We start from the raw sequence: 57,671 nt of genomic DNA, 5'->3' as shown, positions 1-57,671 counted from the left end.
ACCGGCTTACCTAACAGATAACCCTGGAGCGTGTGACAGCCCAGCTCTGTCAAAAACGTTTGCTGTGCTTCGGTTTCCACACCCTCCGCCACCACTTTTAGATTGAGCGTTTTTGCCAGCGCCACGATGGCTGAGACAATGGTGGCATCTTCACTTTCCCCACTCAATTCCTGCACAAAAGCACGATCAATTTTCAGTTCACTGGCGGGTAGGCGCTTAAGGTATAGCAGACTTGAATACCCGGTTCCGAAGTCATCAATGGAGGCTTTCACACCGGCATTGGTCAGTTCTGTCAGTACCCGCACACTTTCGTCAGGGTTGCTCATCGCTGTGGTTTCGGTCACTTCGAGGATCAGCATTTCCGGAGGGACGTCGTGACGGGTCAGGCAGTCGAGCACCGTTTTTACCAGTGAAGGTTGTTCAAACTGCAGCGTCGACAGGTTCACCGCCATCGACCAGTTACGGTGCCCCTGTAGGTGCCACTCACGCAACTGGCGACAGGCTTCATTGATAACCCAGTTACCGATGGGAATAATCAGACCTGTTTTTTCTGCCAGCGGCAGGAAGAGTTCGGGCGTCAATAATCCCTGCTTCGGATGCTGCCAGCGTAGTAGTGCTTCAAAACCGAGGAGGGGGCCTGCAGGTGCATGGAATTTAGGCTGATAGAGCAAACGAAGTTCATCGCGATCGATGGCCAGCCACAGATCGTTCATCAGCTGCAGATGGGTCTGCGCCAGCGTATTCATGGAGGGCTGGAAAAAATGATACCCGTTCCGGCCCATATGTTTTGTGTGGTACATCGCCGCATCGGCATTGAACATCAGCTCGCGATCGGTTTTGCCGTCATGCGGGTAAAGCGCGATCCCAATGCTGAGGGTCACCACCAGTTCATAAGGTTCCAGGTTGAACGGGTTATCTATAGCGCGAACCAGCGAATTGGCCAGCGAGGCCGCATCATCCGGGCCTTCACTCTCCGCCAGCAGAACAAATTCATCGCCACCGATACGGGCGAGAGTGAACTGGCCCTTCAGTGGCAGCAATAAACGCTCCGTCACGGCGACCAGGAGTTTATCGCCGACATCATGCCCGTAGGCGTCATTGATGGTTTTAAACCCGTCGAGATCCATGAACATCAGCGCAAAGTGCGTACCCTCGCGGTCTGCTTTACTGATAGCCTGATCGAGTCTGTCTTCCAGCAGGATGCGGTTAGGCAAACGCGTCAGGGTATCGTGCAGCGCCAGTTGCGCGAGTTCCCGGTTCGCTTCTGCAAGCGACGAGGCCAGAAGGGCAGTACGTGCCTGAAGGCGGGCATCCAGCATCGACACCAGCAGGGTGATTCCAAGAATAGAGAGTGCGACGACGCTGACCAGCACCGCCAGCCAGCTCCCGTTGATACCTTCATGGTGAACCATTGTGGACATCGGAAACTGCGCCGCTTTCATGCCTGCATAGTGCATCCCGGCAATTGCAATTCCCATCGTGATGGCGGCCCCCATGCGCATCAGCACGACCTGCGCGGCTTCGTGACGCAGGCGGAAGGTCAGCCATAATGCCGCGAGTGAAGCGGCAAGCGCAATCGCGACCGAAATGGCCACCCAGATCTTGTCCCAGATAATCCCGGGCATCACTTCCAGCGCCGCCATGCCGGTGTAATGCATGGCAACAATACCGCTTCCCATCACCAGTGCGCCGGGCAACAGTCGGCGCAAGCGTAATTGCTCGCAGCTCACGAGCCATAGCGCAAAAAGCGACGAACCCACGGCGATAAGCATGGATAACACCGTCAGGGTGGCGTTGTAGCTCATGCTCATGGAGAGGTCCATCGCCAGCATGCCGATAAAATGCATGGCCCACACGCCAATACCCATTGCAATACCGCCACCAGACAGCCAGACGCGGGCAGCGACGCCCTGGCTCCCGGCAACGCGTGCAGCCATGTTCAGCGCGGTATACGCAGCAAGGATGGCAACAACAAAGGAGAGGACTACCAGGATATGATTGTATTGGCTGACCAGCATGGACGGTTCTACTCGAGTGTGAGGTTACGCAAGAGCGGTTGGGAAGGGCGAGACATTATCACCGTAAGGTAATGACTCAAAGGGATTTAAATCCCCGTTTTTACTGTGTGATTATCGTGTTTTTGGCGATGTTTGCAGGCTAGTCGAGCTCAGAGCAATTGACCAGTTTTAGAGGATTCACGGAATTCATATTGCGGCACTTATCGGTTTCGGTGCTCATCAGTTCAATCCACTGCATCAGCAGCGCATCGAAAATGAAAACAGAGACAGCAAAAACAACCAGCCACCAGTATTTACGAATCATTGTGCCATTCCGCAGGAAAGAACCAGTAAGGTGCTGGAAATATACACGAAAAGTCGCGCTTTAAAAGCGGGAGAGGTGAAGGTTTACAAAGCGTTGACGGTTGCCATTATGGGCAATAAAAAAGGCGCTTCCCCATGCCGAAGAGCGCCTTTTTAAACAAGCATTTAACTGATTAGTATCAGTTCATGCCGTATTTTTTCAATTTCTTACGCAGAGTACCACGGTTGATACCCATCATCAGCGCAGCGCGGGTCTGGTTACCGCGGGTGTATTGCATCACCATGTCCAACAGTGGCTGTTCAACTTCAGCCAGTACCAGCTCATACAGGTCATTAACATCCTGACCGTTCAGTTGAGCAAAATAGTTCTTCAGTGCCTGTTTAACCGAGTCACGCAGGGGCTTTTGAGTTACCTGGTCCTGGGAGTTAACGGTAGATACGGTCAGTACGTCAGAATTTACGCGTTGTTCGAACATAGTTCTGTCAGCTCTTTATTTCATTACGCAAGATTTTCGAAGTATGCCTCCAACGCCTCCAGCTGTACGCTGGCATCCTCTATGGCGTTGAATGTGCGCCGAAACTGGTCATTTGGAGCGTGCTCCTGGAGATACCAGGAGACGTGTTTACGCGCAATTCGGTACCCTTTTGCCTGACCGTAGTGGTCATGCAATTCCCGAACATGCGAACAAAGCAAGCGCTTGACCTCTGCCAGTGGCAGCGGAGCAAGCAGCTCCCCAGTGTCCAGATAATGCTGGATTTCCCGAAAGATCCAGGGTCTTCCCTGAGCGGCACGTCCTATCATCAGAGCATCAGCTCCCGTATAGTCGAGCACAGCTCTGGCTTTAAGCGGGTCAGTAATGTCACCATTCGCGATAATCGGAATGGAAACTTTCTGCTTAACTGCCCGAATGCTGTCGTATTCAGCTTCACCGTTGAACAAACAGGCGCGAGTGCGTCCATGAATGGTCAGGGCCTGAATGCCACAGTCTTCGGCCAGTTGGGCAATCTCTACACAGTTACGGTGTTCCGGCGACCAACCCGTGCGAATCTTTAACGTAACAGGAACGTCCACTGCGCTGACAACCGCCGTCAGGATTGACTTCACCTGGTCGGGGTATTGCAGAAGGGCTGAACCTGCAAGCTTGCGATTCACTTTCTTGGCCGGGCAACCCATATTGATATCAATAATTTGGGCACCACTTTCCACGTTGATACGCGCGGCGTCTGCCATCTCTTCAGGCACGCTTCCGGCAATTTGCACGGTGCGAATACCTGGCTCATCCACATGTACCATCCGCAAACGGGACTTATCGCTTTCCCACACTTGTGGGTTAGACGACATCATCTCGGAAACGGTTAATCCTGCTCCCATCTCGTAGCACAACGTCCTGAACGGCCGGTCGGTAATACCTGCCATTGGCGCTGCGATCAGGCGATTTCTGAGCTGGTGGTGTCCGATGCGCATGAGTTAAGAAATGACCATACTGTGACTGCAAGGCGGCGTATATTACGCATTTTTTGCACGAGATGAAAGGCCAAACTTTGAACAATCCACTGCTGTAGATCAAGGAATCGCCGCTAAGACTATTCGGTGAAAATTATTCACCATTTAAATCATTATGTTATGCATTAATGGTTATTTTATGGGCGCTTACAATTTCCCGTAACTTCTCATCATTTCTGAATAAATGAATCACATCAGCGGGATAATCTGCTGTTTTTAACAGCAGATTATCCCGCTTCTTTGCGATCTGCGTCGCATTTTAGAACATCATCTCAGCGCGAAAAATGCACATTATTCAACGACGACGCGGCCATGAAGTGACTGTACCGGACGGTTATTATCGTGATGCATCGTGTGGGTGAATTTACCCAACTGTTCTGCTGAGACGGTCAGCGGATGTTTGAGCACAATCCAGGTGACGCCCTCGGAGCACGGTGGGGTGGTGAGTGACCCGCTAAAGCGCCAGTACGTCTTATCTTTTGGCAGCAGCTGATTCATGTCGAGGTTTGGCTTGATGCTGACGTTCTGGTCAACCTGGCCCGGCATCACGCCCCAGAGTTTATCCAGCTCAGCGTTAGCGGCACCTTGATTAAACATCACGGCAACCACCACCAGCTCACCCTTCTCGTTCTTATGCACCAGATGCATTTCCATTGCGAACGCCTTACCGTGCACCGTGTTTTCACTCGGCGCGTGGAAGTGGAACTGCTGTAAGGTCCAGGTTTGGTTATCGAGGGTGATGCTGTCGCGGGTGTCCGCCTTTTCAACGGCCTGAATAGTATGTCCGTTGTTTGTCAGCGTAACGGGGCCGTCAATATAGTGTGTTTCCAGTGGGGATAGGTGTGCTTTCGCGGTGGAATCGATGTTAATGGGAGACTGGTTCAACCCGCTTTTACAAGTCTTGTACGCCTCGTCCAGCTCGCCCCAGTGCTCCGGTGCGCCTTCACCTTGATAACTCCAGTGTGATGCAATAGCGGAAGCCGAGACCATGCTCAGCGCCAGCAGTGCTGCCTTGCCATAAACGTGTTTCATTACATTCTTCCTGTGAATTTTATTATTCAAATCAAAATTAAACCGCATGATTTGTGCGGTTATTTTAGCGGAGACAGGTGAAAGGCGGGAGAAATATCAGAGGGAAAAAGGCGTGGTCAGAGGACCACGCCAAAGGCTTATTTTTTACGACCGGTAATGCGGCACCACTCTTCTTTCTCAACCACCGGGTCGAGCGCGAAGAGATCGGCATAGGCTTCACAGACGCTGTCAGCCTGGCTTGCCAGAATACCAGAAAGCCCCAGCAGACCGCCCTCAACGGGCAGCACGCTGATTAACGGTGCCAGTTCACGTAATGGGCCAGCCAGGATGTTTGCCACTACCACGTCGGCTTTCATGGCCTCAGGTTGAGCATCAGGCAGATACAGCTCCAGACGGTCGGAAACGCCGTTACGCTCGGCATTATCGCAGCTGGCCTGAATCGCCTGCGGATCGATATCGATCCCGATGGCTTTTGCCGCACCCAGTTTCAGGGCAGCAATCGCAAGGATCCCTGAACCGCAGCCGAAGTCGATCACCGTCTTGCCTTCCAGATCCAGTCCGTCCAGCCACTGCAAACAGAGTGAGGTTGTTGGATGGGTGCCAGTTCCAAACGCCAGACCCGGATCGAGCATCACGTTGACCGCATTCGCGTCCGGTACGTCGCGCCAGCTTGGGCAAATCCATAGACGCTTGCCGAACTGCATCGGGTGGAAGTTATCCATCCACTCGCGTTCCCAGTCTTTGTCTTCCAGCTGTTCGATTTTATGCACAAAGCCTGCGCCCAGCAGCGGATGGTTTTCCAGAAGGGCAACCACCTCTTTCATATCGGTTTCCGCATCGAACAGGCCGATAACGTCGGTATCACCCCACAGGCGGGTTTCGCCCGGCAGCGGCTCAAAGACCGGCGTGTCATGCGTGTCCTGGAAGGTGATTGAGACCGAACCGGCCTCCATCAGCGCATCGCTCAGTTCCTCGGCGTTAGCGCCGGTTGTGTTCAGTTTTAGTTGGATCCACGGCATGGCAAAACTCTTTATTTATCAGTAGAAATCATAGCGGGTTGTGGAACGGGCTGACCGAAACGGTTTCCCACCACAAACGCCAGTAAACTTAGCAGTAACGAAGGCACAATCGGATGGAAGCCCAGATACTGAATTTTAAATGTTGCGAGCACGGCGTAAAGCACGCCGCCGACAATCATGGCGCTCAGCGCGCCTGAAGCATTCGCGCGCTCCCAGTAGAGTCCCAATACCAACGGCCACAGGAAGACGGCTTCAAGGCCGCCAAACGCGAGCAGGTTCAGCCAGATGATCATCTCCGGTGGGCGCCATGCGGCTAACAGCAGCAATGCGCCTAACACCAGGGTAATAGCGGCCGACATGCGCTTCAGGCGTCGCTCATTTTTGACCTGCTCCGGGCGCAGGTTCAGATAAAGATCTTTAATGATCGTAGCGGAACTTTGCAGCAGCTGAGCGTTGATTGTCGACATGATGGCGGCCATCGGTGCGGCAAGGAAAATTCCGGCAGCGAACGGCGGAAGCACTTTGACCATCAGCGTTGGGATCACGAGATCCGGCACGGTGAGATCGGGGATCACCGCGCGCCCTAATGCGCCCGCCAGGTGCATACCAAACATCAGGATCGCGACAACAATAGTGCCGATAATGATACCTCGGTGCACGGCTTTGCTGTCTTTATAAGAGATACAGCGCACAGCCGTATGCGGCAGACCGATAACCCCAAAGCACACTAATACCCAGAACGAGGTCATAAATGTTGGAGAAAGGATGTCATCGGCGCCCTGCGGCGAAACCAGTTTTGGATCGATCGCCTCGAGCGTTTCAACCGCATGGCTCAGGCCGCCCGCGGCGTGGACGATGCCGACCAGCAGGACGATAGTGCCGATAAGCATAACCATGCCCTGCATCGTGTCGTTCAGCACGCTGGCGCGGAATCCACCAAACGCGGTATACAGCGCAATGCTGACCCCGAAGATGATCAGACCTGTCTCGTAGGGGATCCCGGCAGCCGTTTCCAGCAGGCGTGCCCCACCGATAAATTGTACCGTCATCGCGCCAATAAAGGCCACCAGCAGGCTTAAGCTGGCCAGCCACACCAGTAAACGGCTCTGGTAACGTGCAAACAGCATATCGTTGAGCGTCACGGCATTATAACGGCGCGCCAGAATGGCAAATTTTTTGCCCAGTATGCCGAGCGAGAGCCAGACGGCAGGAAGCTGGATCATTGCCAGCAGTACCCAGCCTAACCCGTATTTATAGGCGGCACCGGGTCCACCGATAAATGAACTGGCGCTGATGTAGGTCGCGGTCAGCGTCATGGCCAGCACGACGCCGCCCATCGAGCGGCTACCGAGGAAATACTCGTTCAGGAAGCTACCTGTCGTACGTTTCCGCATGGCGTAAACGGACAAACCAAACACCACTAACAAGTACGCGATAAGCGGCAGAATGACTTCAAGCTGCATCATCGTCCTCCAGCGGAATATCACGATAAATGAATTTCACCATTGCCCAGCACAGCAGGATAAAGACCAGCGGTACCAGCAGGCAGGCCATTTCAAACCAGTGTGGCAGGCCGGTGATGCCAATAGCGGAGTCAGGTAAGTAAGCGGTTACTAACCAGGCGGCAAGATAGAGAAGGGTCAGCCACAGCGCCCAGCGCGCTTCTTTATGGGCCTGAACAAAACGCTTGTCCATTTTATGTCCCTTGTGGATGAAGAAAGCGGGGATTGTACATGATGGGGCCTGGCGATCCCCAGAAATAAAAAAGGCCGGATAATCCGGCCTTTTCGCGTTGCTGCAGTCTTACTTCTCGTGCAGACCGAGTTTCTTCTCAAGATAGTGGATGTTAGTCCCACCATTCTGGAAGTGCTCGTCGCTCATGATGCGCATCTGCAGATCGACGTTGGTTTTGATACCGTCGATGATCAGCTCCTGCAGGGCGTTCTTCATGCGGGCAATCGCCACGTCACGGTTTTCGCCGTAGCAGATAAGCTTACCGATCATTGAGTCATAGTACGGCGGTACGGTGTAACCGGCGTAGATATGAGACTCCCAACGCACACCAAAGCCACCCGGCGCGTGGAAACGCGTGATTTTACCCGGGCTTGGCAGGAAGGTATTCGGGTCTTCGGCGTTGATACGGCATTCCACCGCATGGCCTTTCACCACAACTTCTTCCTGTTTGATGGACAGAGGCTGACCGGCTGCGATACGCAGCTGTTCTTTGATCAGGTCAACGCCGGTGATCATTTCTGTCACAGGGTGTTCAACCTGAATACGGGTGTTCATTTCGATGAAATAGAACTCGCCGTTTTCGAACAGGAACTCAAAGGTACCTGCACCGCGATAGCCGATATCGACACACGCTTTAGAGCAACGCTCGCCGATGTAGCGACGCAGTTCCGGGGTAATGCCCGGTGCTGGCGCTTCTTCGACCACTTTCTGGTGACGACGCTGCATGGAGCAGTCACGTTCTGCCAGATAGATGGCGTTACCCTGACCGTCAGCCAGCACCTGAATTTCGATGTGGCGTGGGTTTTCCAGGTATTTTTCCATGTACACCATGTCATTGCTGAAAGCGGCTTTCGCTTCTGCTTTGGTCATGGAGATGGACTGAGCCAGTTCAGCATCGCTGCGCACAACGCGCATACCGCGACCGCCGCCGCCGCCGGACGCCTTGATGATAACCGGGTAGCCAATGCGTTTAGCATGAGCACGGTTAGCATCCATGTCGTCGGTCAGAGGGCCGTCAGAACCGGGTACGGTTGGAACCCCGGCTTTTTTCATGGCGGTGATTGCAGACACTTTGTCGCCCATCAGGCGAATGGTGTCGGCTTTCGGGCCGATGAAGATAAAGCCAGAGCGTTCAACCTGCTCAGCAAAGTTGGCGTTCTCAGAGAGGAAGCCGTAACCCGGATGAATTGCCACCGCGCCGGTGATTTCAGCGGCGCTGATGATAGCCGGGATGTTCAGATAGCTTTTTACGGACGGAGCCGGGCCAATACAGACCGTCTCATCCGCCAGCAATACGTGTTTTAAATCGCGATCCGCGCTTGAGTGCACGGCCACGGTCTTGATGCCCAGTTCTTTACAGGCACGAAGAATACGCAGTGCAATCTCGCCACGGTTGGCGATAACAATTTTATCCAGCATGTTCGCCTCGTTACTCGATGACGACCAGCGGCTCGTCAAATTCTACCGGCTGACCACTTTCGACCAGAATCGCTTTCACAGTACCTGACTTGTCAGCTTCGATCTGGTTCATCATTTTCATCGCTTCAACGATGCACAGGGTATCGCCTACGTTGACTTTCTGACCCACTTCGATGAACGCCTTCGCGTCCGGGCTCGGGGTGCGGTAGAAAGTACCAACCATTGGGGAACGTACGATGTGACCACTGATTTCTGCAGCTGCTGCAGGTGCGGCTTCTGCGGCTGGCGCAACGGCTGCGGAAAGCGCAGGCTGCTGCACTGGCGCAGCATAAGCTTGCTGCATTACCGGGAAGCTAGCGGCTGGGGCTGCACGGCTGATGCGTACAGACTCTTCGCCTTCAGAAATTTCCAGTTCGGAGATGCCTGATTCTTCAACCAGCTCGATCAGTTTTTTAATCTTACGAATATCCATGAGTGGGTTCCGTACTCTTGTTTAGTTTGATTGTGACAAGCGTTTTACCGCTGTCTGTAAAGCGTATGAATAACCGTCTGCACCCAGACCACAGATCACGCCAGCAGCGATATCTGACAGATAGGAATGGTGGCGGAACGGCTCTCGGGCGTGCACGTTACTCAGGTGGATCTCGATAAACGGGATACTCACCGCGAGCAGTGCGTCGCGAATAGCTACACTGGTGTGCGTAAACGCGGCCGGATTGATCAGGATATAGTCCACATTGTCTTTAGCCTGATGAATACGGGCGATGATTGCGTACTCCGCATTTGACTGAAAATGGTCCAAATCGACATTCAGCGAAGCTGCTTCCGTCATCAGACGGTTAACAATTTCACTCAATGTTAGCGTGCCGTACTTCGCTGGCTCACGGGTGCCGAGCATGTTCAGGTTCGGTCCGTTCAAAACTAAGATCTGGAATTTATCCGCCATTGTGCCGCTATCTCCTGCGAATTTCCGGTAAAAAACAAAATATACCTTCGATGCGCGATTGTCACCTAATCAGAGTCTGAAAACTCCATCAGGAAAACCAAAGTCGCACATTATAACGATTTCGTAGCATTTGGCAGCTAAATACTGGTCTTATCAGGGAAGATTATCAACCGCTATCGGAAAAAGATTCACGGTCGATAAGTAATCTGCGGGAAAACGCACAGTTTCGCGAACTATCGCAACCACTGGCGGAACTTCTTGTAACGCCACGCTAAAAGCGCCAGTGCCAGCAGGGCATAGATGACCGGCTGGGGTGATAAAATCTTCACTGACCACAGGTAGTGGATGGGCGCGAGGATCGCGACAAGATAGACGAAGTTATGCAAGCGTTGCCAGCGCCTGCCCAGTTTTCGCTGGGCATATTGCGTGGAGGTCAGCGCTAATGCCAGCAACACCAGCCAGCTGACGATACCCAGCGTCAAATACGGGCGCGTCACCAGTTCGCGGCCTAACAGTGCCAGATTATTAATGCCCAACTCCAGAAGCGCGTAGCTGGTGAGGTGCAGCGTCGCCCAGGCAAAACACCATAACCCCAGCAGCCGACGGGTGCGTATCAAAAGTGGCTGTTTAGCGTAGCGTGCCAGCGGCGATATCAGCAAGGTTGCCAGTAAAAATTTCAGAGCCATCCTACCGGTAAAGTGTTGAATATCTTTCGCTGGATCGGCGCTGAATGCGCCGTGACGGACCGCCCAGAACAGCCAGATAAAAGGAAGCAGCCCGGCCAGGTGCAATAACACTTTGAGCCAGGTTATATGCTTAACGGTTAAACGCACTCAGAAGTTCTCCCGTAAATTCAGCCCGCGATAGAGCGACGCCACTTCATCCGCGTAGCCGTTAAACAGCAGTGTAGGCTGACGCTTCACATCCAATGCGCCGCCAGAGCCGATAAACCGCTCGGTGGCCTGCGACCAGCGCGGATGGTCAACGTGGGGGTTCACGTTAGCAAAAAAACCGTACTCGCCGGGGGCCGCCAGGTTCCAGGTGGTCGGCGGACGTTCGCGGGTAAGCTTAATGCTGACGATAGATTTAATCCCCTTAAAACCGTATTTCCACGGTACGGTCAGGCGAACAGGCGCGCCGTTTTGCGGTGGAAGCGCTTTGCCGTAAACCCCAACGGTCAGCAGGGTGAGCGGATGCATGGCTTCGTCGAGGCGTAGCCCCTCCACATAAGGATACTCAAGCCCGCCGCCGATGAACCGATCCTTCTGGCCCGGCATCTCTTCCGGGGCGTAGCGCGTCTGGAAGGAGACGTATTTTGCATTGCTGGTGGGTTCAACCAGCGCCAGCAGCTTGTGCAGCGGGAAGCCGACCCAGGGCACCACCATCGACCAGGCCTCTACGCAGCGCATGCGATAGATACGTTCTTCGAGCGGAAAACGTGTGGTGAGGTCGTGATGATCCAGCGTGATGGGCTTTGCTACCTCACCGTCGATTTTCAGGGTCCACGGATCGGTTTTCATGCTGCCTGCATTGGCGGCAGGATCGGCCTTATCCAGACCAAATTCGTAGAAGTTGTTATAGCCGGTAACTTTATCTTCCGGCGTGAGCGTCAGTTTGTTTTGCCATTCGGCCGGTTTCGTAAAGGTGAGTGGGGCACCGGAAGGGGCTTTCGGACGATCGTTGCCTTTAAACCAGTCGAGCAGATCGGCATGAGCCGCAGGAGTAAGGGTCAGCGCAGTGGCGCTGATGCCAAGCATTTTCAGGATCTGGCGGCGCTGTAACATAAAGACAGATTCTGACGTTACGTCGGCTTCCGTCAGTTTTCGGTTTTTCATGGCATCCTCCGTCATGCGTTTTTCTAAGCATGACGGAGGAGAAGCGTTAGCGCGAATATGTCACGAAAAATTGAAGATTAGGCAATTTTTACCAGCGCACGACCGTGGAACTGGTTATCCATGATTTTACTGGCATATTCAGGTGCCTGGCTGAGCGTAATCTCGGTGGCGCTCTGGGTATAGAATGATTCAGGGAGGTCACGCGCCAGACGTTCCCAGGCTTCTGTACGACGGGCAGACGGGGTCATCACGGAATCTACACCTTGCAGGCGAACGTTACGCAGTATGAATGGCATCACGGTGGTTGGCAGGGCAAAACCGCCCGCCAGGCCACAGGCCGCCACGCAACCGCCGTAGTTCATCTGCGCCAGCACTTTCGCCAGGACTTTGTCACCGACGGTATCCACTGCTCCCGCCCAGATCTGTTTTTCCAGCGGGCGAGTTTCGGCAAACTCGTCACGGCCCAGAATTCGGTTGGCACCGAGTTGACGCAGATAGTCATGGGTGCTTTCGCGGCCAGACACGGCAGCAACCTGATAACCCAACTTGTGCAGCAGCGTCACCGCCGTGCTACCCACGCCACCGCTGGCACCGGTCACGACAATCTCACCGGACTCTGGACGAATACCGGCATCTTCCAGTGCCATCACGCACAGCATGGCGGTAAACCCTGCGGTACCGATGATCATCGCTTTGCGACCATCCAGACCTTTTGGCAGCGGTACCAGCCAGTCACCTTTCACGCGGGCTTGTGAGGCCAGCCCGCCCCAGTGATTTTCTCCCACGCCCCAGCCCGTGAGCAGTACTTGCTGACCCGCATGGAAGCGAGGATCTTCGCTGGTATGCACGCGGCCCGCAAAATCGATCCCTGGCACCATCGGGAAATTTGGGATGATTTTACCCTTACCGGTAATTGCCAGTGCATCTTTGTAATTTAAACTGGACCAGTCGATATCGACGGTTACTTCGCCTTCGGGCAGTCGACTCTCTTCAATGGCTTGCACCGAGGCAAGCGTTTTGCCGTCCTGCTGTTCTAAGATCAAAGCCTGCATACAGGGTCCCCATTACGATTAAGATGATTGGAAAATAACGTCTGAAGACTATACTCGCTCAGTGCAACGCTATGCCGATTTAACGCAATAAATTGCCAGATACACCCGATTTGGTAGTATGCCGCATCTCAAATGCAAGTTAGCGCTTACTCGCTACCCCATCAACCCACGGAGTAATCTCAAGGATGCGATTAACGACGAAGTTCTCGGCTTTTATCACCCTGCTAACGGGGTTAACGATTTTTGTCACCCTGATTGGCTGCTCCTTAAGTTTTTATAATGCCATCCAGGACAAGTTGGTTAATCGGGTAGAGTCGGTTGCATCGGTTATTGATACGCGTTTGATTACAACTTCATTCCCGGCACTGTCGCCAGAGCTGGATGAGCTGATGGTGCCTGTTGATATTGTTCGGGTCGATATCGTCCAGGGAAAGCAGACCGTTTTCAGTCATACCCGGCGGGGGAGCTACCGTCCAGCCGGTACGGTCAGTCAGTATCGGGTCGTCACGGTCGATTCGCTTAAACATCCGGGTATGACCATTCGCATGGTCTATCAGGATCCGATGGCCAACTATTTTCACTCGTTGATGACCACCGCGCCTCTCACCATTGCTGTTGCTTTTATCGTGCTGCTTATTTTTCTGGCGGTTCGTTGGTTGCGCCGTCAGCTTGCCGGACAAGAATTGCTTGAAACACGCTCAGTAAGGATCCTGAACGGTGAGCGTGGCCCGCAGGTGCGGGGTTCGGTCTATGAATGGCCGACGCGCACCAGTAGCGCACTGGATGTGTTGCTCTCAGAAATCCAGTTCGCCAGCGACCAGCGTAGCCGCATGGACACGCTAATCCGCTCTTACGCGGCACAGGATAATAAAACAGGTCTGAATAACCGTCTCTTTTTTGATAATCAGCTGGCGACGTTGTTGGATGACTCCGAAAAGGTGGGTACCCACGGCGTAGTCATGATGGTCCGCTTGCCTGATTTCGATCTGCTGCGCGACACCTGGGGACAGCGTGTGGCGGAAGAGAACCTCTTTACGCTGATCAATCTCCTGTCTACTTTTATCATGCGCTACCCGGGGGCGCTGCTGGCACGGTATCACCGGAGCGACTTTGCCGTGTTATTGCCGCACCGCACGTTGAAAGAGGCGGAAAGTATCGCCAGCCAGCTACTGAAAGCCGTCGATGCGCTGCCGCAAAGCAAAATGCTCGACAGAGACGATATGGTCCATATGGGGATCTGTGCCTGGCGCGGTGGGCAATCGACTGAGCAGGTGATGGAGCATGCGGAAGCCGCTACCCGCAACGCCGTTTTGGAGGGCGCAAACGGATGGGCGGTTTACGACGATTCGCTGCCGGAAAAAGGACGCGGGAACGTGCGCTGGCGTACTTTGATTGAGCAAATGCTCAGTCGTGGCGGGCCACGGATCTATCAAAAACCGGCGGTCCTGAAAAATGGAAATGTGCACCACCGCGAGTTGATGTGCCGTATTTTTGACGGTTCGGAAGAGGTTATTTCTGCTGAATACCTGCCGATGGTACTGCAATTTGGATTATCTGAAGAGTATGACCGCCAGCAGATAACCCGGGTGATTCCGTTTTTATCGTTTTGGCCGGAAGAAAACCTGGCATTACAGGTTACCGTAGAGTCGTTAATACGCCCGCGTTTTCAACGCTGGCTGCGCGATACTGTAATGCAATGCGAAAAATCGCAACGCAAACGCATTATTTTTGAACTTGCTGAGGCGGATGTAGGTCAACACATCAGCCGGTTGCGTCCGGTGGTGCGTTTGATCAATGCGTTGGGTGCGCGAGTAGCGGTCACGCAGGCCGGTTTAACGCTGGTCAGTACCCGTTGGATCAAGGAGCTGGATGTTGAGTTATTAAAGTTACATCCAGGTCTGGTAAGGAATATCGAAAAGCGCACGGAAAACCAGCTGCTGGTACAGAGCCTGGTGGAAGCATGCAAAGGAACGCAAACACAAGTATTTGCCGCAGGCGTGCGTTCGCGAAGTGAATGGCAGATGTTGACAGAGCGCGGTGTAACAGGAGGTCAGGGGGATTTTTTTGCCGCCTCTCAGCCGCTTGACACCAATGTGAAAAAATATTTGCAAAGATACTCTGTTTGACCTGCCGTTTAATTTGTTTTCACGTAGAATATCGCGCCTGTAGCTTTGAGTATGACGAGCAAAACGCCAGTGAACGACCTTTAACGGGTTACAAATGAACATGAGGGACGCTGCTGTTTACTCAGCCCTGAGGGAATCCGGGGATGCATTTGTAACAAAGGAAACGTACTGCACAAATTTTCACCGCTGCAGATGATTTTTGCGCCTTGTCGCTGCTGCGTGTGGTTGGTAAAGTAAGCGGATTTTGTTTTCCGCCCCAGCTTTCAGGATTATCCCTTAGTATGTTGAAAAAATTTCGTGGCATGTTTTCCAATGACCTGTCCATTGACCTGGGTACCGCGAATACCCTTATTTATGTAAAAGGACAAGGCATCGTATTGAATGAGCCTTCTGTTGTGGCCATTCGTCAGGATCGTGCTGGCTCGCCAAAAAGCGTGGCCGCAGTGGGTCATGACGCGAAGCAGATGCTGGGTCGTACCCCTGGCAACATTGCCGCAATCCGCCCAATGAAAGACGGCGTTATCGCTGACTTCTTCGTGACTGAAAAAATGCTTCAGCACTTCATTAAGCAGGTTCACAGCAATAGCTTCATGCGTCCAAGCCCGCGTGTGCTGGTGTGTGTGCCCGTTGGCGCGACTCAGGTTGAACGTCGCGCAATCCGTGAATCAGCACAGGGTGCCGGTGCACGTGAAGTGTTCCTGATTGAAGAACCAATGGCTGCGGCAATCGGTGCGGGTCTGCCTGTTTCCGAAGCGACCGGCTCTATGGTGGTGGATATCGGTGGTGGTACCACTGAAGTGGCCGTTATCTCCCTGAACGGCGTGGTGTACTCCTCTTCCGTGCGTATCGGTGGTGACCGTTTCGACGAAGCCATCATTAATTACGTGCGCCGTAACTACGGCTCTCTGATTGGTGAAGCCACCGCAGAGCGTATTAAGCACGAAATCGGTTCTGCTTACCCAGGCGATGAAGTTCGCGAAATCGAAGTTCGCGGTCGTAACCTGGCTGAAGGCGTTCCACGCGGCTTTACCCTGAACTCCAACGAAATCCTGGAAGCGTTGCAAGAGCCGCTGACCGGTATTGTGAGCGCGGTAATGGTTGCGCTGGAACAGTGCCCGCCAGAGCTGGCGTCCGATATCTCCGAGCGCGGTATGGTTCTGACCGGTGGTGGTGCGCTGCTGCGTAACCTCGACCGCCTGTTAATGGAAGAGACAGGAATTCCTGTCGTAGTTGCAGAAGATCCACTGACTTGCGTAGCCCGTGGTGGCGGCAAGGCGCTGGAAATGATCGACATGCACGGCGGCGACTTGTTCAGCGAAGAGTAGTCATTGTGAAAGGGTAGCGCATTGCTACCCTTTCTCTCTGACGCGAGAATACGCATAGCCTATGAAGCCAATTTTTAGCCGTGGCCCATCGCTACAGTTTCGCCTTATCCTGGCGGTTCTGGTTGCGCTTGGGGTCATTATTGCCGATAGCCGCCTCGGTACGTTCAGCCAGATCAGAACGTACATGGATACCGCCGTCAGTCCTTTCTACTTTGTATCAAATGGTCCCCGTGAACTGCTCGACTCCGTTTCTCAAACGCTGTCTTCACGCGACCAACTCGAACTCGAAAACCGGGCATTACGTCAGGAACTGCTGCTGAAAAACAGCGAACTGCTGATGCTGGGACAGTACAAGCAGGAAAACGCGCGTCTGCGCGAGCTGCTTGGCTCGCCGCTGCGTCAGGATGAGCAGAAAATGGTCACGCAGGTGATCTCTACCGTCAACGATCCTTACAGCGATCAGGTGGTGATCGACAAAGGCAGCGTCAACGGTGTATACGAAGGCCAGCCTGTTATCAGTGATAAAGGCGTTGTGGGTCAGGTCGTGGCGGTTGCCAAACTGACCAGCCGCGTGCTGCTGATTTGTGATGCCACCCATGCGCTGCCGATTCAGGTTCTGCGTAACGACATTCGCGTGATTGCGGCCGGTAACGGCTGTACGGACGATCTGCAACTCGAACATCTGCCTGCCAACACGGACATCCGTGTGGGTGACGTGCTGGTGACGTCAGGTCTGGGCGGACGCTTCCCTGAAGGCTATCCCGTTGCGGTTGTCTCTTCCGTGAAGCTGGATACGCAACGTGCGTATACCGTCATCCAGGCGCGTCCGACCGCCGGTTTACAGCGTCTGCGCTACCTCCTGCTGCTGTGGGGGGCCGATCGTAACGGCGCCAATCCGATGACGCCTGAAGATGTGCATCGCGTGGCAAATGAGCGTCTGATGCAGATGATGCCTCAGGTTCTTCCTGCGCCAGACGCGATGGGGCCGCCTGCGCCTGTACCGGCTCCTGCTACGGGATTAACGCAGCCGCCACCGCCACCTCAAGTGTCGGGTGGAGGGCAGTAGTGGCAAGTTATCGTAGCCAGGGACGCTGGGTTATCTGGCTCTCATTTCTTATCGCATTGTTGCTGCAAATCATGCCCTGGCCGGACGACATCCTCGTTTTCCGGCCAAACTGGGTATTGCTCATTTTGCTCTACTGGATCCTCGCCCTGCCGCATCGCGTAAATGTGGGCACAGGTTTTGTGATGGGTGCCATACTGGATCTCATTAGCGGCTCTACGCTTGGCGTACGCGCGTTATCCATGAGCATAATTGCGTACCTCGTCGCACTCAAATTCCAGCTCTTTCGTAACCTCGCGCTCTGGCAACAGGCGCTGGTGGTGATGTTGTTGTCACTTGCTGCGGATATCGTTGTTTTCTGGGCAGAGTTTTTAGTGATCAACGTCTCTTTCCGACCGGAAGTGTTCTGGAGTAGTGTAGTAAACGGTGTGCTCTGGCCATGGCTGTTCCTGCTGATGCGTAAAATTCGCCAGCAGTTTGCCGTGCAGTAAAAGGTTTCTATGACGTCTATCTATCTTGCCTCTGGTTCTCCGCGTCGTCAGGAGTTGCTCACTCAGTTGGGCGTCTCCTTTGAACGTATCGTTACGGGTATTGAAGAGAAACGTGCTGAGGGTGAAAGTGCTCAGCAGTATGTTTCCCGTCTGGCACGTGAAAAAGCGCAGGCTGGCGTGGTGCAAACGCCGCGTGACCTTCCGGTTCTGGGGGCGGATACCATCGTTATCCTTAACGGGGAAGTGGTGGAGAAACCGCATGACGCTGACCATGCAGCGCGAATGCTACGTAAAATGTCCGGGCAAACGCATCAGGTGATGACGGCCGTTGCGCTGGCGGACAGTCAAAACGTGCTGGATTGCCTGGTCGTGACGGACGTGACGTTCAGAGTGCTTACCGACGACGAGATCGCCGCTTACATTGCCAGCGGTGAACCGATGGATAAAGCAGGTGCATACGGTATTCAAGGGTTGGGTGGCTGTTTTGTCAGGAAGATTAATGGCAGCTATCACGCCGTAGTCGGCTTACCGCTGGTGGAAACGTATGAGTTGCTGAGCAATTTTAACTCACTGCGTGAGGGAAGGGATAATTATGACGGCTGAATTGTTGGTAAACGTAACGCCCTCGGAAACCCGTGTGGCCTACATTGATGGTGGCATTCTTCAGGAAATTCATATTGAGCGTGAAGCGCGACGCGGAATCGTAGGCAATATCTACAAAGGTCGTGTCAGTCGTGTACTACCGGGTATGCAGGCGGCTTTTGTAGATATTGGGCTCGATAAGGCGGCATTTCTTCATGCTTCCGACATCATGCCGCACACCGAATGTGTGGCAGGTGAAGAGCAAAAACAGTTTGCCGTCCGCGACATCTCCGAGCTGGTGCGTCAAGGCCAGGATCTGATGGTGCAGGTGGTGAAAGATCCGCTGGGTACTAAAGGTGCCCGCCTGACCACCGACATCACGTTACCTTCCCGTTACCTGGTCTTTATGCCGGGTGCATCGCACGTGGGGGTTTCCCAACGTATTGAGAGCGAAACCGAACGTGAACGTCTGAAAAAAGTCGTCAGCGCCTACTGCGACGAACAGGGCGGGTTTATCATCCGTACCGCCGCGGAAGGGATCAGCGAAGAAGACCTGGCATCCGATGCGGCCTACCTAAAGCGAGTCTGGACCAAAGTGATGGAGCGTAAAAAACGCAACCAGACCCGCTATCAGCTGTACGGTGAGCTGGCGCTCGCGCAGCGTGTTCTGCGTGATTTCGCCGACGCGCAACTTGACCGCATTCGCGTGGATTCCCGCCTGACCTATGAAGCCCTGCTGGAGTTTACCGCCGAGTACATCCCGGAAATGCCGGGCCTGCTGGAGCATTACTCTGGCCGCCAGCCGATTTTCGATCTCTATGATGTCGAAAACGAAATCCAGCGCGCGTTAGAGCGTAAGGTCGAGCTGAAATCCGGCGGCTATCTGATCATCGATCAGACCGAAGCGATGACGACCGTGGATATCAACACCGGGGCGTTTGTCGGCCATCGCAATCTGGATGACACCATCTTCAACACCAATATCGAAGCCACGCAGGCCATTGCTCGCCAGCTTCGTCTGCGCAATCTGGGCGGCATTATCATCATCGACTTTATCGATATGAGTAATGAAGACCATCGCCGTCGCGTGCTGCACTCGCTTGAGCAGGCGCTGAGTAAAGATCGCGTGAAAACCAGCATCAACGGCTTCTCTCAGCTGGGGCTGGTGGAAATGACCCGGAAACGGACGCGCGAAAGTGTGGAACATGTGCTGTGTAACGAGTGTCCAACCTGCCACGGACGCGGTACGGTAAAGACGGTTGAGACCGTCTGTTATGAAATCATGCGAGAAATCGTACGTGTCCATCATGCCTACGACTCAGACCGTTTTCTGGTCTATGCTTCCCCTGCGGTGGCGGAAGCCCTGAAAGGCGAAGAGTCGCACGCGCTGGCGGAAGTGGAAATCTTTGTCGGCAAGCAGGTAAAAGTACAAATCGAACCGCTCTATAACCAGGAGCAGTTTGACGTCGTGATGATGTAAACCGCAGTTCGCTGCGAGACCAAAGCTGACAAGGAGAGATGCGTGAGGCGATTGCCGGGGATTTTACTGCTTACAGGGGCAACGCTGGTCGTGATTGTCGCGTTGCTCGTGAGCGGGCTACGCCTCGTTCTGCCGCATCTGGATAGCTGGCGCCCGCAGGTGCTGGCGAAAATCGAATCCGCCACCGGCGTGCCGGTGGACGTAAGCCAGATCAGTGCGAGCTGGCAGAACTTCGGTCCAACGCTCGATGCGCGGGATATCAATGCCAGCCTGAAAGACGGCGGCCATCTGAAAATTAAACGCGTAACGCTGGCGCTGGATGTCTGGCAAAGCCTGCTGCATCTGCGCTGGCAGTTTCGCGATCTTACCTTCTGGCAACTCCAGTTCCTGACCAATACGCCGCTGCGCAGTGGCGAGGGCGATCAGGGACTGGAAACCAACCGCATCAGCGATCTCTTCCTGCGCCAGTTCGATCACTTTGATCTCCGCGACAGCGAGGTGAGCTTTATTACCCTTTCGGGGCAACGTGCCGAGCTGGCGATCCCACAGCTGACCTGGCTGAACGGTAAAGACCGTCATCGTGCCGAGGGACAGGTGAATCTCTCCAGCCTGAATGGGCAGCATGGCGTGATGCAGGTGCGTATGGATCTGCGTGACGACAATGGGTTACTGAACAACGGTAAGGTTTGGCTGCAGGCCGACGATGTGGATGTGAAACCCTGGCTGGGTGACTGGCTGCAGCAAAACATGCAGCTGGAAACCGCTCGTTTCAGCCTTGAAGGCTGGATGACGCTGACAAACGGGGAATTCGCCAGCGGCGACATCTGGCTGAAGCAGGGGGGGGCGAGCTGGAAAGCGGAGAACCAGCAGCATCAGCTTTCCGTGGATAATCTCACTGCGCACGTGACCCAAGAGAAAGAAGGCTGGCAGTTTGCTATTCCCGATACGCGAATCACCATGGACAACAAGCCGTGGCCACGCGGTGCGCTGACGCTGGCCTGGATGCCGGAACAGGATGTCGGCGGGGCAAGCAGCAAACGCAGTGACGAGCTACGTATTCGAGCCAGCAATCTGGATCTGACCGCCATCGAAGGGCTGCGCTCGATGGCCGCAAAACTCTCGCCTGACCTTGGTGAGATCTGGCTGGCCACGCAGCCGAGCGGAACGATCGACGCCCTGGGGCTGGACATCCCGCTTCAGGCGACGGAGAAAACGCGCTTCCAGGCCACATGGAAAGACCTTGCCTGGAAGCAGTGGAAACTACTGCCAGGCGCAGAACACTTCAGCGGCAAACTGGAAGGTAGCGTGGAAAACGGCAGGCTGACGGTCGATATGCACGACGCCAAAATGCCGTATGAAACCGTCTTCCGCGCCCCGCTGGAAATCGAGCATGGCAACGCTACGCTGAGCTGGCTTAAAAATGACAAAGGTTTTCAGCTTGATGGCCGCGATATTGATGTCAAAGCAAAAGCCGTACATGCACGCGGGGATTTCCGCTATCTGAAGCCCGAAGGCGATGAGCCGTGGCTGGGTATTCTTGCAGGGATCAGCACTAGCGACGGCTCGCAGGCCTGGCGCTACTTCCCGGAGAACCTGATGGGCAAAGCGCTGGTAGATTACCTGAGCGGCGCGATCCAGGGTGGGCAGGCGGATAATGCCACGCTGGCCTATGGCGGTAATCCGCATCTGTTCCCTTACAAGCATAATGAAGGCCAGTTCCAGGTGCTGGTGCCGCTGCACAACGCCACTTTTGCCTTCCAGCCGGGCTGGCCTGCGCTGAAAAATCTGGATATTGAACTCAACTTCCTCAATGACGGATTGTGGATGAAGTCAGACAGCGTTGCGCTGGGTGGCGTGACGGCCAGCAATCTGACGGCAAATATCCCGGACTATTCCAAAGAGAAGCTGCTTATTGATGCGGATATCAATGGCCCGGGCAAGGCGGTTGGGCCGTATTTTGAGGATACGCCGTTGGATGATTCACTGGGAGCCACCCTTCAGGAGCTACAGTTGGATGGCGATGTAAGTGCTCGCTTACATCTGGATATCCCGCTGGACGGTGAGATGACCACCGCGAAAGGCGATGTTCGTCTGAACAACAATAGCCTGTACATCAAACCGCTCGACAGCACGCTGAAAAACCTCACGGGGCAGTTTAGCTTCGTGAACGGCAACCTGAAGAGTGAGCCACTTAAAGCGAACTGGTTCAATCAGCCCGTCAATATTGATTTCTCAACCACCGAAGGGGAAAAGGCCTATCAGGTGGCGGTTAATCTGGATGCTAACTGGCAGCCTGCCAGAATGGATGTTTTGCCGAAGCCAATCGCGCAATCGGTGGATGGCGCCGTTTCCTGGAACGGTAAGGTCGCTATCGATCTGCCTTATCACGCCGGCGCCCACTATAAGGTCGATATCACTGGCGACCTGAAAAACATCAGCAGCCAGCTTCCCGCGCCGCTGGATAAACACGCCGGGCAGGCGCTGCCAGTGAAACTCAACGTTGATGGCAACCTCAATAGCTTCGCGCTGACCGGCAGCGCAGGCGAGACAAACCACTTCAACAGCCGCTGGCTGCTTAACCGTAAGCTTACGCTCGACAGGGCCATCTGGACGACTGACAGCCGCACCACGCCGCCGCTGCCTGAACAGGCAGGCATTGAACTTAACCTTCCGGCGATGGATGGTGCCGAATGGCTGGCGCTCTTCCAGAAAGGCGTGGGGCAGAACGTAGACGAGACCGCTCAGTTCCCGCAGACCATTACCCTGCGCACGCCTGCGCTGACGCTGGGCGGACAGCGGTGGAACAACCTGAGCATTGTCTCTCAGCCGACGAGCAACGGGACAAAGGTAGAGGCTCAGGGCAGGGAAATTAATGCCACGTTAAATATGCGCGATAACGCGCCGTGGCTGGCCGCGATCCGCTACCTCTACTACAACCCGACAGTCGCGAGCAGTCAAGACCAGGCCGCAGGCCCGTCGCCGTTCAGTAACGCTTCCCGCATTGATTTCAGCGGCTGGCCCGATCTGCAGCTACGCTGCGCTGAATGTTGGCTGTGGGGGCAAAAATACGGACGCATTGACGGAGATGTTGCTATCAAAGGCAATACGTTGAGCCTGACCGGTGGGCTGGTCGATACCGGCTTTGGCCGCCTGACGGCTGCGGGCGAATGGGTCAATAACCCAGGCGAGCAGCGCACCTCGCTGAAAGGCGACATCAAGGGCAACAAGCTGGACGCTGCGGCTAACTTCTTTGGCATCAGCACACCGCTTCGCGGCTCGTCATTTGACGTCAATTACGATCTGCACTGGCGCGCGGCACCGTGGAAGCCAGATGAAGCGTCGCTAAACGGCATCTTGAAAACGCACTTCGGCAAAGGTGAAATTGCCGATGTGAGCACCGGGCGCGCCGGGCAGATCCTGCGCCTGCTGAGTTTTGATGCCCTGCTACGCAAGCTGCGCTTCGATTTTAGCGACACCTTCAGCGAAGGTTTCTACTATGACTCCATTCGCAGTACGGCGTGGATCAAGGACGGCGTTCTGCACACTGACGACACGCTGGTCGATGGCCTGGAAGCGGATATCGCCATGAAAGGCTCGGTGAACCTCGTGCGTCGCGAGCTGGATATGGAAGCCGTGGTGGCGCCGGAAATTTCCGCAAGCGTGGGCGTTGCGGCGGCCTTTGTGGTGAACCCGATTGTCGGTGCGGCGGTGTTTGCCGCCAGTAAAGTGTTGGGGCCACTGTGGAGCGAGGTCTCGATTCTGCGCTACCGCATCACTGGTCCGATCGATAAACCGCAGATTAACGAGGTGCTGCGCCAGCCGCGCAAAGATGCACAGCAATGATTTGACGTGGGCAGGTAATTGCCTCACTCTCAATAAATACGATCTTTTTACCGCCACGGGCGGCAACGAACGAGTAGCAATACGATGAGTCTGAACCTGGTAAGTGAACATTTGCTCGCAGCGAACGGCCTGAGCCATCAGGACCTGTTCTCCATTCTTGGTCAACTGACCGAACGCCGTCTCGACTACGGCGATCTCTATTTCCAGTCGAGCTATCACGAATCCTGGGTTTTGGAAGACAGCATCATTAAAGATGGTTCTTATAACATCGATCAGGGCGTCGGCGTGCGTGCCGTCAGCGGCGAAAAAACCGGTTTTGCCTATGCCGATCAGATTAGCCTGGCTGCTCTGGAGCAGAGCGCGCAGGCCGCGCGTACTATCGTACGTGATACGGGTGATGGCCGCGTGAAAACCCTGGGTGAAGTGCAGCACGCTGCGCTGTACACCAGCATCGATCCGCTGCAGAGCATGAGCCGCGAAGAGAAGCTGGATATCCTGCGTCGCGTGGACAAAGTGGCGCGCGCTGCGGATAAACGCGTGCAGGAAGTGTCTGCCAGCCTGAGCGGCGTCTATGAACTGATTCTGGTGGCAGCGACTGACGGAACCCTGGCCGCTGATGTGCGTCCGCTGGTGCGTCTCTCCATTAGCGTACAGGTCGAAGACGACGGCAAGCGTGAGCGTGGCTCAAGCGGCGGCGGCGGTCGTTTTGGTTATGACTGGTTCCTTGGAGACGTCGGCGGTGAAGCGCGCGCTGACGCGTGGGCAAAAGAAGCCGTGCGTATGGCAATGGTGAATCTCTCAGCTGTCGCGGCTCCCGCGGGATCATTCCCGGTTGTTCTGGGCGCTGGCTGGCCGGGCGTGCTGTTGCACGAGGCGGTGGGCCACGGTCTGGAAGGAGACTTTAACCGTCGCGGGACGTCCGTATTCAGCGGTCAGATGGGGCAGCTCGTCTCCTCTGAACTGTGTACTGTAGTGGATGATGGCACCATGCTCGATCGTCGCGGCTCGATTTCTATCGACGACGAAGGTACGCCAGGCCAGTACAACGTGCTGATTGAAAACGGCGTGCTGAAAGGCTACATGCAGGACAAACTCAACGCGCGCCTGATGGGCGTTGCGCCGACGGGCAACGGCCGTCGTGAATCCTACGCGCACCTGCCGATGCCGCGCATGACCAACACCTATATGCTGCCGGGCCAGTCCACACCGCAGGAGATTATCGAATCCGTCGATTACGGGATCTTCGCGCCAAACTTTGGCGGCGGCCAGGTGGACATCACTTCCGGTAAGTTTGTTTTCTCCACGTCAGAAGCGTATCTGATCGAGAAAGGCAAAGTGACCAAAGCGGTGAAAGGCGCGACGCTGATTGGCTCCGGTATTGAAGCCATGCAGCAGATCTCCATGGTCGGTAACGATCTGAAGCTGGATAACGGCGTGGGCGTCTGCGGTAAAGAGGGCCAGAGCCTGCCGGTTGGCGTGGGCCAGCCAACGCTGAAAGTGGACAACCTGACGGTGGGCGGCACAGCCTGACCTGACCATGCATAAAAAAAGGCGCTACTGATGTAGCGCCTTTTTTTTAACGTAAGTTACCCAGCGGTATCTCCGGATCCGGCTCGTGAGTGATGCGATTACGCAAATCACGGCGAATGATTTCGATCGACCAGAACCAGACCAGATGGCCCACGATCTCTGACACGTGTTCATACCACGGCAGCTCAAACAGCGGTGGCGTCAGCCCCATCAGCGGGAAGGAGATCATATGAACAAAAAGCTGAGCTAACGCACCCGCCAGCAAACCCTGCCAAAGTTTAATTTTCGGGAAGACTTCAGCAACTACACAATAACCTACGGCGAACACGATTGAGAAAATAATATGTGTTACGCCAACCCAGTTAAATATATGCCCGGCAAATGTATAAACCGCCGCATTAGGATCGACGACGCCCAGCCAGTCGCGTAAAAAGACATAAGGTGGGTTTAAAAAATTGCGGGAACAGTCAATCTGACTTGCAGCCCGTAATAATTGCTCTGGCCCGCATGCGCCGGTAAATAAATCAGTCGGGCTGCGTGGCGGAAGCGGCACCTCGGCTCCCCATTTGACAAACGCGGAGACAATCCCGGCAATCAAACCAATGAACGCGGCGAGTCCATAGCGCCTGCGCGAAGGCGGTGTTTGTTCGAATATATTCATCTCTTTTCCTTGTTTAACGTCATCCTGCGAAATACATTTTATTATTCATGTTGGTAACAAATATATAACAGTCTGATGCTCAGACTGCTTATAAGGTAAAGGGCGGGTGGCGGAAGTGTCAATTAGCCATTCCTGAGAGGAGGGCGGAATTATTCCTGAATGAATGTGAGTATCATCCGGGAAATATTCATGCCAAATATTATTATGGCGATAACTTTATTACTCCTTTCTTCTGCCGCGCATCCCCTGAAAAAGCTCCGCCACTTCGACAAAATACTCGGTCAGATAGTTAATACACACCTGTACTTTGAGAGGCAGTTTGTCCTTCTCGGTATACAGAGCGTAGACCGGACGCGGATCGGACTGGTAACGCGGGAAGAGGATCTCCAGTACGCCGCTGTTGATCTCATTGATCACCCACATCAGCGGCACGTAAGCGATCCCGGCCCCGGCGACCAGCCAGCGGGAGATAGTCATCGGATCGTTGGTGACGAACCGGCCTTCCGGCAGCAGTTTAGTGGAGATCCCCTCCGGGGCAATCAGTTCGAATTCGTTGTCCGGGCGCACGCTGTATTCCAGCCACGAGTGGTTGCTGAGATCGGCAGGCTTCTCCGGAACGCCGTACTGCGCCAGATAGCTTTTTGAGGCGCAGACCACCATCGGCATGCTCCCCAGCCGACGCGAAAAGAGGCTTGAATCTTGTAATGCCCCGACGCGGATCACCACATCTAATCCGTCGGCGATCAGGTCCGGCGCAGGGGATGCCCGTCACCAGATTCACCGTTAAACCCGGATACTCTTTCAGCATTTCCGCCGTCATGGCAGCGAGAACATTTTGTGCCATAGTTGAAGAACACCCAATGCGCAGTGTGCCGATGGGGGTGTTATTGAAGGCGTAGAGCTGTTCGTGCACATCCTGCACTTCGTGCATCATTCTGCGGCAGCCCTGGTAATAAATTTTACCGGCTTCCGTCAGGCCAATGCTGCGGGTACTGCGGTTGAGCAGCTTCACCTGCAACTCATCTTCCAGTTTTGACACCGTCTGGCTGATGGAAGAGACACTCATCTGCAATTGACGCGCAGCGGCGGTAAATGAGCCGAGCTCCACCACTTTGGCGAAGACGGACATGCGTTTTAAACGTTCCATTGTTCACTCTGGCTTAAAAGTGATTTAGATCACATATTATAGATAACAGCATAACAGTTACGTTAATATATTATTAATTACATAATGGCTGCGCCATTCTCGCCCGGCGTTTCTTGCTCTCCTGCGATGGCGTGCGCTAAAAAAATCTGAAGCCTGCACTCTCTCTTATCAAGGTCAACATGAGTCTGTTTCCTGTAATCGTGGTGTTCGGTCTGTCGTTCCCACCGATATTTTTCGAGCTTCTTTTATCACTGGCGATCTTCTGGCTGGTGCGCAAGGTGCTGGTTCCTACCGGGATCTACGATTTCGTCTGGCACCCTGCATTGTTCAATACCGCGCTGTATTGCTGCCTGTTCTATCTGATATCGCGCATGTTTGTCTGAGGTTGATGTGAAAACGCTAATAAGAAAAGTCTCCCGCACTGCCATCACCATGGCGCTGGTCGTTCTGGCGTTTATCGCCATTTTCCGCGCCTGGGTTTATTACACTGAATCACCGTGGACGCGCGATGCGCGTTTCAGCGCCGATGTGGTGGCGATTGCCCCCGACGTGGCCGGTCTTATCACCGCGGTTAACGTCCACGATAACCAACTGGTGAAAAAAGATCAGGTTCTGTTCACTATTGACCAGCCCCGCTATCAAAAAGCGTTAGAAGAAGCGGAAGCGGACGTGGCCTATTACCAGGCGCTGGCTGCGGAGAAACGCCGTGAAGCCGGTCGCCGTAACCAACTGGGCGTTCAGGCAATGTCCCGCGAAGAGATTGACCAGTCCAACAACGTGCTGCAAACCGTGCTGCACCAGCTGGCGAAAGCGCAAGCAACGCGCGATCTGGCGAAGCTCGATCTCGAACGCACTGTGATCCGCGCGCCGTCCGATGGCTGGGTCACCAACCTGAACGTCTATGCCGGGGAATTCATTACCCGTGGCTCTACCGCCGTAGCGCTGGTTAATCAGCACTCTTTCTACGTGCTCGCCTATATGGAAGAGACCAAGCTGGAAGGGGTACGTCCAGGGTATCGCGCAGAGATCACGCCGCTCGGCAGCAACCGTGTGTTTAAAGGCACCGTCGACAGCGTTGCCGCAGGGGTGACTAACTCCAGCAGCTCTAACGATACCAAAGGGATGGCGACGGTGGATTCTAACCTGGAATGGGTCCGTCTGGCGCAGCGCGTGCCGGTACGTATCCATCTTGATGAGCAGCAGGGAAACCTGTGGCCTGCGGGCACCACGGCAACGGTGGTCATCACCGGGGAAAAAGACCGAGATGCCAGCCAGGACTCCATTTTCCGTAAAATCGCCCACCGCCTGCGCGAGTTTGGTTAATCGTTATGGGTATCTTTTCCATCGCCAGCCAGCACATTCGCTTCGCCGTGAAGCTGGCATGTGCCATCGTGCTGGCGCTGTTTGTCGGTTTTCACTTCCAGCTGGAAACGCCCCGTTGGGCGGTGCTGACGGCAGCTATCGTTGCGGCTGGCCCCGCCTTTGCCGCGGGCGGTGAACCCTACTCTGGCGCGATCCGCTACCGCGGTATGCTGCGTATCGTCGGGACGTTTATCGGCTGTTTCGCCGCGCTCACCATCATTATTTTGATGATCCGCACCCCTCTGCTGATGATCATGGTGTGCTGTATCTGGGCAGGGTTCTGCACCTGGGTCTCGTCGCTGGTCAAAGTTGAAAACTCCTACGCATGGGGGCTGGCGGGCTATACCGCGCTGATCATTGTCATCACCATTCAGTCCGAACCGCTGCTTGCGCCGCAGTTTGCGGTTGAACGCTGCAGCGAGATTGTGATTGGTATCGTCTGCGCGATCGTTGCGGACCTGCTTTTCTCCCCGCGCTCCATCAAGCAAGAAGTGGACCGTGAGCTCGACGCGCTGATTGTTGCCCAGTACCAGCTGATGCAGTTGTGCATCAAGCACGGTGACAGCGAAGAGGTCGATAAAGCGTGGAGCGGCCTGGTGCGCCGCACACAGGCGCTGGAGGGGATGCGCAGCAACCTCAATATGGAATCTTCACGCTGGGAACGCGCCAACCGTCGCCTGAAAGCGATCAATACCGTTTCCTTAACGCTGATCACCCAGGCGTGCGAAACCTATCTGATTCAGAATACCCGCCCGGAGGTGGTAACGGACACGTTCCGTGAGCTCTTTGACGAGCCGGTCGAAACGGTGCAAGACGTGCACCGACAGCTCAAACGCATGCGTCGCGTTATCGCCTGGACGGGGGAGCGCGATACGCCGGTGACGATTTATACCTGGGTTGGGGCCGCGACGCGTTACCTGCTGCTTAAGCGTGGTGTGACGGGTAATACCAAAATCAGCGCGGCGGAAGAAGAGGTGCTGCAGGGCGAAGTGGTGATTAAGCCGGAATCCGCCGAGCGCCATCATGCCATGGTCAACTTCTGGCGTACCACGCTGGCCTGCATGCTCGGCACGCTGTTCTGGCTGTGGACCGGCTGGACGTCCGGTAGCGGTGCGATGGTCATGATTGCCGTCGTTACCGCACTGGCGATGCGTCTGCCCAACCCGCGCATGGTCGCTATCGATTTTCTCTACGGCACCATTGCCGCACTGCCCATTGGTGCGCTCTACTTCCTGGTGATTATTCCATCGACGCAGCAAAGCATGCTTCTGCTCTGCATTAGCCTGGCGGTAATGGCATTCTTTATTGGGATAGAAGTGCAGAAGCGCCGTCTGGGATCGCTGGGGGCGCTGGCCAGTACCATTAACATTATTGTGCTGGATAACCCGATGACTTTCCATTTCAGCCAGTTCCTCGACAGCGCGTTAGGTCAGCTGGTGGGCTGTTTCCTGGCGATGATGGTGATTCTGCTGGTGCGGGATAACTCTCAGGCGCGGACCGGTCGTGTGCTGTTGAATCAGTTTGTTTCGGCTGCCGTATCATCCATGACAACCAACGCCGCACGCCGTAAAGAGAACCACCTTCCGGCGCTTTATCAGCAGCTGTTCCTGCTGCTCAATAAATTTCCGGGGGACGTTGCCAGGTTCCGTCTGGCATTAACCATGATCATCGCGCACCAGCGCCTGCGGAATGCGCCTGTGCCGGTTAACGATGATCTGTCTGCCTTTCACCGCCAGTTGCGCCACACGGCCGACCATGTGATCGCGGCGTCCAGTGATGACAAACGACGTCGCTATTTTAAACAGCTGCTTGAAGAGTTAGACATCTACCAGGAGAAGCTTAAGGTCTGGAACGCGCCGCCTCAGGTAACCGAGCCGGTTGGGCGATTGGTCTTCATGCTGCATCGCTACCAGAGTGTCCTGACTGACAATTAAGTGAGCTTAAAAACCGACGCCAAAAGCGTCGGTTTTTTTGTGGCTATACTTAGTTCTGCAGGCTCTTACATTCAGGAAGGGAGGACACATGACTACCCAGGCTCTCCAGGACAACATTCTTTTTCAAAACGGATATCTTGTTAACGGCATCTGGAAAACACTCGACACTACGTTTGACGTGCTGAACCCGGCGACAGGTGAGGTGATCGCCAAAGTGGCGAAAGCCGGTAAAGCGGAAACCGAAGAAGCGATTGCCGCCGCGACCAAAGCCTTCCCCGCGTGGCGTGCCAAAACCGCGAAGGAGCGTTCGACGATCCTCTACCGCTGGTATGAGCTGATTATCGAAAACAAAAGCTGGCTTGGACGGCTAATGACCACCGAACAGGGCAAGCCCCTGAAAGAAGCCGAGGGCGAAGTGGAGTATGCCGCCAGCTTTATCCAGTGGTTTGCTGAGCAGGCCAAGCGCGCGAACGGTGAAATTATCCCTCCGGTTAAACCCGGCTCCCGCATTCTGGCGACCCGCGAACCTATCGGCGTGGTTGCCGCCATTACGCCGTGGAACTTCCCTATGGCGATGCTCACCCGCAAGCTCGGTCCGGCGTTGGCCGCAGGCTGTACCGGCGTGATCAAACCCGCCAACAATACTCCGCTGAGCGCTTTTGCACTGCTCACACTGGCGAAGCAGGCCGGTGTGCCAGACGGCGTACTCAATGCGGTGGCGGGCAATACGCATGAAATCAGCGACGCCATCATGGCCAGCCATGATGTGCGCAAAATGTCGTTCACCGGGTCAACCTCTGTGGGGAAAACCCTGGTGCGCAACGCTGCCGAGACGATGAAGAAAGTGTCAATGGAGCTGGGGGGCAATGCGCCCTATATCGTTTTTGAGGATGCGGATATTGATGCAGCCGTTAAGGGCGCGATTGCGAACAAGTTTCGCAATGCCGGGCAGGTCTGCGTCAGCGTAAACCGTTTTTATATTCAGGAAACGGTCTATGACAAGTTTGTGAACCAGCTCGCCGATGCGGTAAAGGCATTGAAAGTCGGCAACGGTCTGGAAGAGGGCGTCGTTGTTGGCCCGCTGATTGACGGTTCCGCCGTCGATAAAGTACGCGAACATGTGGAAGATGCCGTTGCAAAAGGCGCCACGGTGCTGGCAGGCGGCAAAGCGCATTCCCTCGGCGGCAACTTCTGGGTGCCCACGGTACTCGGTGATTGTCATGAAGGAATGAAGCTGGCGGAAGAGGAGACGTTTGGCCCGGTGGCAGCCTGCTTCCGGTTTACGTCGGAAGATGAAGTGATTATGCGCGCCAACAACACGCCTTACGGGCTGGCAGCCTATTTCTACACTCAGAATCTGTCGCGCGTGTTCCGCGTCTCACAGGCGATTGAAAGCGGGATGATTGGGATTAACGAGTGTGCCGTCTCCACCGAACTGGGACCGTTTGGCGGCGTAAAAGAGTCCGGGCTGGGGCGCGAAGGTTCCGTGCTGGGGCTGGAAGAGTTTCTGGAAGTCAAAACCCTGCATATCGGGGGATTATAATAGACAGGGCGGCATATTCCGCCCGCCTGTACCGGGTGGCTGGCAATGAAAACGTATACCTTTGATTTTGACGAAATCGACAGTCAGGACGACTTTTATCGAGAATTTACCCGGGTATTCAACCTGGAGCGGGAAAGCGTCACCAATCTGGATACGCTGTGGGATGTGGTTACCGGCAGTCAGTTGCCCTTACCGCTGGAGATCGAGTTCATTCATTTGCCCGACAAGCTGCGCAGACGCTTTGGCGCGCTGATCCTGCTGTTTGATGAAGCCGAAGAAGAGCTGGAAGGACAGTTGCGTTTTAATGCGCGACATTAAAAAAAAGCCCCTGACCGTGAGGCCAGGGGCAAGTCGTATGCGCAGATACGACGAGGGTTTATTTATACAGTTCAGCAGTTGCGTGCCAGGTGTCACCGCTACGCGCCTCGATGATGCGATAAGAGGATGCACCTTTTTCTTCCGCTTTCTTGTTCAGCATCTCATGCATATCCATCGGAGACGTACCGACCGCGCCAATAGACACCGTGCCGATTGCCTCACGGGATTGCGCCTGATCTGCGTTGATGGAATCAGCCGCAAAAGCGCCGAATGACAGGACAGACAGGATACTCAGAGCCGCTACAGTAGTTTTGATTTTCATGATTCTTTACCTCGTCGAATTTTTTAGTGGGGTCTTGCTTTGTGACCCTCATCACAAAATCAAGTATACACTAATAACGTGATAAATTAATACCAGACTAATTGTTTCATGTGTTATTGCGTGTTAACGGATAAGATTTATATAACCAAAATGCATAAAAATGGTTACTTTATCATCAATTCGTGATGCTAAAGTCAATAAAATCATACGGATATAGTACTTTGATATTTTGTGCGGTTTTGCGCCTTAGTATTCACCAGGTGAATGTTAGTGGCTGGTAAAAAGCACTATTTGTCAAAGTAAAAGGCAGTAGAAAAAAGGGGATAACGTAACGGGGGCAGAACAATCCCCGCAGCAGGCCGCGGGGAGGAGGATTACAGTTCCTGTTCGAACAGGACCAGAATCGCTTCGTAGAGATCTTTCACCGAAAAACCGTTTGCCGGGGTGGTAAAGATGGTGTCATCACCGGCGATGGTGCCGAGGATACCTTCCGCTTTACCTAATGAGTCCAGCAGGCGAGCAATCAGCTGCGCCGCGCCCGGGCTGGTGTGGATAACCACTACGGCATCGTTATAGTCGATGTCGAGGACCAGGTTCTTCAGCGGGCTGGAGGTGGTCGGCACGCCAAGTTCAGCAGGCAGGCAATAGACCATTTCCATTTTGGCATTGCGGGTACGCACTGCGCCAAACTTGGTTAACATACGGGAGACTTTCGACTGATTGATGTTTTCGAAGCCTTGTTCCTGCAACGCCTGAACAATTTCTCCCTGAGAACTGAATTTCTCTTCTTTGAGTAGCGCTTTAAACGCCTTCACTAATTCTTCTTGCTTAGACGAGCTTCGCATAAGTCACCCGGAATATGACGATAGAAACAACATTATTATGCATGTGGATGAATTTTTATGCAAACTATCTACCTGGTGCCAGGCTGAAATAATGTTATGAAAGGGAGCGATTTTATCAGATTTCGTTATCGGAAAACATGCCTGGGTCACGCCGCGCAAATAAGCTTAAAAGTAAATTAAATGTTATCAAAATGATGTTGTTTTGGTGGCGTGGCAAGGTGTATTGTAACCACCTCTTATTTCGTTGCTGCCCGCTGCCCGATAGCATTCAGGCGAAGGTGAAAGACGCGCGACCTCAAATTCTTTAGCTACGAAAATTGTAATTATTTACTCGCTGAATTATGGTCGCCGCAACGGAGTTACAGATACTTAAAGTTAACCATAATAAGGAGTTTAGGATGAAAGTTGCAGTCCTCGGCGCTGCTGGTGGTATCGGCCAGGCGCTTGCCCTACTACTGAAAACCCAACTGCCTTCAGGCTCAGAACTCTCCCTGTACGATATTGCTCCGGTAACCCCAGGTGTGGCGGTTGACCTGAGCCACATCCCGACCGCTGTGAAAATCAAAGGCTTCTCCGGTGAAGATGCGCGCCCTGCGCTGCAGGGTGCTGACGTCGTACTGATCTCTGCGGGTGTGGCACGTAAACCTGGTATGGATCGTTCTGACCTGTTTAACGTCAACGCGGGCATCGTGAAAAACCTGGTTCAGCAGATCGCTGAAATCTGCCCGAAAGCCTGTATCGGTATCATCACTAACCCGGTGAACACCACCGTCGCTATCGCAGCAGAAGTGCTGAAGAAAGCGGGTGTTTACGACAAGAATAAACTGTTCGGCGTGACCACGCTGGATATCATCCGTTCAAACACCTTCGTCGCTGAGCTGAAAGGCAAGCAGCCAACGGAAGTGGAAGTGCCGGTTATCGGTGGTCACTCTGGCGTGACGATCCTGCCTCTGCTGTCGCAGATCCCAGGCGTGAGCTTCACCGAGCAGGAAGTGGCTGACCTGACTAAACGCATCCAGAACGCGGGCACCGAAGTGGTGGAAGCGAAGGCGGGTGGCGGATCAGCAACCCTGTCTATGGGTCAGGCGGCGGCGCGTTTCGGTCTGTCTCTGGTTCGTGCTCTGCAGGGCGAGAAAAATGTTGTTGAATGCGCTTACGTTGAAGGCGACGGCGAACACGCTCGCTTCTTCTCTCAGCCGCTGCTGCTGGGCAAAAACGGTATTGAAGAGCGTAAATCCATTGGTACGCTGAGCGCGTTTGAACAAAACGCGATGGAAGGCATGCTGGATACGCTGAAGAAAGATATCACTCTGGGCGAAGAGTTCGTTAACAAGTAAAACGTTCTCTCCCTTTGTAGTCCGGGTAAGCGTAAGCGCTACCCGGCAAAAAAAACCGAAGCCTGTGCTTCGGTTTTTTTATACACATCAGTTTGTCGCCGGGTATTCCTGAATCGTCACCTGAATCGTCAGCTTCTTATCATTCCGCATGACTTCAACAGGGATGATTGAGCCAGGTCGGATTTCCGCCACCTGATCCATCGTTTCGAGAGCAGAAACTGCTGGCGTGCCATTAACCGACACAATGACATCATTAACCTGAATACCCGCATTAGCGGCCGGGCCACCTGGCGACACTTCATTCACCACAATCCCCTGAATCTGGTCGATCCCACCGCCCTGGGTATGCATCGGCGCAATTTCACGTCCACCAATACCAATGTAGCCACGGATCACGCGCCCGTCGCGAATGAGCTTGTCCATGATCTTGGTTGCCAGCTGGAATGGAATCGCAAAACCAATCCCTTCCGGCGTCTCGCCATCGTTACTCTTATCGAACGAGAGGGTGTTGATGCCCATGAGCTCACCCAGTGAGTTCACCAGCGCGCCGCCGGAGTTACCGTGGTTGATAGAGGCATCGGTCTGAAGGAAATTCTGCCGCCCAGACGGGTTCAGGCCGATTCGACCGGTGGCGCTGATAATCCCCTGGGTAATGGTCTGGCCCAGGTTGTACGGGTTACCTATCGCCAACACGACGTCGCCAATATGTGGCGTGCGTTTACGGTTGATCGGAATGGTGGGCAGGCCGCCCGTGGCGTTGATCTTAAGAACCGCCAGGTCGGTCAGGCTGTCCGAGCCCACGAGTAACGCTTCAAATACGCGACCATCCTGCAAGGCGACGATAATCTGGTCGGCATCGTTAATCACGTGCTTGTTGGTAATGATGTAGCCACGTTCATCCATAATTACGCCGGAGCCGAGCGTGCGGATCTCCAGCTGGTTATGGGCCGAGGTATTCAGTCCTCGGTTATAAACGTTGACCACGGCGGGTGCGGCACGGCGAACAGCCTGATTGTAAGTGGCAGGCGTTTCATCCGTACTGTCAAACTGGGGGGCCGTCAGTTTGTTGAACTGACGCAAAGACGGCATAGCCACCAACAGCAGGGCAGCAACGATCAAACCGATAGCAATGGAACGAAAGAGCTTTAAAAGCATGATGCGCGTGTCGTTAAAAAATGAACGGTTTGCAGCATAACATGAGTTATCCGGACATCACATGCAGCGGTGATGTCCGGGGTCGCAAATGCTTAGCGCAATAAAATATAGATAGTCTCTTTGCCACGCATAACCTGCAGGGCAATGACCGTTGGCTTACTTTCCAGCACCTTGCGCATTTCTGCAATAGATTGCACGCGAGTGCGGTTCACGCCGATGATGACATCATCCTGATGCAATCCCGCCTGTGCGGCAGGGCTGCTCTTCTCGACGGTATCAATAGTAATGCCTTTCGTGCCGTCTTTTAGCTGGCCGTCGCTCAACGTCGCGCCTTGCAGGGCCGGGGCGATCAGCTCCGCGCTGGCGGAAGAGGAGGTGCTCTTATCCAGCGTGACTTCAACGTCCAGCGGTTTGCCGTCGCGAATCAAACCGAGTTTCACTTTGGCGCCAGGCTCGGTGGTGGCAATGCGAGAACGCAGTTCTGCGAAGCTGTTCAGCGGTTTATCGTTCAGGCTGACGATGACATCGCCGGATTTCACGCCTGCTTTCGCCGACCCGGAATTTGGCAGCACTTCGCTGACAAACGCGCCGCGCTGGACGTTGACGTTAAAGGCTTTGGCGATATCCGCGCTCATCTCCATCCCTTTGATGCCCAGCAGTCCACGTTTGACTTCACCAAACTGAATGAGCTGTTGAGACAGGGTTTTGGCCATATTGCTCGGTATGGCAAAGCCAATCCCGATACTGCCGCCGCCGGGCGCGAGGATCGCCGTGTTGATACCAATAAGCTCACCGTTCAGGTTGAGCAGGGCACCACCCGAGTTACCGCGGTTAATAGACGCGTCGGTTTGAATAAAGTTTTCCAGCCCTTCCAGGTTCAGGCCGCTGCGCCCAAGTGCGGAGACGATCCCGGAGGTGGCAGTCTGGCCCAGGCCGAAAGGGTTACCGACGGCGACGGCAAAATCGCCCACGCGCAGCGTGTCGGAGTCCGCAATGGTAATCTGCGTCAGGTTGCTGGGTTTTAGGATCTGCAGCAGCGCAATATCGCTCTGGTCATCGCCGCCGATCAGTTTGGCGTCAAATTCGCGGCCATCATTGAGCTGGACGCTGATCTTATCCGCCTGACTGATCACGTGGTTGTTGGTCAGGATATAGCCCTTGGCCGCATCAATGATCACCCCAGAGCCCAGTCCTTCAAATGGCTGCGCCTGCTGGTCGGGAGATTCATCACCGAAGTATTTCTTCAGTTCTTCCGGCACGCGCTGGCTTTGCCGCGCGGTGCCTTCGACCTGGACGCTGACCACGGCGGGCAGCACTTTTTCCAGCATCGGCGCGAGGCTAGGAATGGCTGCCTGTCCCGGCACCTGCGAAGGCAGTGCCGCGTGGGCAGGAAAGGACGCCGAGAGAGATAACCCGACACTTAACGCTAAAGCGCTCAACAGCTGGTTTTTTTTCTTCATTGATGCTGACTCTCGTATCCTGGAATGAAAGAAGAACGGCCCAAAAACATCTTGATGTTATTGAATTTTCAACCGCTGAACAATGAGGTGTTTGACTAAATAATAGCTGGGGACGGGAAGAAAGGACGGGCGCAAGAGATGCGCCCGTAAAATTTATTCATGTTTTGCGATTAATCGCGTTTTGCGCCACCGCGCAGCAGGCCGGACGCGCCGTCCGAATAGTCGCGTGGCATCTGAACCGGAGCCTGATCGTTACCCGCTTCAGAGTCTGCCAGACGGTTGCGGAACGGGTTCGTTTCTGCGGTCATTTCCGGCAGCAGGCTGCTGGAGCTTTTCGCCATGTGTTGATACAGCTGGCGATAGTCAGTCGCCATGTTGTCCAGCAGCTCGGCGCTACGGGCAAAGTGGCTGACCAGCTCTTCACGATACTCTTCCAGTTCGGCTTTGTTCTTTTCCAGTTCGTACTGCAGTGACTGCTGCTGACGCAATTTGCGATTACCGAAACGCATGGCCACAGCACCGATGACGATGCCGACGACTAAACCGATTAGCGCATATTCCCAGGTCATGAACTTCTCCCGTTGTCTTGTTGTTCCGTAGGGTGTTGGCTCGGCTCCGGCCTGTGCCTGATATTGCCACTATAACCGCTATTTCTTCAGAAGTGGAATCCTGACGTATCATCGCGTAGTGTAGAACGGCCTTTTTTTCATCAGTCGCGCCTGCTGATGAGTCATAACCGAAGGAATAACAATAAGATTATGCAAAGCCTGTCACCCTCATCGCGTTACCAACTGGCCCTGAACGAGGGCTCACATCAGCCGGATGACGTCCAGCGTGAAGCGGTTAATCGCCTGGATACGATTTATCAGGAGCTCACAGCGAAACCCGCAGAGGCGGTGCAAAGCGGTGGGCTGAAGGCGGCGTTCGGTCGGTTGTTGGGAAAAAAAGAACTTCAGGTTAACGCGTCGGTACGTGGCTTATATATGTGGGGGGGCGTCGGGCGCGGTAAAACCTGGCTGATGGACATGTTCTACCAGAGCCTGCCGGGCACGCGTAAACAGCGCCTGCATTTTCACCGCTTCATGCTGCGGGTTCACGAAGAGCTGACGGCATTGCAGGGCAAAAGCGATCCGCTGGAGATTGTGGCCGACCGCTTTAAGGCGGAGACGGACGTACTCTGCTTTGACGAATTTTTTGTTTCCGATATTACGGATGCGATGCTGCTGGGCGGGTTGATGAAAGCGCTGTTTGCGCGTGGGATTACGCTCGTGGCGACCTCGAACATCCCGCCGGACGAGCTGTACCGCAATGGTTTGCAGCGCGCGCGCTTCCTGCCCGCTATCGATGCGATAAAACAGCATTGCGACATCATGAACGTCGACGCGGGCGTGGATTACCGCCTGCGCACGCTGACTCAGGCTCATTTGTGGCTTTCGCCGTTGAACGCAGAAACCACAAATCAGATGGATAAACTGTGGCTGGCGCTGGCGGGGGCAAAACGTGAGCGCGCCCCGGAACTCGAGATTAACCATCGTCCCTTACAAACTCAGGGCGTAGAAAATCAAACCTTGGCCGTCTCCTTTGCGACACTCTGCGTCGATGCCCGCAGCCAGCATGATTACATCGCGCTTTCGCGCCTGTTCCACACCGTGATGGTGCTGGATGTGCCGGTGATGACGCGCCTGATGGAAAGCGAAGCGCGACGCTTCATTGCGCTGGTGGACGAGTTTTACGAGCGCCACGTTAAGCTGGTGGTCAGCGCCGAGGTTCCTTTATATGAGATTTACCAGGGCGAGCGGCTGAAGTTTGAGTTCCAGCGCTGCCTGTCGCGCCTGCAGGAGATGCAGAGCGAGGAATACCTCAAGCTGGAGCATATGCCGTAACAAATGCCACCCTATCCCCGTGGGAGTGGGGCTGGGGGGGAGGGCATCAGGACTTAACAAACGCCACCCTCTCCCTGTGGGAGAGGGGCTGGGGGTGAGGGCACCAGACCGCACAATATCTAACCCCGAAAAACCCATTCCAAATCGCATTTAAGGGTCGATCTTTGACCTCAACTTCTCTATAATCTTGCGACCCCACGTTACGAGAAGGTTTTTTTCCCGAAACTTTCTATGTGTCGGCATGTGCTATTCGAAGGGGTAGGTTTGCCGGACTTTGTCGTGTGAGCCTCAACTGACTAAACGTTTGGGTGTTCACCAACGTGTAACTTATTATTTGGGTAAGCTTTTAATGAAAACTTTTACAGCTAAACCAGAAACCGTACAGCGCGACTGGTATGTTGTTGACGCGACCGGTAAAACTCTGGGCCGTCTGGCTACTGAACTGGCTCGTCGCCTGCGCGGTAAGCATAAAGCGGAATACACTCCGCACGTTGATACCGGTGATTACATCATCGTTCTGAACGCTGATAAAGTTGCTGTAACCGGCAACAAGCGTACTGACAAAGTGTACTATCACCACACTGGCCACATCGGTGGTATCAAAGAAGCGACCTTTGAAGAGATGATTGCTCGCCGTCCTGAGCGTGTGATTGAAATCGCGGTTAAAGGCATGCTGCCAAAAGGCCCGCTGGGTCGTGCTATGTTCCGTAAACTGAAAGTTTACGCAGGCAACGAGCACAACCACGCGGCACAGCAACCGCAAGTTCTTGACATCTAATCGGGATTATAGGCAATGGCTGAAAATCAATACTACGGCACTGGTCGCCGCAAAAGTTCCGCAGCTCGCGTGTTCATCAAACCGGGCAGCGGTAAAATCGTAATCAACCAACGTTCTCTGGAACAGTACTTCGGTCGTGAAACTGCCCGCATGGTAGTTCGCCAGCCGCTGGAACTGGTTGATATGGTAGAAAAACTGGATCTGTACATCACCGTTAAAGGTGGTGGTATCTCCGGTCAGGCAGGTGCGATCCGTCACGGTATCACCCGCGCTCTGATGGAGTACGACGAATCCCTGCGTTCTGAACTGCGTAAAGCTGGCTTCGTTACTCGTGACGCGCGTCAGGTTGAACGTAAGAAAGTGGGTCTGCGTAAAGCACGTCGTCGTCCACAGTTCTCCAAACGTTAATCCATTCTGCTTACGCAGAACGATTGGCGAAAAACCCGCTTCGGCGGGTTTTTTTATGGATAATGCGTAGGTTGTCCACAACATGAGTTGATATATCTCCTCTTTTTCCACATTTCCAGAATCCCCTCACCACAAAGCCATCAAAATCTGGTAAACTATCATCCAATTTTCTGCCCAAATATCGGTGAATACTCGATTTTTGTTCGATTCTTGAACAATGTGTTTTCTCTGGGATGGGCAATACATCATCTGGCTGGCCCTGGTGGGCCGGTAGCAGTAAAATTCTGAATATACCTGGAGGTTTTCATGGCTGTCGCTGCCAACAAACGTTCGGTAATGACGCTGTTTTCTGGTCCTACTGACATTTATAGCCATCAGGTTCGTATCGTGCTGGCCGAGAAGGGTGTCAGTTTTGAGATCGAGCATGTGGAAAAGGATAACCCGCCTCAGGATCTGATCGATCTCAACCCGAGCCAGAGCGTACCAACGCTGGTGGATCGCGAGCTGACCCTGTGGGAATCCCGTATCATTATGGAATACCTGGATGAGCGTTTCCCGCATCCGCCACTGATGCCTGTTTACCCTGTTGCGCGTGGTGAAAGCCGCCTGTACATGCAGCGTATCGAAAAAGACTGGTATACGCTGATGAACGTTATCGTTAACGGTACGTCGTCTGAAGCGGATGCTGCACGTAAACAACTGCGTGAAGAGCTGCTGGCAATCGCACCAGTCTTTGGTCAGAAGCCTTTCTTCCTGAGCGATGAGTTCAGCCTGGTCGATTGCTACCTTGCACCGCTGCTGTGGCGTCTGCCTACGCTGGGTGTTGAGTTCAGCGGTCCTGGTGCGAAAGAGCTGAAAGGCTACATGACGCGCGTATTTGAACGCGACTCTTTCCTGGCTTCTCTGACTGAGCCGGAACGTGAAATGCGTCTCGGCCGAGGCTAATGACTGTGGAAATGTCACAACTTTCCCCACGCCGTCCGTATCTGCTGCGCGCCTTCTATGAATGGCTGCTGGATAACCAGCTCACGCCGCACCTGGTTGTGGATGTGACGTTGCCGGACGTGCAGGTACCTATGGAATATGCACGTGACGGACAGATCGTGTTGAACATTGCGCCGCGCGCGGTGGGTAACCTGGAGCTGGCAAACGACGAAGTGCGCTTTAACGCGCGTTTCGGCGGCGTGCCGCGTCAGGTTTCTGTGCCGCTGGCTGCCGTGCTGGCTATCTACGCGCGTGAAAACGGCGCGGGTACCATGTTCGAGCCGGAAGCGGCTTATGACGAAGACGTTGCCAGCCTGAATGATGACGATGCAACCGAAGAGCGCGAAAGCGACACGGTGATGTCCGTTATTGATGGTGACAAACCGGATCACCAGGATGATAACGATCCGGATGACGATCCGCCGCCGCGCGGGGGGCGCCCTGCCCTCAGAGTGGTAAAATAACGTATTCATCCGTTATAAAATCCAGCCCTCGTCAGTCGGCTGGATTTTTTTGTTATTGATGTAAATATTCTGTTGCTTGCCGGGAGAATATTTTTTTCCTGTATAGGTTTGTATGAAATTTAAACAATGCAATGCATTATTCCAAATGAAAGATATTTTGGAATAACGTTGTGTTCGTAATAACTTAACGCAAGCAATATTCATTGTGAATATAAATAGCCTGTAAAGGACTTGCATAACCTGTTTTATAAAATCCATCTATAGTTTGAGTAAATCTAAAAAGAATAATTAATAAACCTAAATTGCATGTATTTAGGATTTCTATATTATCGCCACATGCTTTCTGCATACGGGGATGATAGCGACAAACATGGATTGTTTACGTCGGTATTGTATTTGCTATGACTCATAAGTTAAGGATTAACTCATGAATAAAATTCTATTGGCTGCAACATTATTCCTTTGCGTAAATTCCACGTTTGCATCCGAAACCGCGATACTTAAAATTAGAGGAACGCTGACAAGCTCCGCCTGTACGCCTGAATTTAGCAATGGCGGTGTAGTGGACTACGGCAACATCCGCTTGGGTGAATTATCATCCACCGCCGTGAACCAGCTTGGGCAAAGGAATATCGATCTCACGATTACCTGTACGGCAGCAACAAAAGTTGCCTGGAATTTGATAGACGATCGCGCCGATTCTAACGCGGGTTTAACCGTCTCTACCGGGACGTTTACGGGTGGGGCACAGAGTGCGACTAACCAGACTTACGGGGTTGGAAAAGCAGGCACGATAAACATTGGCTCATACGCCATGTTCATGAACGTAAACAGCGTCACGGCTGACGGAAAATCGGCCGATCCTATATATCAACAGAATGGTTCAACAACCTGGGCTAAGAGCAATGATGGTTCAAGCCAGGGTGAGAATAATCGCAATATTACTGTCGCATTATCAGGAAGTGTCGATCCGCTTGCTTTCCAGACAGCAACATTTCCGCTGGTAACATCTTTGGCTATTCAAAATACCACGACGCTGGGTATTACCGATGATACCCGACTGGATGGTCAGTTGACGATCAGTCTTAAATATCTGTAATTTTTTCAAATTTAAAGTGAGTTAAATTTAACCCCGAGAGGACACTATTTCTCTCACCAAGAAGCGCCATAAACACGGAGTGTTAGGTAGTGCTTTCAAGGAATATATTTATGACATACTCTAAAACTGTTTTAATTAAAACGCTCGCTGCAGCTGCCTTGTTCACTGCACAGTTTGCTGTACATGCCGCAGGTATGGTGCCAGAAACCAGTCTGCTGGTGATTGATGAAGCGACCCACAGCGGGACCATCAACGTTAAAAACACCGATAGCCATCCGTCGCTGCTGTACACCGATGTGGTGGATCTCCCGGACGATCAAGGTCTGAAACTCGTCACCACCCAGCCAGTGGTTCGTCTTGAGCCCGGACAAACTCAGCAGCTGCGCTTTATTCTGCAAACCAGCAAACCGCTGGACGTTGAACATTACAAGCGCGTGACCTTTGAAGGCATCCCACCGAAAAGTGACGATAACAAAGTCAAAATTGGCATCAATATTCGTCAGGATCTGCCGGTGCTGATTCGCCCTGCGAAGCTGGCTGTGGTAACGGATGCCTGGAAGTACCTCGACTGGACCGCTTCAGGCACCTCCGTCACGGTGAAAAACCCGAGCAAATACGTGGTACGCCTGGCACAGAACGTGGTGCTGCAGCCTTCAGGCATCAGCGGTTCGCTTGCCAAAACCTACATCTTACCCGGTGAAACCATGACGGTTTCGATGGGCAAATCCGTCAGTGGCAATAACAACGTTAAATTCTTCCCCGCCAGCCGCTATGGCGTTGAAGTCCCCAGCTTTATCTCGGATCTCAATAAAAAATAAAGGATTATGGCAGTGCGTAAAAAAAGCCAACTTGCACTTTTTGTGCGCGCTGTGATTTATAGCGCTATTCCTCTTATGTTGCTGGAGTGCACTTCCCTGCATGCAAGGGAAGTGACGTTTGATACCGATATCCTTAAATCGCGGGGGTTGGGTGCCGATCTCAACCGCTACTTTGCTGAAGCCCCCCGCTTTTTGCCGGGAACGCATTCGGTGTCGGTAAAAGTAAACGGCAGCGACCGCGGAACGGCAGCTGTTCGCTTTAGCGAAGACGGGACGATGTGCGTTGATAATGACTTTCTGGAATTCGCAGGATTGATGCCGGTTCCCATCAAGGCGAATGAAACCTGTCACGATATTCGCAGCGATTATGCCCAGGCTGTCATCAACGCCCTGCCAAATCAGGAAGCGGTAGAGCTTTATTTACCCCAGGAAGCGATTAACAGCATCAGCGCTGACGTTAAAAATTTCCAGCATGGCGGCACAGCAGGCATGCTGAACTACTCATTATTCAGCACCAAAAGCGATTACAGCGGAAGTGACAGCAGCAGTAACCGCTACTCCCAGGCAAGTCTGGAGGCGGGGTTCAATGCCATGGATTGGTCTCTGCGTAGCCGTTATATCCTGACGGATGATGACGGTAACCGAAATGCAGAGAGCATTTATACCTACGCAGAGCATGTGTTTGTTCCCCAGCGCCTGACCATGCAGGTGGGGGAAATCAACGCCATGTCCGATGTGCTAAGCGGCGTGCCGATCACCGGTGTACAGCTGATGCCAACCAGTGGGTTGCAGAAAGATGGTTCCGGCGTGAGCGTGTCCGGTATCGCCCGGACATCACAGGCCCGCGTGGAGGTTCGTCAGAACGGCAGACTCATCTTTAACACCCTGGTTCCGGCGGGGCCGTTTACGCTGGATGATGTACCGATGGTGCGCAACAACGTCGACCTGGACGTGACCGTGGTTGAGTCTGACGGCTCGACGAACCGCTTTATTGTTCCCGCAGCCTCCGTGAAATCACGCAATCTTTCAAGACCCAATGGATTGACCGTTTCGGCAGGTCAGGTGCGCAGTATAGAGAGTGACTATAGCGATCCGCTGGTGTTCAACGTTTCCGATGGCTGGCGAATACTGCCATGGATGAACCTGCTTGCCTCAGGCGTGGTAGCCGAAGATTACCAGGCGGCAGGGGCGCGCACTGAGTTTATGCTCACCGATGGCTGGAACGTTTCCACCAGCATGGCTGCCAGCAAGGCGCAATTTGGTGACAGCGACAACGGTATTAAAAACGAATTACAGAGCGATTACTTGCTGACCGAGAGCGTCGGCCTCTCTGGCAGCGTTGCGCATTACAGCGGTGATTATCGCGAACTGGCGGATGCCATGGATGATGATTATCAGGGCTATGACAACAGTTATTCTGCCAATATCCGCTGGTCAACTCCGCTGGCAGGGGCATTCAGCGCAGGTTTAAGCTACAACCAGGCTGCGGGAGACGGTGAGGATTCTCGTTATTTACTGTTGTCATGGGGTAAAACCTTCAAATATGCCTCGGGCAACGTCAACTGGCAAAGCGCAGTGGGCAGCACGGATGACGACCAGGACGACGATTTGCTCTATATCAACCTCAGCATTCCGTTAGGCGGTTCGCAGAGCCTGAGTTCATATATGCGCAAGCAGGGCGACAGCACCAGCTATGGCCTGGCAAACAGCGGCGCATTGGGTAATGACACCAACTACTATATTTCTGCCGATCGTGATGATGAATCGCAGGAAAACAGCTTCAACGGCAACATCAATACCAATCTCCACTATACCCAACTTAGTGTAGGGGGGGGGACAAGCGGCGATCACCAGCGCAACTACAATGCAACGCTGTCGGGCGGTATTGCGGATGCATAAGGACGGCGTGACCTTCTCGCCATATTCCATCAAGGATACCTTTGCGATTGCCAAACTCAGCGAACCGAAGGTGGGGGTCGAAATCACCACGCCACAAGGTACCGTCTGGACTGACCGCTGGGGGCAGGCTGTCATCCCTGGACTGACCGAGTGGCGTAACTCACGCATCGAAGTGGATGCAAACAAACTCCCGCAAAGCATGACGCTGGCAAACGGTACCAAATATATCGCTGCTGCACATGGTTCGGTAAGCGAAGTGAGCTTTAAGGTACTGAACAGCCGTCGCGTGATGTTGCGTATTAAGCAGGCCGACGGTAAGCCGCTCGCGAAAGGCCTGTCCGTGGTGGATGCGAAAGATAACTACGTGGTGACGGTGGTTGATGATGGGCATGTCTTCCTGAACGATGCCGACCAGGTTACCGCACTTTATGCCATCAATGATGAAAATCAACGTTTGTGTAAGCTTGATTTCACGCTTCCTGAAAAGCATGACGAAGACGCGTTTTATGAGGAAGTAAACGGAGTATGTCGATGAACATTCAACGTCTGGCAGCGCTCCTGCTGCTTGCTTTACCCTGCATTTTGTATGCGGAAGATTGCCAGTTAACGCTCTCTCAGCAGGTGGTCGATTATCATCAGATGCGACGCGATAACATTGTTTCGAGCCAGCAGAGCTGGAACAAAATGCCGGATAAAGACATTAACGTCAGCGTCTATTGCCCGGAAAAGCAGCAGATGGCAACCCTTTTACAAGGCGCTTCCGGCCAGAAAGGGCGTTTCCAGTTTGGTCAGAATGGCGGTGTGGCGATTAAAGTCAGCAACCTGACGCTTGACGGTAAAAGCTATAACGTGGGGAAAACAACCGATCAGGTGAACTTTACGCCGGAAAACGATAATGGTGCATCGCTCTATATTCGTAATAACGAGGCGGTCATTGCGGTGGAAAATGGCAAAGTACCCAGTGGCCAGCAAATGAATTTTACCGTCACGATTTTCCCGGTACTGAATGACAGCGCGTTCGACCATATTTCAGATCAAACCGCTCTGGAGAGTGATTTGTCCTGGCAGCTTCTCAAGAAATAATAATGGCCCGGTGTATGCCGGGCCATTCTCGTTACACTTCCAGGTAATTCATAATCCCGTCGGCCGCTTTACGCCCTTCGGCAATGGCGGTGACCACCAGGTCAGAGCCGCGAACAATATCGCCACCGGCGAAGATTTTCGGGTTGCTGGTCTGGAATGCGTTGTCGCTGCCTTCAGGTGCAATCACGCGGCCCTGTGAATCCAGCTCAACGCTGTGCTTCGCAAGCCATTCCATACTATGAGGACGGAAACCAAACGCCATGACGACGGCATCGGCCGGGATCACATGTTCGGAGCCTGCCACGATCTCAGCGCGACGACGACCCTTGGCATCTGGTGCACCCATCTCGGTGCGCGCCATCTTCACGCCACTCACTTTACCGTTGGCATTCACTTCAATGCCCAGAGGCTGGATGTTGAACTGGAACTCTACGCCCTCTTCACGCGCGTTTTTCACTGCGCGTTTAGAACCAGGCATGTTCTCTTCGTCACGACGATAGGCGCAGATCACATGCGCCGCATTCTGACGAATAGACGTACGCACGCAGTCCATCGCGGTATCACCGCCGCCCAGCACCACCACGCGTTTGCCTTCCATGCTGACGAACGGCTCGTCGGCAGTTTCGCCGTAGCCCATGATCTGCTTGGTGTTGGCAATCAGGAACGGCAGGGCATCATAAACGCCTGGTGCCTCTTCGTTCTCCAGACCGCCGCGCATGGACTGATAGGTGCCCACGCCGAGGAACACGGCGTCGTAATCCTTCAGCAGGTCGTCGAGCTGCACGTCGCGGCCCACTTCCACATTCAGTTTGAACTCAATGCCCATGCCAGTGAAGATTTCACGGCGACGGGTCATGACCTCTTTTTCCAGCTTGAAGGCCGGGATGCCGAAGGTCAGCAGACCGCCGATCTCCGGATGGCGGTCAAAGACCACCGCCTTCACGCCGTTACGGGTCAGGACGTCCGCACAGGCAAGGCCCGCCGGGCCCGCGCCGATGATTGCCACGCGCTTGTCGGTTTGACGCACGCCGGTCATATCCGGACGCCAGCCCATCTCGAACGCTTTATCGTTGATATAGCGCTCAATGTTGCCGATGGTCACCGCGCCGAACTCGTCGTTCAGCGTACAGGAGCCTTCACACAGGCGGTCCTGAGGGCACACGCGGCCGCACACTTCCGGCAGGGTGTTGGTCTGGTGAGACAGCTCGGCGGCTTCAAAAATACGTCCTTCGTTGGCCAGTTTCAGCCAGTTCGGGATGTAGTTGTGGACCGGGCATTTCCATTCGCAGTAAGGGTTACCGCAGGACAGGCAGCGGTCTGCCTGCGCTTTGGCCTGGCCTTCTGAAAACGGCTCGTAGATTTCTACAAATTCAATTTTGCGGATCTTCAGCGGTTTCTTTGGCGGATCAACACGCTGCAGGTCGATAAACTGGTATACGTTCTGGCTCATCTGAATTCCTTACTGCGCCTGCACGCGCAGCTCTGCTGCGCTACGACTACGGTGACCCAACAGGGCTTTAACATCGCTGGACTTCGGTTTAACCAGCGCGAATTTCGCTGAGAACGCAGGCCAGTTCGCCAGGATCTCTTCTCCGCGCGAAGAACCGGTATGCTGCACGTGTTCGGTAATCAAACCGCGCAAGTGTTCTTCGTGGATGGCCAGCGTATCAACGTCCAGCACTTCCACCAGCTCCGGGTTCACGCGTTTGCGGAACTCACCGTCTTCGTCCAGGACGTACGCAAAACCGCCCGTCATGCCCGCGCCGAAGTTCACGCCAGTTTTACCCATTACGCAAACAATCCCGCCCGTCATGTATTCACAACCGTTATCGCCAATGCCTTCCACCACGGTGGTAGCACCAGAGTTACGCACCGCAAAACGCTCGCCCGCACGACCTGCTGCGAACAGACGACCGCCGGTCGCGCCGTACAGGCAGGTGTTACCGATGATGCTCGCTTCATGGCTGCGGAAGGCTGAGCCGACCGGAGGACGCACCGCCAGCAGACCGCCCGCCATGCCTTTACCGACGTAGTCGTTGGCATCACCAGTCAGGTACAGCTCAACGCCGCCTGCGTTCCACACGCCGAAGCTCTGACCCGCGGTACCGCTGAAGTGCGCAGTAATCGGATCCGCCGCCAGCCCCTGGTCACCGTGCGTTTGCGCGATAGAACCGGAGAGGGAGGCACCCACGGAGCGGTCGGTGTTGCGGATATCAAACCAGAACGTTTTGCTCTGCTTCTCGTCCACGTACGGTTTCGCCTGCTGCAGCAGCTGCGCGTTCAGCACGCCGTTATCGAACGGCGGGTTGTTCTCGGTGCAGTAAACCGCTTTGCCAGGATGCGGCTGCGCGGTTTCCAGCAGCTTGCTCAGCTCTAGTTTCTGCTGCTTGGCGGTGAAACCTTCCAGCTCTTTCAGCAGGTCGGTACGGCCAATCAGGTCGACCAGGCGCTTCACGCCCAGCTGCGCCATCAGCTCGCGGGTTTCACGGGCGATGAAGTCAAAGTAGTTGGTCACTTTGAACGGCAGGCCGTGATAGTGGTTCTTACGCAGCTTCTCGTCCTGGGTAGCAACACCGGTTGCGCAGTTGTTCAGGTGGCAAATACGCAGGTATTTACAGCCCAGCGCAACCATCGGGCCGGTACCGAAGCCGAAGCTTTCCGCACCGAGGATTGCCGCCTTGATAATGTCGAGGCCAGTTTTCAGACCACCGTCCACCTGCAGACGGATCTTGTGACGCAGGCCGTTCGCCACCAGCGCCTGCTGGGTTTCCACCAGGCCAAGCTCCCACGGGCAACCCGCGTATTTCACGGAGGAGAGCGGGCTTGCGCCGGTACCGCCATCGTAGCCGGCGATGGTGATGAGATCCGCATAGGCTTTCGCCACACCGGTGGCGATGGTGCCGACGCCCGGTTCGGAAACCAGCTTCACGGAGATCATCGCTTTCGGGTTGACCTGTTTCAGGTCGAAAATCAGCTGCGCTAAGTCCTCGATAGAGTAGATATCGTGGTGTGGCGGCGGGGAGATCAGCGTCACGCCCGGTACGGAATAGCGCAGTTTGGCGATGTATGGGGTAACTTTATCACCCGGCAACTGACCGCCTTCGCCCGGTTTAGCACCCTGAGCGACTTTAATCTGAATCACGTCGGCGTTGACCAGGTACGCAGGCGTCACGCCAAAGCGACCGGATGCCACCTGCTTGATACGGGAGACCTTGTTAGTGCCGTAACGCGCTGGGTCTTCACCGCCTTCGCCGGAGTTGGAGTTGCCGCCGATGCTGTTCATGGCTTCCGCCAGCGCTTCGTGGGCTTCCGGGCTCAGCGCGCCGATGGACATCGCCGCGGTATCGAAGCGTTTGAACAGCTCGGTTGCAGGCTCTACGTCGTCGATGCTGACGGCTTCGTCACCTGGGTTCAGGGCAATGAGGTCGCGCAGCGTTGCCGCCGGACGGTTGTTTACCAGCTCAGCGTACTGCTGATAATCGCTGTATTCACCGCTCTGAACCGCCTGTTGCAGCGTGCGCACCACGTCCGGGTTATAGGCGTGGTATTCGCCGCCGTGAACGTATTTCAGCAGACCGCCCTGATCCAGCGGCTTACGTGCCAGCCAGGCGCGTTTTGACAGGTTCACCAGATCCTGCTGGAAGTCAGCAAAACCGGCGCCGCCGATACGGCTGATCACACCCTGGAAGCAGAGATTTGCGACATCGTCATGCAGGCCGACCGCTTCAAACAGCTTCGAACAGCGGTAAGAGGCGATAGTCGAGATGCCCATTTTGGACATGATCTTATACAGGCCTTTATTGATGCCGTTGCGGTAGTTCAGCATTACCGCGCGGTAATCTTTGTCGATCGCGCGGGTATCGACCAGACGAGCCAGCGTTTCGTAGGCCAGATACGGGTAGATCGCCGTCGCGCCAAAGCCTAACAGCACGGCAAAGTGATGCGGGTCGCGGGCGCTGGCGGTTTCAACAATGATGTTGGCGTCGCAGCGCAGGCTCTTATCGACAAGACGCGTCTGGATAGCACCCACCGCCATTGGTGCGGGTAACGGCAGACGGTTTTTCGCGATATTGCGGTCAGACAGCACCAGCAGAACGGTACCGTTACGCACCATCTGTTCAGCTTTATCACACAGCGCATTCACCGTCTCTTCGAGGGTCGCCTCGGTCACGTCGAACGTAATATCGAGCGTGTCGGCGCGGTAGTGATCCTCTTTCAGCGTAGTGAGCTGTTTGAAATCGGAGTACAGCAGGATCGGCGATTTAAAGGTCAGACGGTGCGCCTGACCTTCGGCTTCGCAGAAGACGTTCATCTCGCGGCCGATGCTGGTTGCCAGTGACATCACGTGCGCTTCACGCAGCGGATCGATCGGCGGGTTGGTGACCTGCGCGAACTGCTGACGGAAGTAGTCGTAAATAATGCGCGGCTGGCTGGAGAGCACGGCAAACGGGGTATCGTCACCCATGGAGCCGACCGCTTCCTGACCGTTTTCACCCAGTACGCGGATGACGGAGTCCAGCTCTTCCGCGCTGTAGTTAAACTGCTTCTGGAAGCTTGCGAGGGTATCGTCGTCCAGCTCGCGGCTACCCACTTCTTCGTCCGGCAGATCTTCGAACGGCACCAGACGACGGACATTTTTCTCCATCCACTCTTTGTACGGATGGCGACTTTTCAGATCGTGATCGGTTTCGGCGGAGTGCAGGATGCGCCCACCGCGGGTGTCGATAACCATCAGCTCGCCCGGACCGACGCGGCCCTTCTCGACCACTTCGTCAGGCTGGTAATCCCAGATCCCGACCTCAGACGCGCAGGTGATGAGCTTATCTTTGGTGATGACGTAGCGCGCCGGACGCAGACCGTTACGGTCCAGGTTACAGGCGGCAAAACGGCCGTCGGACATCACGATGCCAGCCGGGCCGTCCCACGGCTCCATGTGCATGGAGTTAAAGTCGAAGAACGCGCGCAGCTCAGGGTCCATATCCGGGTTGTTCTGCCATGCCGGTGGCACAAGCAGACGCATGGCGCGCACGATGTCCATCCCGCCTGCCAGCAGCAGTTCCAGCATGTTATCCATGGAGCTGGAGTCAGAGCCGGTTTCGTTCACGAACGGCGCGGCATCATGCAGGTCAGGGATCAGTGGCGTCTGGAACTTATAGGTACGGGCGCGGGCCCATTGGCGGTTACCGGTAATGGTGTTGATTTCGCCGTTGTGCGCCAGGTAGCGGAACGGCTGAGCCAGCGGCCAGCGTGGAACGGTGTTGGTGGAGAAGCGCTGGTGGAACAGGCAAATGGCCGATTCCAGACGCAGATCCGCCAGGTCCAGGTAGAAGCGCGGCAGGTCAGCCGGCATACACAGACCTTTATAGATGTTCACCAGGTTAGAGAGGCTACAGACGTAGAACTCTTTATCGTCCTGGAGACGTTTTTCAATGCGGCGGCGGGCGATAAACAGACGGCGTTCCATATCACGCGGACGCCAGCCCGCAGGCGCGTTAACGAAAATCTGTTCGATACGAGGCAGCGAGGAGAGGGCGATTTCACCGAGCACCCCTTCGTTGGTTGGCACATTGCGCCAGCCGACAATCGACAGGGTTTCACGCTGAAGTTCTTCTTCGACGATGCGGCGTGAGGCGGCAGCCTTTTCAGGATCCTGATTCAGGAACAGCATGCCGACAGCGTAGTTTTTGGCTAAACGCCAGCCGCGCTCTTCCGCCACGATGCGGAAGAAACGATCCGGTTTTTGCAGCAGCAGGCCGCAACCGTCGCCGGTTTTACCATCGGCAAGGATGGCGCCACGGTGCTGCATTCGGGCCAGTGCGTGAATAGCAGTACGCACTACCTTGTGGCTAGGTTCGCCTTCTATGTGGGCGATCAGGCCGAAACCACAGTTATCCTTCTCAAGGGATTTATCGTACAACATATCAGTGAACCTCCCCAGGCTCGTCGGGCTTCCCACTGAACTTTACCGTGGCGCACAGGCACAGAAAGAGCATGGCGACGGGGTTTGCGTTTCATACGCGGACCTCGCATTCGCCCTCTTTTTCATCCTTTCGCGCAGGTAAACAAGTTTGAGGACTTGCTTCAGAGGGAATCTCAATTACTGCATAAATATGATGAGCAGGCCGCTCATCCAGAAAGCTTCCAGCGGATTTCCAACTTATCGGGAATTGGTACACAGGTCAAATGGCAATCTTATTTATACAAAAATGTGCTAAAGAGGGTTTATGTGATTGTAATTAAAGGATATTTAACTATTTTTACATTGATTGTATGCCCTGACAGAACGCAGCGGAGTGTGATCTGACTCACTATATGAAAGCGGTATTATCAATGTAGCGTGCTGAATAGCCGTTTTATAGCAGAATAATAATCTGGCATTGACTGCAAACCCGCATAAACCCACTGTTTTTCAGTGGTGGCGCTATAAATGAAAAAAACAATCAGAACATAAGGAAAAGTAATTACGAGTGGTGTGAATGAAATTGCAGTAATCTTGAGTATTTATTCATATGGATAAAGGCCGTCCAGGGCGATTGATCCAGGTCATCGCCGACAGAGGCTAAAAATGGCAGGCTTGTCCCCTTTCTCCGGGACGGTCTATCAGATTATGCAGTTACAGAAATTAGTCAATATGTTTGGTGGGGATCTTTTGCAGCGATACGGACAAAAGGTTCATAAGCTGACGCTGCACGGCGGGTTTAGCTGCCCGAATCGCGATGGCACCATCGGGCGCGGCGGCTGCACCTTCTGTAACGTTGCGTCCTTTGCTGACGAAGCTCAGCAGCATCACTCTATCGCGGAACAGCTCGCACATCAGGCGAGCCTGGTGAACCGCGCGAAGCAGTATCTGGCCTATTTCCAGGCCTACACCAGCACGGGGGCGGAGGTGCAGGTGCTGCGCTCGATGTATCAGCAGGCGGTCAGCCAGGCTAACATCGTAGGGCTGTGCGTGGGGACGCGCCCGGACTGCGTACCGGACGCGGTGCTGGACCTGCTCAGTGAGTACAAAGAACAAGGCTACGAGATCTGGCTGGAGCTGGGCTTGCAAACCGCGCACGACAAAACCCTGCACCGCATCAATCGCGGTCATGATTTCGCCTGCTACCAGCGCACCACGCGGCTGGCCCGTGAGCGTGGGCTGAAAGTCTGTTCGCATCTGATTGTTGGGTTACCCGGCGAAGGTCAACAGCATGGTCTTGAAACGCTGGAAAAGGTGGTTGAGACCGGCGTGGACGGCATTAAGCTGCATCCGCTGCATATCGTTACGGGAAGCATTATGGCGAAAGCCTGGGAAGCAGGACGGTTAAGCGGTATTGAGCTCGACGACTATACGGTGACGGCAGGGGAGATGATTCGCCACACGCCGCCGGAAATTGTCTACCACCGCATCTCCGCCAGCGCCCGCCGTCCAACGCTTCTGGCACCGCTATGGTGTGAGAACCGCTGGACGGGGATGGTGGAAATCGACCGCTATCTACAGGAGAACGGTGTACAGGGGTCGGCGCTTGGCCGCCCGTGGGTTCCCCGTCTACCGGCGACGGCCGCCTAACAGGCTTCCCAGCATGCCGCGCACTATCTGATTAGTGACCTGTCGTGCGGCACTTTTCGCCATGGTTTGTACCACGCCGTCGCGCTTGCCGCCGCGCGGCCCGGTGCTGCCGAACAGGATGTCTTTGAGCCCCCCGAGAATACCGTCATCCACGGCGACAGACTGCCCTTTTGCGGCAGGCGCATCCTGCGATTCCGTTGTCGCCTGAACCCCTTTTTGCAGCATCTCGAACGCGGACTCCCGGTCCACTTCGTCTTCGTACTTTCCGTAAACCGGAGAGTGGTTAATCAGGCCGTTGCGTTCATCGTCGGTAACCGGCCCCATGCGCGAGCAGGGCGCGATCACCATAGCGCGTTCCACCACGGACGGGCTGCCCTTCGCATCCAGGAACGAGATCAGCGCTTCACCGGTGCCTAACGCCTGAATCGCCGCTTCGGTATCAAAGGCCGGATTGGCGCGCATGGTTTGCGCGGCGGCTTTTACTGCTTTCTGATCTTTTGGCGTAAAGGCGCGCAGGGCGTGCTGCACGCGGTTACCAAGCTGACCGAGCACGTTTTCCGGGATATCCGACGGGTTTTGCGACACAAACCAGACGCCAACGCCTTTGGAGCGGATCAGGCGAATGACCTGTTCAATTTTATCCAGCAATACCTGCGGCGCGTCGTTAAACAGCAGGTGCGCTTCGTCAAAGAAGAAGACCAGCTTCGGTTTTTCCAGATCGCCCGCTTCGGGTAACTGTTCGTACAGTTCGGAGAGCATCCACAGCAGGCTGGCGGCGTAGAGCTTTGGCATCTGGTAGAGCTTTTCTGAACTCAGAATGTTGATGATGCCTTTGCCGCTGCTGTCGGTGCGCATCCAGTCTTTGATATCCAGCATCGGCTCGCCGAAGAAGTGCTCGGCGCCCTGTTGCTCCAGCGTGAGCAGCCCACGCTGAATGGCCCCTACCGAGGCGCTGCTGATGTTGCCGTACTGGTTCTGGAAAGATTTGGCGTTATCGCCGATGTACTGGGTAATGGCGCGCAGATCTTTGAAATCAAGCAGAAGCAGTCCCTGATCGTCGGCAATACGGAAGATAATGTTCAGCACGCCGGACTGCACGTCGTTGAGGTTAAGGAGCCTCGCCAGGAGAAGAGGACCGAGATCGGAGACGGTGGCGCGCACCGGGTGGCCTTTCTCACCAAAGATATCCCACACCACCACCGGATTGCTATGCGGCGTCCAGTCCGTGATGCCAATATTCTTCAGCCGTTCGAGCAGTTTCTCAGAGGCCGTCCCTTCCTGAGCCACACCGGTTAAATCGCCTTTCACGTCAGCCATAAAGACCGGTACGCCAATCTCCGAAAGCGACTCCGCCAGCTTTTGCAGGGTGACGGTTTTCCCCGTCCCGGTCGCTCCGGTGATCAGACCGTGGCGGTTCGCCATCGCGGGCAGTAAATACAGCTCTTTTTCCAGCGTCCGGGCAATTAACAATGGTGTACTCATGATGCGCTTCCTCTCTTTGTCCTGGGTGGAGTATAGGCAAACTGGTCGCAATTTGGTTGAGTAAATTCCTGACTTTGCGGCGCATTATCCAGCGCGGACTATGCTTTTGCATACGGTTCACAACATTTTGGGAATGTATGTCCAGATTCTTTTTTAATGATCGCAAACAACTGGTTAACGATGCTATTGAAGGCATTCTGATTTCTGCTCCGCACGGAAACCTCGTCAAGCTTGATGTTGATCCTGCCATTCGAATTGTTGCGCGCGGTGACTGGGATAAAAGCCGCGTAGCGGTGATCTCCGGTGGGGGTTCCGGCCACGAACCGGCGCACGCTGGGTTTGTCGGAAAAGGGATGCTCACGGCGGCGGTATGTGGCGACCTGTTTGCCTCGCCGAGCGTGGATGCGGTGTTGAATGCCATTGTGGCGGTCACGGGCGATCGCGGCTGCCTGCTGATCGTCAAAAATTACACCGGTGACCGCCTGAATTTTGGTCTGGCGGCAGAAAAGGCCAAACGCTACGGCCTGAAGGTGGAGATGGTGATTGTGGCGGACGATATCGCGCTGCCGGACAACAAGCAGCCGCGCGGTATTGCCGGTACGGCGCTGGTGCATAAGATTGCGGGCTATGCGGCGGAGCACGGGAAATCGTTGAGTGAGGTGCGGGATATTGCGCAACAGGCCTGCGACAACCTCTGGAGTCTGGGCGTTGCGATGCAAACCTGTAACCTGCCGGGCAGCGACGAAGAAGAGGGGCGGATTAAGCAAGGCTACGTCGAGCTGGGTCTGGGCATTCACGGTGAGCCGGGGGCGTCAGTGGTGGATACGCAAAACAGCAAAGCGATTATCGACACGCTGGTGACGCCGCTCAAAGCGCAGGCGGGCGAAGGGCGCTTCGCCGTGCTGATTAACAATCTCGGCGGCGTCTCGGCGCTCGAAATGGCGTTGCTGACCAAAGAGCTGGCGCATTCGGCGCTGAAAGAGAACATTGCGTACCTGATTGGGCCGGCGCCGCTGGTGAGCGCGCTGGACATGAAAGGCTTTTCTCTGACGCTGCTGAAGCTCAACGATTTCTTCGAAAAGGCGATTCATGCCGAGGTCGAGACGCTGGGCTGGCAGAAGCCCGTGCCGTTCGCACCTTTACGTACCGTTGCGCATAGCGCCATTCACGATCGCGTGGAATACACCCCGTCGGAAAACCCGCGGGTGAGTGAGTATGTCTCCTCGGTAACCGGGACGCTGATCGAACTTGAAAATCGCCTGAACGCGCTGGATGCGAAAGTGGGCGACGGTGATACGGGCTCCACCTTTGCGCAAGGTGCGCGGGATATTGCGCAGCGTCTGGAGGAGCATAAACTTCCGCTGAACGACGTGTCGACGCTGCTGCTGCTGGTGGGCGAGCGGCTGGCGACGGTGATGGGCGGATCAAGCGGGGTGCTGATGTCGATCTTCTTCACGGCGGCCGGACAAAAGCTTCACGATGGGCAGCCTCTACCGGAGGCATTGCTCAGCGGACTGGCGCAGATGAAGCAGTATGGCGGCGCAGATCTTGGCGATCGCACGCTGATCGACGCGCTACAACCGGCGCTGGAGGCCTTGCAGAAAAAAGATCTTCAGTCAGCGGCGCAGGCGGCACAGCAGGGGGCAGAGGCAACGGCGAAAATGGAGAAAGCCGGAGCGGGGCGCTCGTCGTATGTGAATAAAGAGAATCTGGACGGCGTGATGGATCCGGGAGCGGTCGCGGTGGCAGAGGTGTTTAAAGCCATGGTAGAAGCAAAACGGTAACAGCCGTTACCGTTTTTAGTGTTTGCGCCCTCTCCCCGTGGGAGAGGGTTGGGG

At 54.5% G+C, this 57,671-nt stretch carries 47 protein-coding genes and 2 pseudogenes (1 of these 49 cut by a window edge); 25 read left to right on the top strand and 24 right to left on the bottom strand.

What is annotated here, in order from left to right:
• The 14 genes from ENTMO_RS0121895 to acuI form a co-directional block, all read right to left on the bottom strand.
• Window positions 1–2,018: the 5' portion of a putative bifunctional diguanylate cyclase/phosphodiesterase gene (locus ENTMO_RS0121895; RefSeq protein ID WP_010436194.1), read on the bottom strand. The gene continues 64 nt to the left of window position 1, outside the view; the window shows 2,018 of its 2,082 coding nt (coding positions 1–2,018); the start codon lies at window positions 2,016–2,018; its stop codon lies beyond the left edge, outside the window.
• A gap of 139 nt (window positions 2,019–2,157) precedes the next feature.
• Complete coding sequence (locus ENTMO_RS0121890; protein ID WP_003860373.1) at window positions 2,158–2,322, bottom strand: DUF2556 family protein; 165 nt, start codon at window positions 2,320–2,322, stop codon at window positions 2,158–2,160.
• 178 nt (window positions 2,323–2,500) lie between these two features.
• Window positions 2,501–2,797: a DNA-binding transcriptional regulator Fis gene (fis, locus tag ENTMO_RS0121885; protein ID WP_000462905.1), complete on the bottom strand. Its 297-nt coding sequence runs from the start codon at window positions 2,795–2,797 to the stop codon at window positions 2,501–2,503.
• 23 nt (window positions 2,798–2,820) lie between these two features.
• The gene (gene dusB / locus ENTMO_RS0121880; RefSeq protein WP_010436190.1) at window positions 2,821–3,786 is read right to left on the bottom strand and encodes a tRNA dihydrouridine synthase DusB; all 966 of its coding nucleotides are present in this window, start codon (window positions 3,784–3,786) and stop codon (window positions 2,821–2,823) included.
• A gap of 330 nt (window positions 3,787–4,116) precedes the next feature.
• Window positions 4,117–4,857: a carbonic anhydrase gene (locus ENTMO_RS0121875; RefSeq protein ID WP_010436188.1), complete on the bottom strand. Its 741-nt coding sequence runs from the start codon at window positions 4,855–4,857 to the stop codon at window positions 4,117–4,119.
• A 137-nt stretch (window positions 4,858–4,994) separates the two neighbouring features.
• Window positions 4,995–5,876, bottom strand: coding sequence for a 50S ribosomal protein L11 methyltransferase (prmA, locus tag ENTMO_RS0121870; RefSeq protein WP_010436186.1), 882 nt, complete (start codon window positions 5,874–5,876; stop codon window positions 4,995–4,997).
• Between the two features lie 11 nt (window positions 5,877–5,887).
• Window positions 5,888–7,339 (bottom strand): sodium/pantothenate symporter, encoded by a 1,452-nt coding sequence (panF, locus tag ENTMO_RS0121865; RefSeq protein ID WP_010436183.1) that lies wholly within the window; start codon window positions 7,337–7,339, stop codon window positions 5,888–5,890.
• On the bottom strand, window positions 7,329–7,571 hold the full coding sequence (locus ENTMO_RS0121860) for a YhdT family protein (protein WP_006178860.1): 243 nt from the start codon (window positions 7,569–7,571) through the stop codon (window positions 7,329–7,331). The genes panF and ENTMO_RS0121860 overlap by 11 nt, the downstream gene beginning before the upstream one ends.
• A 108-nt stretch (window positions 7,572–7,679) precedes the next feature.
• Entirely contained in the window at window positions 7,680–9,029 is a 1,350-nt protein-coding gene (gene accC, locus ENTMO_RS0121855) for an acetyl-CoA carboxylase biotin carboxylase subunit (RefSeq protein ID WP_010436177.1), read from the bottom strand.
• Window positions 9,030–9,039: 10 nt separating this feature from the next.
• Window positions 9,040–9,501 carry an acetyl-CoA carboxylase biotin carboxyl carrier protein gene (gene accB / locus ENTMO_RS0121850; protein WP_010436174.1) on the bottom strand — a complete coding sequence of 154 codons (462 nt, stop codon included), beginning with the start codon at window positions 9,499–9,501 and terminating at the stop codon, window positions 9,040–9,042.
• A gap of 21 nt (window positions 9,502–9,522) precedes the next feature.
• Window positions 9,523–9,975, bottom strand: a complete 453-nt coding sequence (gene aroQ, locus ENTMO_RS0121845; protein ID WP_010436171.1) for a type II 3-dehydroquinate dehydratase — start codon at window positions 9,973–9,975, stop codon at window positions 9,523–9,525.
• A 233-nt stretch (window positions 9,976–10,208) separates the two neighbouring features.
• Window positions 10,209–10,808, bottom strand: coding sequence for a protein-methionine-sulfoxide reductase heme-binding subunit MsrQ (msrQ, locus tag ENTMO_RS0121840; protein ID WP_010436170.1), 600 nt, complete (start codon window positions 10,806–10,808; stop codon window positions 10,209–10,211).
• On the bottom strand, window positions 10,809–11,810 hold the full coding sequence (gene msrP, locus ENTMO_RS0121835; RefSeq protein WP_010436168.1) for a protein-methionine-sulfoxide reductase catalytic subunit MsrP: 1,002 nt from the start codon (window positions 11,808–11,810) through the stop codon (window positions 10,809–10,811).
• A gap of 77 nt (window positions 11,811–11,887) precedes the next feature.
• Window positions 11,888–12,862 (bottom strand): acrylyl-CoA reductase (NADPH), encoded by a 975-nt coding sequence (gene acuI / locus ENTMO_RS0121830; protein WP_010436166.1) that lies wholly within the window; start codon window positions 12,860–12,862, stop codon window positions 11,888–11,890.
• A gap of 185 nt (window positions 12,863–13,047) precedes the next feature.
• Here acuI and csrD point away from each other — a divergent pair, with 185 nt between their 5' ends.
• The 8 genes from csrD (at window position 13,048) to tldD (ending at window position 25,302) form a co-directional block, all read left to right on the top strand.
• Entirely contained in the window at window positions 13,048–14,988 is a 1,941-nt protein-coding gene (gene csrD, locus ENTMO_RS0121825) for an RNase E specificity factor CsrD (RefSeq protein ID WP_010436164.1), read from the top strand.
• A gap of 281 nt (window positions 14,989–15,269) precedes the next feature.
• Window positions 15,270–16,313, top strand: coding sequence for a rod shape-determining protein MreB (gene mreB / locus ENTMO_RS0121820; RefSeq protein WP_000913396.1), 1,044 nt, complete (start codon window positions 15,270–15,272; stop codon window positions 16,311–16,313).
• A gap of 61 nt (window positions 16,314–16,374) precedes the next feature.
• Entirely contained in the window at window positions 16,375–17,379 is a 1,005-nt protein-coding gene (gene mreC / locus ENTMO_RS0121815) for a rod shape-determining protein MreC (RefSeq protein ID WP_010436162.1), read from the top strand.
• Complete coding sequence (mreD, locus tag ENTMO_RS0121810) at window positions 17,379–17,867, top strand: rod shape-determining protein MreD (protein WP_010436160.1); 489 nt, start codon at window positions 17,379–17,381, stop codon at window positions 17,865–17,867. The genes mreC and mreD overlap by 1 nt, the downstream gene beginning before the upstream one ends.
• A 9-nt stretch (window positions 17,868–17,876) precedes the next feature.
• A complete protein-coding gene (locus ENTMO_RS0121805) occupies window positions 17,877–18,470 on the top strand; it encodes a Maf family protein (RefSeq protein ID WP_010436158.1) in 594 nt (197 codons plus the stop codon).
• The gene (rng, locus tag ENTMO_RS0121800) at window positions 18,460–19,929 is read left to right on the top strand and encodes a ribonuclease G (RefSeq protein WP_010436156.1); all 1,470 of its coding nucleotides are present in this window, start codon (window positions 18,460–18,462) and stop codon (window positions 19,927–19,929) included. The genes ENTMO_RS0121805 and rng overlap by 11 nt, the downstream gene beginning before the upstream one ends.
• A 42-nt stretch (window positions 19,930–19,971) precedes the next feature.
• Window positions 19,972–23,772 carry an AsmA2 domain-containing protein YhdP gene (yhdP, locus tag ENTMO_RS0121795; protein WP_010436153.1) on the top strand — a complete coding sequence of 1,267 codons (3,801 nt, stop codon included), beginning with the start codon at window positions 19,972–19,974 and terminating at the stop codon, window positions 23,770–23,772.
• Between the two features lie 84 nt (window positions 23,773–23,856).
• Window positions 23,857–25,302 (top strand): metalloprotease TldD, encoded by a 1,446-nt coding sequence (gene tldD / locus ENTMO_RS0121790; protein WP_010436151.1) that lies wholly within the window; start codon window positions 23,857–23,859, stop codon window positions 25,300–25,302.
• A 46-nt stretch (window positions 25,303–25,348) separates the two neighbouring features.
• On the opposite strand, the gene ENTMO_RS0121785 is transcribed toward tldD, so the two are convergent.
• Together ENTMO_RS0121785 and aaeR are read right to left on the bottom strand one after the other, a co-directional pair.
• Window positions 25,349–25,963 (bottom strand): YagU family protein, encoded by a 615-nt coding sequence (locus ENTMO_RS0121785; RefSeq protein WP_010436150.1) that lies wholly within the window; start codon window positions 25,961–25,963, stop codon window positions 25,349–25,351.
• A 219-nt stretch (window positions 25,964–26,182) separates the two neighbouring features.
• Window positions 26,183–27,110 (bottom strand): annotated as a pseudogene (gene aaeR / locus ENTMO_RS24435) (HTH-type transcriptional activator AaeR).
• Between the two features lie 179 nt (window positions 27,111–27,289).
• Between aaeR and aaeX the strand changes: the two are divergent.
• From aaeX to ENTMO_RS0121755, 5 genes are all read left to right on the top strand, one after another.
• Entirely contained in the window at window positions 27,290–27,493 is a 204-nt protein-coding gene (aaeX, locus tag ENTMO_RS0121775) for a p-hydroxybenzoic acid efflux pump operon protein AaeX (protein ID WP_003860416.1), read from the top strand.
• 7 nt (window positions 27,494–27,500) lie between these two features.
• Window positions 27,501–28,433, top strand: coding sequence for a p-hydroxybenzoic acid efflux pump subunit AaeA (gene aaeA / locus ENTMO_RS0121770; RefSeq protein WP_010436143.1), 933 nt, complete (start codon window positions 27,501–27,503; stop codon window positions 28,431–28,433).
• Between the two features lie 5 nt (window positions 28,434–28,438).
• Window positions 28,439–30,406 (top strand): p-hydroxybenzoic acid efflux pump subunit AaeB, encoded by a 1,968-nt coding sequence (aaeB, locus tag ENTMO_RS0121765; protein WP_010436142.1) that lies wholly within the window; start codon window positions 28,439–28,441, stop codon window positions 30,404–30,406.
• An 88-nt stretch (window positions 30,407–30,494) separates the two neighbouring features.
• The gene (locus ENTMO_RS0121760; RefSeq protein WP_010436140.1) at window positions 30,495–31,949 is read left to right on the top strand and encodes an NAD-dependent succinate-semialdehyde dehydrogenase; all 1,455 of its coding nucleotides are present in this window, start codon (window positions 30,495–30,497) and stop codon (window positions 31,947–31,949) included.
• Window positions 31,950–31,994: 45 nt separating this feature from the next.
• On the top strand, window positions 31,995–32,267 hold the full coding sequence (locus ENTMO_RS0121755) for a barstar family protein (protein ID WP_010436138.1): 273 nt from the start codon (window positions 31,995–31,997) through the stop codon (window positions 32,265–32,267).
• Between the two features lie 58 nt (window positions 32,268–32,325).
• On the opposite strand, the gene yhcN is transcribed toward ENTMO_RS0121755, so the two are convergent.
• Both yhcN and argR read right to left on the bottom strand, forming a co-directional pair.
• Window positions 32,326–32,589 (bottom strand): peroxide/acid stress response protein YhcN, encoded by a 264-nt coding sequence (gene yhcN / locus ENTMO_RS0121750; RefSeq protein ID WP_010436136.1) that lies wholly within the window; start codon window positions 32,587–32,589, stop codon window positions 32,326–32,328.
• Between the two features lie 374 nt (window positions 32,590–32,963).
• Window positions 32,964–33,434, bottom strand: a complete 471-nt coding sequence (argR, locus tag ENTMO_RS0121745) for a transcriptional regulator ArgR (RefSeq protein ID WP_010436133.1) — start codon at window positions 33,432–33,434, stop codon at window positions 32,964–32,966.
• Between the two features lie 398 nt (window positions 33,435–33,832).
• Between argR and mdh the strand changes: the two genes are divergently transcribed.
• Complete coding sequence (mdh, locus tag ENTMO_RS0121740; RefSeq protein ID WP_010436131.1) at window positions 33,833–34,771, top strand: malate dehydrogenase; 939 nt, start codon at window positions 33,833–33,835, stop codon at window positions 34,769–34,771.
• Between the two features lie 87 nt (window positions 34,772–34,858).
• Here the strand turns inward: mdh and degS are convergent, their stop codons facing one another.
• The 3 genes from degS to zapG form a co-directional block, all read right to left on the bottom strand.
• Entirely contained in the window at window positions 34,859–35,926 is a 1,068-nt protein-coding gene (degS, locus tag ENTMO_RS0121735) for an outer membrane-stress sensor serine endopeptidase DegS (protein ID WP_010436129.1), read from the bottom strand.
• A 92-nt stretch (window positions 35,927–36,018) separates the two neighbouring features.
• Entirely contained in the window at window positions 36,019–37,386 is a 1,368-nt protein-coding gene (gene degQ / locus ENTMO_RS0121730) for a serine endoprotease DegQ (RefSeq protein WP_010436128.1), read from the bottom strand.
• A gap of 170 nt (window positions 37,387–37,556) precedes the next feature.
• Entirely contained in the window at window positions 37,557–37,955 is a 399-nt protein-coding gene (zapG, locus tag ENTMO_RS0121725; protein WP_010436126.1) for a Z-ring associated protein ZapG, read from the bottom strand.
• Window positions 37,956–38,144: 189 nt separating this feature from the next.
• Here zapG and zapE point away from each other — a divergent pair, with 189 nt between their 5' ends.
• The 9 genes and pseudogenes from zapE to ENTMO_RS0121680 all read left to right on the top strand — a co-directional run bounded on the left by zapE (window position 38,145) and on the right by ENTMO_RS0121680 (window position 46,802).
• A complete protein-coding gene (zapE, locus tag ENTMO_RS0121720) occupies window positions 38,145–39,269 on the top strand; it encodes a cell division protein ZapE (protein ID WP_010436123.1) in 1,125 nt (374 codons plus the stop codon).
• Between the two features lie 349 nt (window positions 39,270–39,618).
• Window positions 39,619–40,047 carry a 50S ribosomal protein L13 gene (gene rplM / locus ENTMO_RS0121715; protein WP_006178824.1) on the top strand — a complete coding sequence of 143 codons (429 nt, stop codon included), beginning with the start codon at window positions 39,619–39,621 and terminating at the stop codon, window positions 40,045–40,047.
• Window positions 40,048–40,062: 15 nt separating this feature from the next.
• A complete protein-coding gene (gene rpsI / locus ENTMO_RS0121710; RefSeq protein WP_003860436.1) occupies window positions 40,063–40,455 on the top strand; it encodes a 30S ribosomal protein S9 in 393 nt (130 codons plus the stop codon).
• Between the two features lie 306 nt (window positions 40,456–40,761).
• Complete coding sequence (gene sspA / locus ENTMO_RS0121705; protein WP_010436114.1) at window positions 40,762–41,400, top strand: stringent starvation protein SspA; 639 nt, start codon at window positions 40,762–40,764, stop codon at window positions 41,398–41,400.
• 5 nt (window positions 41,401–41,405) lie between these two features.
• On the top strand, window positions 41,406–41,903 hold the full coding sequence (gene sspB / locus ENTMO_RS0121700; RefSeq protein ID WP_010436112.1) for a ClpXP protease specificity-enhancing factor: 498 nt from the start codon (window positions 41,406–41,408) through the stop codon (window positions 41,901–41,903).
• 427 nt (window positions 41,904–42,330) lie between these two features.
• Window positions 42,331–43,002 carry a DUF1120 domain-containing protein gene (locus ENTMO_RS0121695; RefSeq protein WP_010436110.1) on the top strand — a complete coding sequence of 224 codons (672 nt, stop codon included), beginning with the start codon at window positions 42,331–42,333 and terminating at the stop codon, window positions 43,000–43,002.
• A 110-nt stretch (window positions 43,003–43,112) separates the two neighbouring features.
• A complete protein-coding gene (locus ENTMO_RS0121690; protein ID WP_010436107.1) occupies window positions 43,113–43,820 on the top strand; it encodes a fimbria/pilus chaperone family protein in 708 nt (235 codons plus the stop codon).
• Window positions 43,821–43,826: 6 nt separating this feature from the next.
• Window positions 43,827–46,254, top strand: a pseudogene (locus ENTMO_RS24430) (fimbrial biogenesis outer membrane usher protein).
• The gene (locus ENTMO_RS0121680; protein ID WP_010436104.1) at window positions 46,251–46,802 is read left to right on the top strand and encodes a DUF1120 domain-containing protein; all 552 of its coding nucleotides are present in this window, start codon (window positions 46,251–46,253) and stop codon (window positions 46,800–46,802) included. Before ENTMO_RS24430 ends, ENTMO_RS0121680 begins: the two are co-directional and overlap by 4 nt.
• A gap of 31 nt (window positions 46,803–46,833) precedes the next feature.
• Here the strand turns inward: ENTMO_RS0121680 and ENTMO_RS0121675 are convergent, their stop codons facing one another.
• Window positions 46,834–48,252: a glutamate synthase small subunit gene (locus tag ENTMO_RS0121675; RefSeq protein WP_010436102.1), complete on the bottom strand. Its 1,419-nt coding sequence runs from the start codon at window positions 48,250–48,252 to the stop codon at window positions 46,834–46,836.
• Between the two features lie 9 nt (window positions 48,253–48,261).
• On the bottom strand, window positions 48,262–52,722 hold the full coding sequence (gltB, locus tag ENTMO_RS0121670; RefSeq protein ID WP_010436099.1) for a glutamate synthase large subunit: 4,461 nt from the start codon (window positions 52,720–52,722) through the stop codon (window positions 48,262–48,264).
• Between the two features lie 687 nt (window positions 52,723–53,409).
• On the opposite strand from gltB, the gene ENTMO_RS0121665 reads away from it, so the two are divergent.
• Window positions 53,410–54,351, top strand: coding sequence for a TIGR01212 family radical SAM protein (locus tag ENTMO_RS0121665; RefSeq protein WP_157133735.1), 942 nt, complete (start codon window positions 53,410–53,412; stop codon window positions 54,349–54,351).
• On the opposite strand, the gene ENTMO_RS0121660 is transcribed toward ENTMO_RS0121665, so the two are convergent.
• Window positions 54,331–55,833, bottom strand: a complete 1,503-nt coding sequence (locus ENTMO_RS0121660; RefSeq protein ID WP_010436096.1) for a helicase HerA-like C-terminal domain-containing protein — start codon at window positions 55,831–55,833, stop codon at window positions 54,331–54,333. The two genes, ENTMO_RS0121665 and ENTMO_RS0121660, sit on opposite strands and share 21 nt — an antisense overlap.
• Before the next feature lie 137 nt (window positions 55,834–55,970).
• Between ENTMO_RS0121660 and ENTMO_RS0121655 the strand changes: the two genes are divergently transcribed.
• On the top strand, window positions 55,971–57,617 hold the full coding sequence (locus ENTMO_RS0121655; protein ID WP_010436094.1) for a dihydroxyacetone kinase subunit DhaK: 1,647 nt from the start codon (window positions 55,971–55,973) through the stop codon (window positions 57,615–57,617).
• Window positions 57,618–57,671 lie beyond the last annotated feature (54 nt).

Origin of the sequence: Enterobacter mori LMG 25706, from assembly GCF_000211415.1 — a bacterium.
GTDB classification, from domain to species: Bacteria; Pseudomonadota; Gammaproteobacteria; order Enterobacterales; family Enterobacteriaceae; genus Enterobacter; species Enterobacter mori.
Note: the sequence above shows the minus strand (reverse complement) of the source record. Positions and strands in the feature narration are given on the sequence as shown.

Coding starts and splice junctions, on each gene's coding strand:
- zapG (WP_010436126.1), bottom strand. CDS start 37,955: ATGACCTGGGAATATGCGCTAATCGGTTTAGTCGTCGGCATCGTCATC.
- ENTMO_RS0121875 (WP_010436188.1), bottom strand. CDS start 4,857: ATGAAACACGTTTATGGCAAGGCAGCACTGCTGGCGCTGAGCATGGTC.
- prmA (WP_010436186.1), bottom strand. CDS start 5,876: ATGCCGTGGATCCAACTAAAACTGAACACAACCGGCGCTAACGCCGAG.
- ENTMO_RS0121890 (WP_003860373.1), bottom strand. CDS start 2,322: ATGATTCGTAAATACTGGTGGCTGGTTGTTTTTGCTGTCTCTGTTTTC.
- ENTMO_RS0121655 (WP_010436094.1), top strand. CDS start 55,971: ATGTCCAGATTCTTTTTTAATGATCGCAAACAACTGGTTAACGATGCT.
- gltB (WP_010436099.1), bottom strand. CDS start 52,722: ATGTTGTACGATAAATCCCTTGAGAAGGATAACTGTGGTTTCGGCCTG.
- aroQ (WP_010436171.1), bottom strand. CDS start 9,975: ATGGCGGATAAATTCCAGATCTTAGTTTTGAACGGACCGAACCTGAAC.
- dusB (WP_010436190.1), bottom strand. CDS start 3,786: ATGCGCATCGGACACCACCAGCTCAGAAATCGCCTGATCGCAGCGCCA.
- ENTMO_RS0121690 (WP_010436107.1), top strand. CDS start 43,113: ATGACATACTCTAAAACTGTTTTAATTAAAACGCTCGCTGCAGCTGCC.
- degQ (WP_010436128.1), bottom strand. CDS start 37,386: ATGAAGAAAAAAAACCAGCTGTTGAGCGCTTTAGCGTTAAGTGTCGGG.
- accB (WP_010436174.1), bottom strand. CDS start 9,501: ATGGATATTCGTAAGATTAAAAAACTGATCGAGCTGGTTGAAGAATCA.
- ENTMO_RS0121805 (WP_010436158.1), top strand. CDS start 17,877: ATGACGTCTATCTATCTTGCCTCTGGTTCTCCGCGTCGTCAGGAGTTG.
- sspA (WP_010436114.1), top strand. CDS start 40,762: ATGGCTGTCGCTGCCAACAAACGTTCGGTAATGACGCTGTTTTCTGGT.
- msrP (WP_010436168.1), bottom strand. CDS start 11,810: ATGAAAAACCGAAAACTGACGGAAGCCGACGTAACGTCAGAATCTGTC.
- ENTMO_RS0121760 (WP_010436140.1), top strand. CDS start 30,495: ATGACTACCCAGGCTCTCCAGGACAACATTCTTTTTCAAAACGGATAT.
- ENTMO_RS0121695 (WP_010436110.1), top strand. CDS start 42,331: ATGAATAAAATTCTATTGGCTGCAACATTATTCCTTTGCGTAAATTCC.
- csrD (WP_010436164.1), top strand. CDS start 13,048: ATGCGATTAACGACGAAGTTCTCGGCTTTTATCACCCTGCTAACGGGG.
- aaeX (WP_003860416.1), top strand. CDS start 27,290: ATGAGTCTGTTTCCTGTAATCGTGGTGTTCGGTCTGTCGTTCCCACCG.
- mdh (WP_010436131.1), top strand. CDS start 33,833: ATGAAAGTTGCAGTCCTCGGCGCTGCTGGTGGTATCGGCCAGGCGCTT.
- mreC (WP_010436162.1), top strand. CDS start 16,375: ATGAAGCCAATTTTTAGCCGTGGCCCATCGCTACAGTTTCGCCTTATC.
- ENTMO_RS0121860 (WP_006178860.1), bottom strand. CDS start 7,571: ATGGACAAGCGTTTTGTTCAGGCCCATAAAGAAGCGCGCTGGGCGCTG.
- mreB (WP_000913396.1), top strand. CDS start 15,270: ATGTTGAAAAAATTTCGTGGCATGTTTTCCAATGACCTGTCCATTGAC.
- ENTMO_RS0121660 (WP_010436096.1), bottom strand. CDS start 55,833: ATGAGTACACCATTGTTAATTGCCCGGACGCTGGAAAAAGAGCTGTAT.
- degS (WP_010436129.1), bottom strand. CDS start 35,926: ATGCTTTTAAAGCTCTTTCGTTCCATTGCTATCGGTTTGATCGTTGCT.
- aaeB (WP_010436142.1), top strand. CDS start 28,439: ATGGGTATCTTTTCCATCGCCAGCCAGCACATTCGCTTCGCCGTGAAG.
- fis (WP_000462905.1), bottom strand. CDS start 2,797: ATGTTCGAACAACGCGTAAATTCTGACGTACTGACCGTATCTACCGTT.
- argR (WP_010436133.1), bottom strand. CDS start 33,434: ATGCGAAGCTCGTCTAAGCAAGAAGAATTAGTGAAGGCGTTTAAAGCG.
- acuI (WP_010436166.1), bottom strand. CDS start 12,862: ATGCAGGCTTTGATCTTAGAACAGCAGGACGGCAAAACGCTTGCCTCG.
- ENTMO_RS0121755 (WP_010436138.1), top strand. CDS start 31,995: ATGAAAACGTATACCTTTGATTTTGACGAAATCGACAGTCAGGACGAC.
- tldD (WP_010436151.1), top strand. CDS start 23,857: ATGAGTCTGAACCTGGTAAGTGAACATTTGCTCGCAGCGAACGGCCTG.
- rpsI (WP_003860436.1), top strand. CDS start 40,063: ATGGCTGAAAATCAATACTACGGCACTGGTCGCCGCAAAAGTTCCGCA.
- accC (WP_010436177.1), bottom strand. CDS start 9,029: ATGCTGGATAAAATTGTTATCGCCAACCGTGGCGAGATTGCACTGCGT.
- rplM (WP_006178824.1), top strand. CDS start 39,619: ATGAAAACTTTTACAGCTAAACCAGAAACCGTACAGCGCGACTGGTAT.
- panF (WP_010436183.1), bottom strand. CDS start 7,339: ATGCAGCTTGAAGTCATTCTGCCGCTTATCGCGTACTTGTTAGTGGTG.
- ENTMO_RS0121675 (WP_010436102.1), bottom strand. CDS start 48,252: ATGAGCCAGAACGTATACCAGTTTATCGACCTGCAGCGTGTTGATCCG.
- rng (WP_010436156.1), top strand. CDS start 18,460: ATGACGGCTGAATTGTTGGTAAACGTAACGCCCTCGGAAACCCGTGTG.
- ENTMO_RS0121665 (WP_157133735.1), top strand. CDS start 53,410: ATGCAGTTACAGAAATTAGTCAATATGTTTGGTGGGGATCTTTTGCAG.
- zapE (WP_010436123.1), top strand. CDS start 38,145: ATGCAAAGCCTGTCACCCTCATCGCGTTACCAACTGGCCCTGAACGAG.
- ENTMO_RS0121680 (WP_010436104.1), top strand. CDS start 46,251: ATGAACATTCAACGTCTGGCAGCGCTCCTGCTGCTTGCTTTACCCTGC.
- ENTMO_RS0121785 (WP_010436150.1), bottom strand. CDS start 25,963: ATGAATATATTCGAACAAACACCGCCTTCGCGCAGGCGCTATGGACTC.
- yhcN (WP_010436136.1), bottom strand. CDS start 32,589: ATGAAAATCAAAACTACTGTAGCGGCTCTGAGTATCCTGTCTGTCCTG.